At 30.8% G+C, this 57,671-nt stretch carries 59 protein-coding genes (1 of these 59 running past the window's edge); 21 read left to right on the top strand and 38 right to left on the bottom strand.

Annotated elements, in window-relative coordinates:
• The 4 genes from ACHZDT_RS04600 to ACHZDT_RS04585 form a co-directional block, all read left to right on the top strand.
• A protein-coding gene (locus ACHZDT_RS04600; protein ID WP_394773471.1) for a tail fiber protein crosses the window boundary here: on the top strand, window positions 1-704 show its 3' portion. It extends 427 nt beyond the left edge of the window; the window shows 704 of its 1,131 coding nt (coding positions 428-1,131); its start codon lies beyond the left edge, outside the window; its stop codon occupies window positions 702-704.
• A gap of 8 nt (window positions 705-712) precedes the next feature.
• Complete coding sequence (locus ACHZDT_RS04595; RefSeq protein WP_394773470.1) at window positions 713-1,708, top strand: hypothetical protein; 996 nt, start codon at window positions 713-715, stop codon at window positions 1,706-1,708.
• Between the two features lie 166 nt (window positions 1,709-1,874).
• Window positions 1,875-2,636 carry a DUF6597 domain-containing transcriptional factor gene (locus ACHZDT_RS04590; protein WP_394773469.1) on the top strand — a complete coding sequence of 254 codons (762 nt, stop codon included), beginning with the start codon at window positions 1,875-1,877 and terminating at the stop codon, window positions 2,634-2,636.
• Between the two features lie 30 nt (window positions 2,637-2,666).
• A complete protein-coding gene (locus tag ACHZDT_RS04585) occupies window positions 2,667-3,830 on the top strand; it encodes an FAD-dependent oxidoreductase (protein ID WP_394773468.1) in 1,164 nt (387 codons plus the stop codon).
• A 407-nt stretch (window positions 3,831-4,237) separates the two neighbouring features.
• Here the strand turns inward: ACHZDT_RS04585 and ACHZDT_RS04580 are convergent, their stop codons facing one another.
• Together ACHZDT_RS04580 and ACHZDT_RS04575 are read right to left on the bottom strand one after the other, a co-directional pair.
• Window positions 4,238-5,947, bottom strand: a complete 1,710-nt coding sequence (locus ACHZDT_RS04580; protein ID WP_394773467.1) for an ATP-binding protein — start codon at window positions 5,945-5,947, stop codon at window positions 4,238-4,240.
• A gap of 53 nt (window positions 5,948-6,000) precedes the next feature.
• The gene (locus tag ACHZDT_RS04575; protein ID WP_394773466.1) at window positions 6,001-6,186 is read right to left on the bottom strand and encodes a hypothetical protein; all 186 of its coding nucleotides are present in this window, start codon (window positions 6,184-6,186) and stop codon (window positions 6,001-6,003) included.
• A 1,249-nt stretch (window positions 6,187-7,435) separates the two neighbouring features.
• On the opposite strand from ACHZDT_RS04575, the gene ACHZDT_RS04570 reads away from it, so the two are divergent.
• Complete coding sequence (locus tag ACHZDT_RS04570) at window positions 7,436-7,804, top strand: hypothetical protein (RefSeq protein ID WP_394773465.1); 369 nt, start codon at window positions 7,436-7,438, stop codon at window positions 7,802-7,804.
• Window positions 7,805-7,878: 74 nt separating this feature from the next.
• Here the strand turns inward: ACHZDT_RS04570 and ACHZDT_RS04565 are convergent, their stop codons facing one another.
• From ACHZDT_RS04565 to ACHZDT_RS04495, 15 genes are all read right to left on the bottom strand, one after another.
• Entirely contained in the window at window positions 7,879-9,231 is a 1,353-nt protein-coding gene (locus ACHZDT_RS04565) for a GH1 family beta-glucosidase (protein WP_394773464.1), read from the bottom strand.
• Window positions 9,232-9,444: 213 nt separating this feature from the next.
• Complete coding sequence (locus ACHZDT_RS04560; protein WP_394773463.1) at window positions 9,445-9,654, bottom strand: hypothetical protein; 210 nt, start codon at window positions 9,652-9,654, stop codon at window positions 9,445-9,447.
• 7 nt (window positions 9,655-9,661) lie between these two features.
• The gene (locus ACHZDT_RS04555) at window positions 9,662-10,075 is read right to left on the bottom strand and encodes a hypothetical protein (protein WP_394773462.1); all 414 of its coding nucleotides are present in this window, start codon (window positions 10,073-10,075) and stop codon (window positions 9,662-9,664) included.
• Window positions 10,076-10,111: 36 nt separating this feature from the next.
• Window positions 10,112-10,330, bottom strand: coding sequence for a hypothetical protein (locus ACHZDT_RS04550; protein WP_394773461.1), 219 nt, complete (start codon window positions 10,328-10,330; stop codon window positions 10,112-10,114).
• Between the two features lie 74 nt (window positions 10,331-10,404).
• A complete protein-coding gene (gene yidD, locus ACHZDT_RS04545) occupies window positions 10,405-10,689 on the bottom strand; it encodes a membrane protein insertion efficiency factor YidD (protein WP_394773460.1) in 285 nt (94 codons plus the stop codon).
• A 5-nt stretch (window positions 10,690-10,694) separates the two neighbouring features.
• Window positions 10,695-10,919 carry a hypothetical protein gene (locus ACHZDT_RS04540; RefSeq protein WP_394773459.1) on the bottom strand — a complete coding sequence of 75 codons (225 nt, stop codon included), beginning with the start codon at window positions 10,917-10,919 and terminating at the stop codon, window positions 10,695-10,697.
• 172 nt (window positions 10,920-11,091) lie between these two features.
• The gene (locus ACHZDT_RS04535) at window positions 11,092-11,988 is read right to left on the bottom strand and encodes a hypothetical protein (protein WP_394773458.1); all 897 of its coding nucleotides are present in this window, start codon (window positions 11,986-11,988) and stop codon (window positions 11,092-11,094) included.
• A 5-nt stretch (window positions 11,989-11,993) separates the two neighbouring features.
• Window positions 11,994-13,262, bottom strand: a complete 1,269-nt coding sequence (locus tag ACHZDT_RS04530) for an ABC transporter permease (protein ID WP_394773457.1) — start codon at window positions 13,260-13,262, stop codon at window positions 11,994-11,996.
• Window positions 13,263-13,265: 3 nt separating this feature from the next.
• Entirely contained in the window at window positions 13,266-13,661 is a 396-nt protein-coding gene (locus tag ACHZDT_RS04525; protein ID WP_394773456.1) for a hypothetical protein, read from the bottom strand.
• Between the two features lie 14 nt (window positions 13,662-13,675).
• Complete coding sequence (locus ACHZDT_RS04520; RefSeq protein ID WP_394773455.1) at window positions 13,676-14,038, bottom strand: calcium-binding protein; 363 nt, start codon at window positions 14,036-14,038, stop codon at window positions 13,676-13,678.
• A 12-nt stretch (window positions 14,039-14,050) separates the two neighbouring features.
• Window positions 14,051-14,272 carry a DUF4236 domain-containing protein gene (locus ACHZDT_RS04515; protein ID WP_394773454.1) on the bottom strand — a complete coding sequence of 74 codons (222 nt, stop codon included), beginning with the start codon at window positions 14,270-14,272 and terminating at the stop codon, window positions 14,051-14,053.
• 89 nt (window positions 14,273-14,361) lie between these two features.
• Window positions 14,362-14,520, bottom strand: a complete 159-nt coding sequence (locus tag ACHZDT_RS04510) for a hypothetical protein (RefSeq protein ID WP_156062672.1) — start codon at window positions 14,518-14,520, stop codon at window positions 14,362-14,364.
• 151 nt (window positions 14,521-14,671) lie between these two features.
• Complete coding sequence (locus ACHZDT_RS04505) at window positions 14,672-15,340, bottom strand: response regulator (RefSeq protein WP_394773453.1); 669 nt, start codon at window positions 15,338-15,340, stop codon at window positions 14,672-14,674.
• 6 nt (window positions 15,341-15,346) lie between these two features.
• Window positions 15,347-16,810 (bottom strand): ATP-binding protein, encoded by a 1,464-nt coding sequence (locus ACHZDT_RS04500; protein ID WP_394773452.1) that lies wholly within the window; start codon window positions 16,808-16,810, stop codon window positions 15,347-15,349.
• Between the two features lie 306 nt (window positions 16,811-17,116).
• Window positions 17,117-17,311: a hypothetical protein gene (locus ACHZDT_RS04495; RefSeq protein WP_394773451.1), complete on the bottom strand. Its 195-nt coding sequence runs from the start codon at window positions 17,309-17,311 to the stop codon at window positions 17,117-17,119.
• A gap of 355 nt (window positions 17,312-17,666) precedes the next feature.
• On the opposite strand from ACHZDT_RS04495, the gene ACHZDT_RS04490 reads away from it, so the two are divergent.
• Window positions 17,667-18,638: a hypothetical protein gene (locus ACHZDT_RS04490; RefSeq protein WP_394773450.1), complete on the top strand. Its 972-nt coding sequence runs from the start codon at window positions 17,667-17,669 to the stop codon at window positions 18,636-18,638.
• A gap of 89 nt (window positions 18,639-18,727) precedes the next feature.
• Here the strand turns inward: ACHZDT_RS04490 and ACHZDT_RS04485 are convergent, their stop codons facing one another.
• A complete protein-coding gene (locus ACHZDT_RS04485) occupies window positions 18,728-19,144 on the bottom strand; it encodes a helix-turn-helix domain-containing protein (RefSeq protein ID WP_394773449.1) in 417 nt (138 codons plus the stop codon).
• A gap of 367 nt (window positions 19,145-19,511) precedes the next feature.
• On the opposite strand from ACHZDT_RS04485, the gene ACHZDT_RS04480 reads away from it, so the two are divergent.
• Window positions 19,512-19,928 carry a lipocalin family protein gene (locus tag ACHZDT_RS04480; protein ID WP_394773448.1) on the top strand — a complete coding sequence of 139 codons (417 nt, stop codon included), beginning with the start codon at window positions 19,512-19,514 and terminating at the stop codon, window positions 19,926-19,928.
• Between the two features lie 85 nt (window positions 19,929-20,013).
• Here the strand turns inward: ACHZDT_RS04480 and ACHZDT_RS04475 are convergent, their stop codons facing one another.
• The 3 genes from ACHZDT_RS04475 to ACHZDT_RS04465 all read right to left on the bottom strand — a co-directional run bounded on the left by ACHZDT_RS04475 (window position 20,014) and on the right by ACHZDT_RS04465 (window position 27,211).
• Window positions 20,014-24,009 carry a PAS domain-containing protein gene (locus ACHZDT_RS04475; protein WP_394773447.1) on the bottom strand — a complete coding sequence of 1,332 codons (3,996 nt, stop codon included), beginning with the start codon at window positions 24,007-24,009 and terminating at the stop codon, window positions 20,014-20,016.
• Window positions 24,010-24,021: 12 nt separating this feature from the next.
• Complete coding sequence (locus ACHZDT_RS04470; protein WP_394773446.1) at window positions 24,022-24,471, bottom strand: response regulator; 450 nt, start codon at window positions 24,469-24,471, stop codon at window positions 24,022-24,024.
• A 391-nt stretch (window positions 24,472-24,862) separates the two neighbouring features.
• A complete protein-coding gene (locus ACHZDT_RS04465; RefSeq protein ID WP_394773445.1) occupies window positions 24,863-27,211 on the bottom strand; it encodes a mechanosensitive ion channel family protein in 2,349 nt (782 codons plus the stop codon).
• 830 nt (window positions 27,212-28,041) lie between these two features.
• Between ACHZDT_RS04465 and ACHZDT_RS04460 the strand changes: the two genes are divergently transcribed.
• Window positions 28,042-29,643, top strand: coding sequence for a Na+/H+ antiporter (locus tag ACHZDT_RS04460; protein WP_394773444.1), 1,602 nt, complete (start codon window positions 28,042-28,044; stop codon window positions 29,641-29,643).
• A 4-nt stretch (window positions 29,644-29,647) separates the two neighbouring features.
• On the opposite strand, the gene ACHZDT_RS04455 is transcribed toward ACHZDT_RS04460, so the two are convergent.
• The 5 genes from ACHZDT_RS04455 to ACHZDT_RS04435 form a co-directional block, all read right to left on the bottom strand.
• Window positions 29,648-30,496, bottom strand: a complete 849-nt coding sequence (locus ACHZDT_RS04455) for a thiopeptide-type bacteriocin biosynthesis protein (RefSeq protein ID WP_394773443.1) — start codon at window positions 30,494-30,496, stop codon at window positions 29,648-29,650.
• A gap of 5 nt (window positions 30,497-30,501) precedes the next feature.
• Window positions 30,502-32,700 carry a lantibiotic dehydratase family protein gene (locus ACHZDT_RS04450; protein ID WP_394773442.1) on the bottom strand — a complete coding sequence of 733 codons (2,199 nt, stop codon included), beginning with the start codon at window positions 32,698-32,700 and terminating at the stop codon, window positions 30,502-30,504.
• Window positions 32,697-34,394 carry a S8 family serine peptidase gene (locus tag ACHZDT_RS04445; RefSeq protein ID WP_394773441.1) on the bottom strand — a complete coding sequence of 566 codons (1,698 nt, stop codon included), beginning with the start codon at window positions 34,392-34,394 and terminating at the stop codon, window positions 32,697-32,699. Before ACHZDT_RS04445 ends, ACHZDT_RS04450 begins: the two co-directional genes overlap by 4 nt.
• A gap of 125 nt (window positions 34,395-34,519) precedes the next feature.
• Window positions 34,520-34,690 (bottom strand): hypothetical protein, encoded by a 171-nt coding sequence (locus tag ACHZDT_RS04440; protein WP_394773440.1) that lies wholly within the window; start codon window positions 34,688-34,690, stop codon window positions 34,520-34,522.
• Between the two features lie 123 nt (window positions 34,691-34,813).
• Window positions 34,814-36,532, bottom strand: coding sequence for a helix-turn-helix domain-containing protein (locus ACHZDT_RS04435; RefSeq protein ID WP_394773439.1), 1,719 nt, complete (start codon window positions 36,530-36,532; stop codon window positions 34,814-34,816).
• Window positions 36,533-36,890: 358 nt separating this feature from the next.
• Here ACHZDT_RS04435 and ACHZDT_RS04430 point away from each other — a divergent pair, with 358 nt between their 5' ends.
• The 8 genes from ACHZDT_RS04430 to ACHZDT_RS04395 all read left to right on the top strand — a co-directional run bounded on the left by ACHZDT_RS04430 (window position 36,891) and on the right by ACHZDT_RS04395 (window position 42,474).
• Complete coding sequence (locus ACHZDT_RS04430) at window positions 36,891-37,028, top strand: hypothetical protein (RefSeq protein ID WP_394773438.1); 138 nt, start codon at window positions 36,891-36,893, stop codon at window positions 37,026-37,028.
• Between the two features lie 54 nt (window positions 37,029-37,082).
• The gene (locus ACHZDT_RS04425) at window positions 37,083-37,220 is read left to right on the top strand and encodes a hypothetical protein (RefSeq protein ID WP_394773437.1); all 138 of its coding nucleotides are present in this window, start codon (window positions 37,083-37,085) and stop codon (window positions 37,218-37,220) included.
• Between the two features lie 114 nt (window positions 37,221-37,334).
• A complete protein-coding gene (locus ACHZDT_RS04420) occupies window positions 37,335-38,483 on the top strand; it encodes a hypothetical protein (protein WP_394773436.1) in 1,149 nt (382 codons plus the stop codon).
• A 115-nt stretch (window positions 38,484-38,598) separates the two neighbouring features.
• The gene (locus tag ACHZDT_RS04415) at window positions 38,599-40,371 is read left to right on the top strand and encodes a prenyltransferase/squalene oxidase repeat-containing protein (RefSeq protein ID WP_394773435.1); all 1,773 of its coding nucleotides are present in this window, start codon (window positions 38,599-38,601) and stop codon (window positions 40,369-40,371) included.
• Between the two features lie 274 nt (window positions 40,372-40,645).
• A complete protein-coding gene (locus ACHZDT_RS04410) occupies window positions 40,646-41,563 on the top strand; it encodes a peptidase, M50 family protein (RefSeq protein WP_394773434.1) in 918 nt (305 codons plus the stop codon).
• Between the two features lie 194 nt (window positions 41,564-41,757).
• The gene (locus tag ACHZDT_RS04405; RefSeq protein WP_394773433.1) at window positions 41,758-41,931 is read left to right on the top strand and encodes a hypothetical protein; all 174 of its coding nucleotides are present in this window, start codon (window positions 41,758-41,760) and stop codon (window positions 41,929-41,931) included.
• A gap of 139 nt (window positions 41,932-42,070) precedes the next feature.
• Window positions 42,071-42,205: a hypothetical protein gene (locus ACHZDT_RS04400; RefSeq protein ID WP_394773432.1), complete on the top strand. Its 135-nt coding sequence runs from the start codon at window positions 42,071-42,073 to the stop codon at window positions 42,203-42,205.
• Window positions 42,206-42,270: 65 nt separating this feature from the next.
• Window positions 42,271-42,474, top strand: coding sequence for a hypothetical protein (locus ACHZDT_RS04395; RefSeq protein WP_394773431.1), 204 nt, complete (start codon window positions 42,271-42,273; stop codon window positions 42,472-42,474).
• 483 nt (window positions 42,475-42,957) lie between these two features.
• On the opposite strand, the gene ACHZDT_RS04390 is transcribed toward ACHZDT_RS04395, so the two are convergent.
• From ACHZDT_RS04390 to ACHZDT_RS04380, 3 genes are all read right to left on the bottom strand, one after another.
• Window positions 42,958-44,187, bottom strand: a complete 1,230-nt coding sequence (locus ACHZDT_RS04390) for an RsmB/NOP family class I SAM-dependent RNA methyltransferase (RefSeq protein ID WP_394773430.1) — start codon at window positions 44,185-44,187, stop codon at window positions 42,958-42,960.
• Between the two features lie 143 nt (window positions 44,188-44,330).
• Window positions 44,331-46,304, bottom strand: a complete 1,974-nt coding sequence (locus ACHZDT_RS04385) for a KUP/HAK/KT family potassium transporter (RefSeq protein ID WP_394773429.1) — start codon at window positions 46,302-46,304, stop codon at window positions 44,331-44,333.
• Between the two features lie 134 nt (window positions 46,305-46,438).
• Window positions 46,439-47,698 carry a hypothetical protein gene (locus tag ACHZDT_RS04380; protein ID WP_394773428.1) on the bottom strand — a complete coding sequence of 420 codons (1,260 nt, stop codon included), beginning with the start codon at window positions 47,696-47,698 and terminating at the stop codon, window positions 46,439-46,441.
• A gap of 121 nt (window positions 47,699-47,819) precedes the next feature.
• Between ACHZDT_RS04380 and ACHZDT_RS04375 the strand changes: the two genes are divergently transcribed.
• The gene (locus ACHZDT_RS04375; RefSeq protein WP_394773427.1) at window positions 47,820-48,881 is read left to right on the top strand and encodes a WD40/YVTN/BNR-like repeat-containing protein; all 1,062 of its coding nucleotides are present in this window, start codon (window positions 47,820-47,822) and stop codon (window positions 48,879-48,881) included.
• Window positions 48,882-48,959: 78 nt separating this feature from the next.
• On the opposite strand, the gene ACHZDT_RS04370 is transcribed toward ACHZDT_RS04375, so the two are convergent.
• The 5 genes from ACHZDT_RS04370 to ACHZDT_RS04350 all read right to left on the bottom strand — a co-directional run bounded on the left by ACHZDT_RS04370 (window position 48,960) and on the right by ACHZDT_RS04350 (window position 52,011).
• Window positions 48,960-49,418, bottom strand: a complete 459-nt coding sequence (locus ACHZDT_RS04370; RefSeq protein ID WP_394773426.1) for a sensor of ECF-type sigma factor — start codon at window positions 49,416-49,418, stop codon at window positions 48,960-48,962.
• A gap of 12 nt (window positions 49,419-49,430) precedes the next feature.
• Entirely contained in the window at window positions 49,431-49,847 is a 417-nt protein-coding gene (locus tag ACHZDT_RS04365; RefSeq protein ID WP_394773425.1) for a hypothetical protein, read from the bottom strand.
• A gap of 33 nt (window positions 49,848-49,880) precedes the next feature.
• Complete coding sequence (locus ACHZDT_RS04360) at window positions 49,881-50,423, bottom strand: RNA polymerase sigma factor (protein WP_394773424.1); 543 nt, start codon at window positions 50,421-50,423, stop codon at window positions 49,881-49,883.
• 58 nt (window positions 50,424-50,481) lie between these two features.
• A complete protein-coding gene (locus tag ACHZDT_RS04355) occupies window positions 50,482-51,630 on the bottom strand; it encodes a transcriptional regulator (protein ID WP_394773423.1) in 1,149 nt (382 codons plus the stop codon).
• Between the two features lie 192 nt (window positions 51,631-51,822).
• Window positions 51,823-52,011, bottom strand: a complete 189-nt coding sequence (locus tag ACHZDT_RS04350) for a hypothetical protein (RefSeq protein ID WP_394773422.1) — start codon at window positions 52,009-52,011, stop codon at window positions 51,823-51,825.
• Between the two features lie 81 nt (window positions 52,012-52,092).
• Between ACHZDT_RS04350 and ACHZDT_RS04345 the strand changes: the two genes are divergently transcribed.
• The gene (locus tag ACHZDT_RS04345) at window positions 52,093-52,473 is read left to right on the top strand and encodes a nucleoside triphosphate pyrophosphohydrolase family protein (RefSeq protein WP_213307686.1); all 381 of its coding nucleotides are present in this window, start codon (window positions 52,093-52,095) and stop codon (window positions 52,471-52,473) included.
• 51 nt (window positions 52,474-52,524) lie between these two features.
• On the opposite strand, the gene ACHZDT_RS04340 is transcribed toward ACHZDT_RS04345, so the two are convergent.
• The 3 genes from ACHZDT_RS04340 to ACHZDT_RS04330 form a co-directional block, all read right to left on the bottom strand.
• Window positions 52,525-52,881, bottom strand: a complete 357-nt coding sequence (locus ACHZDT_RS04340) for a DUF4406 domain-containing protein (protein ID WP_394773421.1) — start codon at window positions 52,879-52,881, stop codon at window positions 52,525-52,527.
• 158 nt (window positions 52,882-53,039) lie between these two features.
• Window positions 53,040-53,528, bottom strand: a complete 489-nt coding sequence (locus ACHZDT_RS04335; protein ID WP_394773420.1) for a Crp/Fnr family transcriptional regulator — start codon at window positions 53,526-53,528, stop codon at window positions 53,040-53,042.
• A 79-nt stretch (window positions 53,529-53,607) separates the two neighbouring features.
• Window positions 53,608-54,678 (bottom strand): branched-chain amino acid aminotransferase, encoded by a 1,071-nt coding sequence (locus ACHZDT_RS04330; protein WP_394773419.1) that lies wholly within the window; start codon window positions 54,676-54,678, stop codon window positions 53,608-53,610.
• Between the two features lie 307 nt (window positions 54,679-54,985).
• Here ACHZDT_RS04330 and mnmD point away from each other — a divergent pair, with 307 nt between their 5' ends.
• Both mnmD and ACHZDT_RS04320 read left to right on the top strand, forming a co-directional pair.
• A complete protein-coding gene (mnmD, locus tag ACHZDT_RS04325; RefSeq protein WP_394773418.1) occupies window positions 54,986-55,651 on the top strand; it encodes a tRNA (5-methylaminomethyl-2-thiouridine)(34)-methyltransferase MnmD in 666 nt (221 codons plus the stop codon).
• Between the two features lie 164 nt (window positions 55,652-55,815).
• Entirely contained in the window at window positions 55,816-56,013 is a 198-nt protein-coding gene (locus ACHZDT_RS04320) for a hypothetical protein (RefSeq protein ID WP_065450557.1), read from the top strand.
• A 33-nt stretch (window positions 56,014-56,046) separates the two neighbouring features.
• On the opposite strand, the gene ACHZDT_RS04315 is transcribed toward ACHZDT_RS04320, so the two are convergent.
• Complete coding sequence (locus ACHZDT_RS04315; protein WP_394773417.1) at window positions 56,047-56,988, bottom strand: LysR substrate-binding domain-containing protein; 942 nt, start codon at window positions 56,986-56,988, stop codon at window positions 56,047-56,049.
• A 109-nt stretch (window positions 56,989-57,097) separates the two neighbouring features.
• Between ACHZDT_RS04315 and ACHZDT_RS04310 the strand changes: the two genes are divergently transcribed.
• The gene (locus tag ACHZDT_RS04310) at window positions 57,098-57,571 is read left to right on the top strand and encodes a Dps family protein (RefSeq protein WP_394773416.1); all 474 of its coding nucleotides are present in this window, start codon (window positions 57,098-57,100) and stop codon (window positions 57,569-57,571) included.
• The last annotated feature ends 100 nt before the right edge of the window (window positions 57,572-57,671 follow it).

Raw genomic sequence — 57,671 nt, 5'->3', positions numbered from 1 at the left:
CGACTACTCCTTTCAGTAAATTATCTGTAGGAGGTTCCATAACAATAAATAGTGGTTTGAATAATACTTTACAGCGACCTGTTCTTTCAGCGGGAACTTCTGAGTATGGAGAAATTAGATCCTATAGTATGCATGGAAATTTAAAAGATGATGGTTTTTTAAGATTATCTGCCGGAGGGGGAACTACTCCTTGGGCAAAAACTTATATTGATTTATCAGGATATTCAACAGTTCCAGACATGGATCGTAATATTGTTTTTGGAACTTCAAATAATGAACGAATGCGTATTAATCAAGTTGGTAATGTAGGTATTGGCACAACAAATCCAGATTCAAAACTTACAGTTGCAGGAAATATTCATGCTCAGGAAGTAAAAGTTACGGTTAATGCAGGAGAAGTTCCGGATTATGTTTTTGCAAATGATTATAAATTAAAATCATTACAAGAAGTAGAAGATTATATCAAGGAAAATAAACATTTACCTGAAATCCCATCAGCTAAGGAAATTGAAAAAAATGGATTAATGTTGGCTGAAATGAATTTGAACTTGCTTAAGAAAATGGAAGAAATGACACTTTATATGATTGAGCAGGAAAAGAAAAACAATAAGCAATCTTTGCAAATCGAATCATTAGAAAAAGAAAATCAGGTTTTTAAGACCGTTTTCGAAAGATTATCTAAAATTGAAGAAAAATTAAAATAAATATCTGCATGAAAAAATTATTACTCTTTTTAATCGTACTATTTTGTTCAATTTCATATAGCCAGACATTTGATGGTAATTTAGGATCTAAAAGTTTGAATTGGAGTCAGGATCAAAAAGATTTCAACAGTCCTCCAAGGGTTGGTATAAGTCCTATGTCTATAAGGCTTTGGGATAATTATGGTGGCGCAAATGCACCTTCTGAATGGGGTTCTCTATTAGAAATAAATGGAAGAGAATCGCATTTAGATTCTCAAATTTATTTTGATCATACCTGGAACGGTGGAAGAATATTATACAGAAGTGCCTTTTACGCCCAAGATACCTGGGAAAGTTGGCGTTATCTCTTAGATTCTAAAAGCGATGTTGAATCCTCGGGAAATTTAAAAATAGCTGGAAGTAGGACTAGTTATATTTTAGGTAATCTTTGTATTGGAGCACCAAATACTGTTTCGCAAACCAAACTTTATGTTAAAGAAAGTGGAGATTCAAATAATATATGGAGAGGGCGAATTATTGCTTCAGGAGATATTAATTCTGTAGTCATAGGAGAATATAATGGTAAAGCATGGTTAGGAGCACATAATTCTCAATTGAATGCGTGGAGCGATCTTATTATTCAAGCAGAAGGAGGAAACGTAGGTATCGGCACAACGAATCCTGATTCAAAACTTACCATTGCAGGAAATATTCATGCACGTGAAGTAAAAGTTACACTTAATGCTGGAGTAATAGTTCCGGATTATGTTTTTGCAAATGATTATAAATTAAAATCATTACAAGAAGTTGAAGAGTATATTAAGCAAAATAGTCATTTACCTGAAATCCCGTCAGCTAAGGAAATTGAAAAAAATGGATTAATGCTGGCAGAAATGAATTTGAATTTATTAAAAAAGATTGAAGAACTGACATTACACGCAATCGAGCAACAAAAAAATATTACAGAATTGACTGAGATTGTCAAGGAACAAAATAAAAGATTAAATTCCTTAGAGAGTAAATAATCGTATTAATTTATAAATTAAAAAGCCTTTCAAGAGTAAATTTTGAAAGGCTTTTTAATTGATGGGAGAAGTGAGTTTTTTTCCTTGAAATTAATTATACCCAATGATTTTATTAAATTCATTATTTTTATAGAACCAAATTTAGATTTAAAACCAAAAAAGAAATTTGTCAACAACTAACGATATAATACGAAAAGTAATAAAACCTCAACCAGGACTTTCTGATTTTGTAGAAAATTTATGGATGCTTGAAAACACATCAGATTCACCTCATGAAATTGTTGTTTTACCTAATGGAAGGTTTGATATTATGTTTTTCTATTCTCCGGAACAATCCTTTCATATTGTGCGAATGGGTTTGGAAACAGAACCTGCGCAAACTGCGATTCCGCCAAAAGCGTTACTATTTGCTATTAGCTTCAAACTTCTTGCGATTGAATATTTGTTAGATGTAAAAGCGGCTTCAATAATAAATACTTCTGATGGTTTACCAAATGATTTTTGGGGAATTACAAAAAATGACCTAAATGATTTTGACCAATTCTGTGAGAAAGTCTCCGCTAAAATGATTTCTCTTATCAAGAAAGATATCGATCCCAGAAAGCAAAAATTATTTGAATTGATTTATGCTTCAAATGGTGCAATGTCTGTAAAAGAATTATCCGAAAAAGTATTTTGGAACAGTCGGCAGATCAACCGTTATTTTAATGATCATTTCGGAATTTCCTTAAAAACGTATTGTAATATTGTGCGATTCAAGGAATCATTGGAACATATTAAAGAAGGAAGACTTTTTCCTGAACTGAATTACACCGATCAAAATCATTTTATTAAAGAAATCAAAAGACTTTCAGGCGTTGTTCCCAAAGAATTATTCAAAGATAAAAATGACCGATTTCTACTATTCCATACGCTACCAAAGAAATAGTTTTGCAGTAATAAAACTAATTTTAAAAGTATGTTACTACAAAATAAAAAAATAGCAATCGTAGGAGGTGGTCCGGGCGGATTAACTCTTGCACGTCTTTTACAACTTAAAGGTGCTGACGTAAAAGTATATGAAAGAGATGAAAACAGAAATGTCAGATTACAAGGCGCAACGCTTGACCTGCATTATGAATCAGGATTAAAAGCAATTGAAACTGCCGGATTAATGGATGCTTTTAAAGCAAATTACCGACCTGATAATGATAGATATCGTGTTATGGATGAAAACGGAAATGTGTTTCATGATGACCATGCAAAAGAATCGACAGGAGCTTTTGGTGATGAATTCTTCAGACCTGAAATTGACCGCGGACCTTTAAGAGATATCTTATTAGATGCTCTTAAACCTGAAACTATAGTTTGGGACAGTCATATTGTTTCGCTTGAAAACAAGAATGATATTTGGGAAATTACTTTTAAAAATGGCAACGTTGCAATTGCTGATATTGTAATTGGAGCTGATGGTGCCAATTCAAAAATTCGTCCGTTTGTTACGCCAATTAAACCCATTTATTCTGGTGCTACTTATTTAGTCTGCAATATTCCTGATGCTGAAAAAAATGCTCTAAAATTGCATAATTTGACAAAAGGCGGAAAGATAACAGCTATGGCAAATTCTAAAAATTTATTTTTAAGTGCTAAAGGTGATGGAAGTCTGGATTTTTATATTGGCTGGAAAGTTGCTGAAAACTGGGCTATAGGAAGCGGAATTGATTTTAAAGATAACAAACAGGTTTTAGAATGGTTTAAAAAAGAATTCGCAGATTGGAATTCGATGTGGCTTGAATTGTTTGATTATGACCAAACTCATTTTGTTGTAAGACCTTTGTATGGTATGCCATTAGATCAATATTGGGAAACTCAGTCAAATATAACCTTACTTGGTGATGCTGCTCATTTATTGCCACCAAATGGAGAAGGAGTGAACTCGGCAATGCTGGACGCGTTGTTTTTAAATGAAAATTTAACTAACGGAAAGTTCGCTGATATAAAAGAGGCAATAAGTGATTATGAAAAGCAAATGTTCAAAAGATTTACTGTTGAAGGAAAAGAAACGGCTGAAATGATGGATTGGATGTATTCACCAAACGGACTTAAAACAATGGTTGCATTGTTTCACCAAATGCCAGATTAAAAATAATACTGAATAACGAATGCCTTTCTATGATAATTAGAAATGCTTTTTTTATAATATTTCGTTAGCTATTTTTATAAAATTAACTAAGAATAAAATCTATTGCTTAATTTTTTTGCTCGCAGATCTGGCAGATTTAGCAGATTTCCCCCCTTTATGTTAGTTATTTGATTAAGATTAAATTTTAAAATTTTTCTGCCTAAATATGTGAAATCTGCATAAAATTTTATCTAGCAGCTTTGAATCCAGTTTGTCCTCCTGAGCGAAGTCGAAGGACGCGCTAGTAACTCGACAAAGATTGACGATTTTGATTGTAGAGCTGCTTTGTGTCCTTCGACTTCTCTCAGGATGACAAACTTCGAATCTATTTGGCAAGAGTTAAAGCTTTGTAGTTAAAATATTAAACTTTATTTAGGTACAGATATTTTAACTCTAAACCCTTTATCAGGTTCTGTATCAAAATCAATAGTTCCTTTAACGGCCTGAATACGGCTTTCCATGTTTTGGAGACCATTTTTTACAATCTTGGTTTTTTCACTTCCTTTACCATTATCAGTATAGTTTATCAAAATTGATTTTTGATCACTTTCAAATTTTATAACAACCAGATTAGCACCGCTGTGTTTCTTCATATTCACCATTAATTCCTGTAAAACACGGCTGATAGTGATCTTTTTTATATCATCAATAATTTCCCAGTCGATACTTTCTAAATTAGTGGTCATTATATTTCTTTCGCCGGTATTAAAAGCCGAAAGCATTTCTTTTATGCTGTTGGTAAAATCTATACCAGTATCAATTCTGTTGTTTTCTCTTGAAATTCCTCTTACGCGCCCGTAAATATCATCTAGTTTTTGGAGTAGATTTTCTTTGGTACTTTCCATAGATAATTGCTGAGATTCGGCAAAAGCAATTACATGATAGACATCGTTTGCCAATTCATCATGGATTTTTTTAGCAATTCGGGTTTCAGTATTATACGAAGTTCTGAATTCTATAGCTCTGTTTTTATTTCGATAATAACGTATTAAAATGGCAATTAAAATAACCAGAAAGATAAAAGCAATTGCAAATACAATTCGGAGGTATTTGTCTTTTTGAAGAGATAATTGATTTTCTGCTTTTTCTAAACGAAGTTTTACGTTTTCGTCTTTTTCTTTTTTAGAATCGTATTTAATTTTAGCAAACTTATTTTTGAACTTATTTCTAACCTTAATAATGCTGTCATTTAATGTAAAATATTTTTGAACATACTTGTTGTTTTGAGCACTATGATCATTTGAAATTAAAATTTGGAGCGCTTCTAATCTTTCGTCAATACTATTTAGTTTTGTAGATATATTGTAAGCCATAAGAGCATTTTCATTTGACTTTTTAATGTCTTTTTTAGCATAATAGTCGGCAAGGTGTAAATAGCTTTCAATACTTCCATAAGTATCCTTTATTTCATTTCTTATTTTGAGCGCTTGATTCATTAAAGAAAATCCTTTCTTATCCATTCCTTTCTTAAAATAGGCATAACCCAAATTGTCCATAAATCTGGACTTTCTATCTGCCTGATCTCTTTCATTTAATAATTTTTTGCTTAATAGGAATTCTAAAAGAGCGATTGCATTATTATATTTTTTTTGTTGGATATAAACAGCTGCGATATTACTTAAAGAACCTTGTTTTTCAACTGGATCTGTATAATTATTTGTTGCTTCTTTATAATAAAAAATAGCATCATCATAAAGAGAAAGTTCTTTATCAGCAATGCCCAATATCTTATTTATAGAACCTGTATAGGGACTCTTTTTTTTGACATAGTTTAATGCTTCAGTTGCGGTTTCTTTACTACCATAATAATCTCCATTGACTTGCTGAATTGATGCGATTTGAGTAAGTATCCACGCTATGTTGGCACTGTCTTTTAACGTTTCATAAAGTGCTTTTGATTGAGTAAATTCATGAAAAGCAGCATTGAAGTTTTGTTTATTAAAGTATTCAATTCCTTTACCTCGTAAAGCAAGAGCCTCTTTTCGTGTAGGTTCTGTATCAATATTGACAACCTTTTTTTCTTTACATGAAAAAAGAAAAAGAAGAATAATAAAACAAAAAAACGGGGACCGTAACATATAAATTTACTTTCCCCGAAAATAGTAATTAATTAGATACTAAAAATATATATTTAGTGATCAGTTTCAGGTGGCGGTGGATTTTTACCGTCATCACCAGGACCATCAGCGTAAGTCGCTTTTAATGGTTGAACAGTTTTTTGTATATCCTGTTTTGTTTGTGTCTCGTACTCATCAGGAGTACAAGAAAATATAGTAAATAATAGCGCAAAAGCGATAAAAATTATTAGATTTTTCATTTTGATTTAATTTAGAAATTAGACATGAGTATTGCTGTCCGGAGTTATCCAGAGCTTGTTAATGGCAATACCAAATTGTTTTTTGAGAAGTAAAGCTTGTAGAACTGTAAGACCTTATTTTATACTTCTCGAATAAATTCAGTCTTACGATTTTCTACATTGCTATTTGAATTAGTTTCACATTTTTGTTAAATCTGCAGGTATAAACTTGAACTAATTTCTATGGCAAAGGAACGACGCTTTCAAATGTTTGTAGATAAGGGATTCCCACAATTCCCGCGTTTTCCTGAGATTCCCGGAAATTCCTTAAAATAAAATACAATGCATAGTAATTTAGTTTTGTCAGAATGTTTTATTTTAATGTGAAACCAATCGAACCTTTATTTAATAGATACAAAAAGTCCATAAAAGGTTGTCTTGGACTATTAAAAAAAAGCTAAAAAATAGAGTAGTGAAGAAATCAAACATAGAGTTATATTTGGTTTGGTGGAAAATGAAAATGAAGAGTCGAAAGAAGTTCCCGATTAGGAAATCTTTACTTTAATTTTTGATGATATATTTCTAAAAAAATAGTTTAGAAGATATATCCGGAAAAAATAATTTACGGTAGGAATTGGAGCTGTCGCTTTGGTATCATCTGCGCTTTTGTATTTTGTGCAGAAAAAAGATTAGACAGAATAGTTTCAGAATGAAACCGGGAAGCATTTTGAAAAATAAAATGCAGGAAGAAGTAAAAAGAATAATTTTTTGGAAAGGAATTAAGACCTTTAGAAAGTTTGTTTTTTGGCATATATTATCTTTTATTTATATCTTAAAGATAAGAAAAAAAAGCGAACAAACCTAATGAAATCAAGGAATTTAGTCCTTTTTTTGCTTTGAAATTGATGTTTTTTTTTTTGAATTTTCCTCGTGTTAATTCTTAAATTTTAAGGCAATAAAACTTGCTTTTTCCGGATAGCCGGATTTTGGAATAAAATTATTTATATTTATATCCGTTGGGTGTAATTAAAAAAAAACATATATTTCGACGAGGATTTGACGGATTCGTTATCACGAAGACACGGATTTACACGGATCTTTTTTAAATTCAATATAAAAATCTGCGAAAATCCGTTTTTGCAAAGCATATCTGTTTATCCGCGTTCTAATTTTACAGTTTGTATTTTAACTTAATTGCACCCAACGGGTTTATATTTATAAAACATTATAATAAATGTTCATTGTAGAACTATCAGTTAAAAATATCCTTATGAAAAAGTTTCTAATAGTATTAATTGTTTTATCCGTTTTTGGTTGTAAAAAATATGTTGTCTCGTTTGAACAGCCAACGAATATGAAACTTGACAACTTAAAACTGGAAGTACTTCTGGATAAAAAGAAAGTTCAGGAAATTAACTTAAAAGCAACAAATGCAATGCCTGAATATGAAACAGCAAAATTGCCAATATCTGATGATGGAAAACATCTGCTTCAGTTTAAAGTAAGAGATACCACGTTTAGTTATGAGGTAAATTATCCCGAAGAAAGATATATTCTTGTGTCAGCATTTTTAAAAAATAATGGCAAGCTTCATGTTGGAATTTTAAAACAGCAATATAGTTTTAGAGTTCAGCGATAAATGATTTTATTTCAAATGCAAAAAGCCTTTCACATTTAATTGCGAAAGGCTTTTTGTATTTTTAAGCATCAGTTTTAAGATAAAAAATCCTTAAACCACAATCCTGAATGTTTAATAGTTCTTTGTTGTGTGTCAAAATCAACGTGAATTAACCCGAATCTGGCATTATAACCTTCTGCCCATTCAAAGTTATCGGTCAAACTCCAAACGAAATATCCTTCGACATTGAGACCGTCTTTTTTGGCTTTTAGAATTTGTTCTAAATGATCCTGAATATAATGTGTACGTTTGATATCATACACTTTTCCGTTGGTAAGAATATCTGGAAAAGCGGCACCATTTTCGGTAATTATGATTTTTTTTATGCCTTTGTATTCGTTGAATTTTTTAAGGACTTCATAAAGTGCCGGAGGATAAACTTCCCATCCCATATCAGTTGAAATCACGTTTCTTTTTTCGGCGCTGATTAATTCGGCACCAATGTACGGAATCAGTATTGATGATTTTACGACTTCGCGAGTATAACATTGCAGCCCTATAAAGTCAAAATCGAAAGCAAGATTATTGAGATCATCCTCTAAAATATAATTATTGAGTTTTTTTAGCACAGGCAAATCGGCTTGCGGATAACCCAATCCTAAAATAGGCTCAATAAAAGTGCGGTTTAATAAAGTATCAACACGTTTTGCGGCATCAATATCTTTTTGGTTTTGCGTGGCAGGTTCAATATGTGTACAGGAAAAAGTGGTTCCTATATTAGCATCTAAAACTTTTTCATGAAGTATTTTTGCGCCCGCTGTCGTCGATAATGTAACGTGATGCATGGCTTTTAGATAATTTGTAATCCCTTTTTTTCCCGGAGCATGAATGCCCAGAAAATATCCTGCGCCCGTAAAAACAGAAGGTTCATTAATTACCATCCAGTTTTTGACACGATCGCCAAAATGTTGCGCACAAACAGCCACATATTGGGAGAACCATGTAACAGATTCCCGATTGGTCCATCCGCCTTTTGTTTCTAGAGCATGTGGTAAATCCCAATGATAAAGCGTAATCCAGGGTTCTATTCCTGATGCTAATAAAGAATCGATAATCTTGTTGTAATAATCAATTCCGGCTTGATTTACAGGATGAATTCCGGTAGGCATAATTCTGCTCCAGCTGATTGAAAACCTAAAATTCGGAATGTTTAATTCACTTATTAAGTCAATATCGTTTTGGTATGAATTATAGAAATCGCAAGCGGTTAAGGCATGATGTCCGTTTTTTATTTTTCCTTTTTGAGATGTAAAAACATCCCAGATAGACGAACCTTTTCCATCGGCATCATGAGCCCCTTCAATTTGGAAAGCGGCGGTTGAAACACCCCACAAGAAATCATCTCCAAATTGGTTTTTGTTTAAAAATGAGTTCTCAATTTTATTCATTCAAATAAGTTTTCCTTTATTTTAAGTGTAATCTATTAATGAAGGAAAGACGATTGCATAGCTCTTAAAAAAAGCCATTCTTTGAAAGAAACCAGAAAATTTAGGTTGAAAAATTTCATAACGTTTAGTTTTATTCAAATTAATAAAACTAATGTGAATTAAACGTAAAGTGATTATTATCAAATGATTAAATATTGTATTGGAATAAAAAAATCAATCTTCCCAGCCACAAAGTGTAAGTCCTAAACCTTGTGCCTGTTTTAGGGATGTTTTTACCGTTCCATGACTACAAGATGATAAACCGCGGCAAGTTTCGTTAAAGTGATATTTTTTAGCACCGGTTGAACCACAGATATAAACTGAAGTTTCGGGCAAATTAAAAGAAGTAAATACAACAAAGAGTAGGATTAAAATGTATTTCATCAGAGTTTTATTTGACAATTAATTGATATTCATTTCCTTTCAGGTCAGTAGCTTTTAGTTTTCCGTATGAAATCCATTCCGTATTAATTTCGATATCAGCAATAGAATCACAAATTAAAATTCCGGCGCCGTATTTTCCCTGAACATTGATATTCCCGCAAACCGAATCACCTTTTATATTGATTCCTTTTACATCATAATTGTATTCATATTGTCCCGGATTTCCGGTTCTGTATTCGTAATGGTACGTGTTGTTAATGTGATACGTTTTCGCTTCTTCCGGCGTAATTGTTTTTCGGTCATCCGGAGTAATTCTGGCGACCTGTTTATAAAACGAATTAATTTTCAACGAAGGAGCAGAAGCTTTTTTACAGGAAAAAATTACGAGCAATAAAAATAAGGTTAGGTAGTTTTTTGACATAGGCGTTGGATAAAATTTAAATCTTAATTATACAATTTAATCGTTCTTAAATTTGACATAAGTGTTTAGATAGGTATTTAGTTTAGTACCTTTTATAGCTAATCGTTTCATGTTCTCAACATGTTTTTGACCGGCTTTTTTATAGCTGTATTGATATGTTTCTCCAGATGAAAATCGTATTTTTATATAATCTGGTCCAATTTCGTAAGCAGAAATTCCTGAATTACCGCTGCTATTCCTGTATTTTTCCATCATTTTTTATTTCTCTAAATCTAATTAGAATTACAATCAATAAGATACGTATTTATACTTGATTTTAATATCTGTATTCAAAAACCGATCAGTCTTTCAGCGATTTCTTCCCTGTCAATAATTATTTGAGAGGGAAGAATCATTTGTATCTGATTGTTTATTGGATTTTTAAAAAGTTGAAAGTTTCCTCTACAATTTTTATATCGAAATTGAAATGCTTGTAATCCTTTGAAAAATCCCTCTTTTTGAGTTATTTCAAAGACGTGATTAGAGCAGGATTTTTTAAAAATGCATCTTTTTCTATTAGATGGCGGAATAAATTTCCAATACAATTGAATAATAAATAAGATTACATATTTCATTTTTTCTAAAAAACAACCATTTGTCTTGTTGTTGTATAACCAGGCTTGGCAGCGAAACCAAAGCAGCCGTTATCCGGATGAACAAATGTTGATACGCTTTCAAGGCGCACATATTCCCAACCTTGATGATTATGAAATTTGATAAGACTTTCAAGTTGTTCTGCAACATGATCTGAAGTTCCTTTTTTAGGATCGATTGAAGCTACGAATGCTATTACTTTATATTCCATAATTTTTAAGTTTTAATTATTATTTGAGTTTTTAATTATTCAAATGTAAACCCAATTAAAACCAGTATTTTATGGAAATTCGTAAATTAGAAAGAATTTGTAGAAGTTCTCTAAATAGAAAAAAAGAGGACAAATAAATTTCCTCTTTAAATATATTGATGATGTATTTTTATTACTTTTTTAAAATAAAATCTTTAATAATAGTTTCCATATTCGATGGAAGATCAGCATTTTTAATCTCGAAACGACTTATTTTCATTTCTGTAAACCATTTTGTCCAATATGCTTTTATTACTTTTTCTTCATAAGGATTATTATGATTTGGATTAATCCCGATTACTAAAACTTCAAGATTTGATAAATCCTCATTTGCTTTAATAAATCCAAAATCCTGCTCATGCATTTTTTTATCCCAATCCTGAGTGTTTAATTTGTTTTTTCTAATCAGTTCAGGAGTTATATAAGTAGTCCGGTTTTCCTCTTTTATTACCGTTCTTTCATAAAACATATATCCGTCAGTTAATACAACAAGTATATTTCTATAATTGTTTTCAATACATTGATCTTTTATTTTGCTGTCAAAAAAACTCCAAATATCTGAACCAACATATTTATTATCTTTTATTGCCGAATCGTAAATTTTTGATGTTTGTATAGCATAATTTGAGTTTATTGAATTTAGTAAATCCTTTGAAGCATTGTTTTTATCAATAGCAATTCTCAAATTTTTAGCGATTGTATTTATTGCGGGATCAAGCGGTTCCGGATTAAAAAACAATTGCATTTTATCATCAATTTGTCTTATTCTTTTAGATTTTAAATGTTGCGTAAAAGCCTCAGAAATCGATTTTATATATCCCAAATCCCGTTGGTAATATTCCATTGTAGGATTTGAATTTTTTTGAAGGCTAATTCTGTCTGATAAATCAAGTAGAATACTGATATTATAATTTTCTTCGGCAGGACTTTTTACTGCGATTTTTTTTTCTTCTTTTTCAGAATCGTTCTTGCACGAGATCGTTAAAACCAGCAATAAAGACATTACAGTTATTGTCAAAATATTTTTCATAGCTATTAGTTTTTAGAATATACCAGATGTTGAAAATCAGGATCTACTAGGTTTAATTTACTTAAATGCTCTTCTGAAAAAAGATCACAACTTTCTAATAGTGCTGTTTTTTCTGTATATGGCAAAGCTATTTCGGTATTAATTGCCTGAAACCAACCTTCTTTATATTGATGATGATAATGTAGATATTCTTTTACAGGAAATACAAAACCATCGATTTTAGACTGAAGTTCAGAGACTTTTCCGGTTATGGTAACTATTTGCTGTTTAAAGTCATTGACTTTGTTGATATAATCTGTTTTTAGTTTTTCCAGATCAATTAATTTCTCTTTTTTGCCTCTTATAAAAGCTCTGATTTTATCAATGTTTTCAAATTCTTTCATTACAAAATCAAATACAAGTCCCCAAATAATGTAAACGACAAATCCTGCAAATATGATCATCCAAAACTCTGCTTCTCCCAATGCAATATTTAAATTATATGGAGCAGAATCTGTCGTTTTATTAAATTCATAGATCTTTTTTTCAATTTGATAAGCCAATAAAGCATCAAACAAAAATGTTGTGGCAAAAAGCGCAATCATTCTGAAAATATTCTTGATTCCTTTTCCTTTTTGAACCATATGAATTACGTAACCCAAACCCATAAATACAAACGGAATTGTTGTTACTAAAACGCCTTCAAGCCAACTTGCTTTAAAAGAATTTGTTAAAGCATTTGCATCAAAAATGGCAGCTGTTAAACTATCATTTGCAAATTCCTTGAAAAAAGCAGAATATGAAGCCGAAATATAAAATACTAATACATAAAGAGTTATAGGAAGTAATAAAAATAACCCGATATAAAATTGCGCTTTTAATCCCTTACCATCTTCAATGCCATATTTATCAGGATTGCGTTTTACCTCGATAATTTCGTTTTTTATTTGGTCAATAGTAGTATTAACATCCTGTTCTTTTTTTTCGAATATTCCAATTGCTGCTTCAGATTTTTTAAGCTCCGTTCTGTTTTTTTCCTGCTCTTCCTTATAAGGTTGCTTTAATCTGTCTTGTTCTGCTTTTTGCTTTCGGCATTGATCTTCAAAACTCATATATAAATTTTGCAAACACGCTTTTAAAACAATAGGTTTTCCGGTTGCTTTTATTGATGCTGCAAATCCACTTTGATAATAAGTAATTCTAATTTGCTCGCGATCATTTTCATTTTCTTCAAAAGCATTTGCCAGCGCATCTTCTGCTTTTTTTAAACTAAATAATTGTGTAAGTGACTTCATTAGTTATGAATTTAGCTGATTAATAATTTCTTCTTTTCCAATGTTTTTCTGAACGCAATCAATAAGATAACTTGATAAATCGTTAATATTCTCGTCCAGGAAATTAAATTTCCTACAATACTTTTTTAGCATATTTTCTTCGTCATCGGTAATTTTTCCATCAGCCCAAATAATTCTTGTAAAATCGTATAAATATTCAATTTTTGTATTTAAGGTTTCGGGTACAAGTAATTGATTGTTAATTGGATTTAGGAAAAGTTTGTCCAATTCTTCTCTTGAAATTCCTCGTTCATCAGCAAAGTGATATAACATCTGAAGTTCTAAAACATTAAATTGATCATCTGATAATGCCATTTGATATAATCTTAAAAAATGGCTTTGCAATTCTAGTGTTATCATGTTTTTTAAATTTGTTATTTTAAGTTTTCACATACAATTCCGTCTCCATCAGAATCTAAGTTTTTGTAACATTTTTTGTTACTATCAAAAGCTGCTTGCGCTTGAGAACGATTTGCAAAATCGCCACAAGTTTTAGTTGGGCAATTTGAGCTTGAGGAATTGCCTGTTGAACCAGTTGAACCTTGTATATCAGTTGTATCTTCATTTGATGAATCTGATGAATCAGAACATGAAATACCTAATCCCAATGTCATTGCTAACAAAACAATTAACATGCATCCTTTATTTTTGTTTGAATAAGATCTTGATCTCGTGTTGGTAAAATGTCCCTGAACATAAGTTCCGTCTTTTCTATAATATGATTTTCTGTATCCCATTATTGTTTAGTGTTATATGATATAAATTAAAAATGTTACGAGTCCTGTAAATGCAAATAATACCATGCATCCGCTATTTTGATATCGTAGTCCGGAAATACCGGTTTTTGTAGAATATCCGCTTTTGCTGAATGTTCCCATTTTTGTTCTTAAACTTGGAGAAATGCCGGATTTACTTATGTTTAATCCAAATCCTCCTCCAAGTTTTACTCTTTTTTGAAATCGAAAGCCCATGATTTTTAGGTTTAGTTAATTAAAGTTTTTTCTAAATTCAGAAACTTCTTTTGACAACCCCTTTTCATGTCAATCGAAGTCAGAAATTCTTACTTCCTTTTTTTGTAGTGATTATTTGTACTGGAATTTTTATACTTTCCTCCTTTATGAGAACTACCTTTTCCACTTTTGTAATGACCACTTTGGGCTTCAATACTGCCTCCTAAAACAAGGAAGAATAAACTAAATAAAACGACTAATTTTTTCATAATTTTAAATTTAAATGATTTGATAATTCAAACTTAAAGCTATTCTAAACCAGTATTTTACGGAAATCCATAATCGCAAAAACTTTCTATTTTAACATAAAAAAAAGCCCCCGAAGGAGCTTTGAATAGTAATAATCAGGAGAATATAATTTTAAATAATCCCCATATCTTTTGCAATAAAAACTAATTGTATTGTATTATTTGCTTTAAAAAAATCTTTTAATTTCGAAAGTCTTTTTTCCATTGCACTTTTGCTGTTTGGCTTTTTGCCTGAATCCTTAAAAATTTGAATAATATCATCTTGTGAAATTCCCGATGATAAATGTTTCAGGATTTGAATGTCTAAATCATCGATTTCAAAATTATTTTTTTCCTGAAGCGCTGATGCAACTTCATGCGAAATAAATTTTTGATCTGAAGTTGAGGTAAGATGAATTGCTTTTTTGAGATCTTCAATACTATTTCGCCCTTTTAATACAAAGCCATCAATATCAGCATTATCAAAAAGTGATTTAATCCGAAAGCTTTTATCTTCGATAGAATAGGCTATGATTTTAATATTGGGCTGAAGTTCACGAACCTTTTCTACAAGTTCGTCACCGGAAGTAATTTTTACGTCACGATGATCTTTTTTAAACGAAAGATCGCTAATTAATAAATCATACGGATCATTGTCCAGAATCGCTTTTCGGATTTTTAAAAAGGCATCATCACAATATTTTGCGTGTTGAAAATTTACAATATCTAAACTTTTCAAGGTTTGCTCGATTCCTAAATTTATATCTTCGAGATCCTCGGCAATTATTACTTTTTTAAACATATGTCTTTATTTTGGCAGCGTTATTTTTACTTTAAAACCTTTATCAGGTTCAGTGTCAAAAGTAAGAGATCCTTTTATTGCCAGAATACGGTTTTCCATATTTTGTAAACCATTTTTGATAATTTTATCTTTTTCACTGCCTTTTCCGTTATCGGTGTAATCTATAAAAACTATTTTTCCGTTGCTTTCAAACTTTACAACAACTAAAGATGCCTGACTATGTTTTTTCATATTCACCATTAATTCCTGTAAAACCCTATAAATTGCAACTTTTTTTACCTCATCGATTAATTCCCAACTTACTTTTTCGATATTATTAATAATGACGTTTGTGTTGTCACTATTATATGTAGAAAGCATTTCCTTTAAGTTTGCCGAATAATTTTCTTTTGTATCAATATCATTGTTTTCTCTCGAAATTCCGCGAACGCGATTGTATATATGATCCAGTTTTTGAATAAGATTTTCCTTTATACTTTCGTTTGATAATAATTGTGTTTGCGAAAAAATGATCGTGTTAAAAACATCATTCGCTAATTCGTCGTGAATATCCTTTGCAATTCTGGTTTCAGTATCGTAGGCAGTTTTTATTTTTTCAATCCTATTTCGATTTTTATAATATCTAACAAGAAGTATAATTATGATTACCAGAAAAATAAATCCTGCTATAAAAAATATCCTTTGATATTTTGCTTCCTGTAATGCATATAGATTTTCAATTTTCTCTAAACGAAGTTTTTGGTTTTCGTCTTTTTCTTTTTTAGAATCGTATTTAATTTTGGCAAACTTATTTTTAAAGTTATTCCTAATTTTAATAATACTGTCATTCAGGAAAACATATTTTTGCGCATATTCTACATTATGAATGCTGGAAGTATTCGAAATTAAAAATGATAATGATTCTAATCGTTCATCAATACTATGCAATTTTGTAGCAATTTGATAAGATATTTTCGCAAATTGATGTGATTTTTCAGGATTTGTTTTGGAGTAATATTCTGCAAGATGTAAATTGCTTTCAATTTTCCCGTAAGTATCATCGATATTATTTCTTAATTGAAGACCTTCGTTTAATAGCAAAAGTCCTTTTTCATGTAAACCTTTTTTAAAATAAGCAAAGCCTAAATTGTCTATTATTCCTGCTTTTTTCACGAGTTCTTTATCAAGAACTCTTTTATCAATTATTGATTCTAAAATTTTGATCGCTTCAGCATATTTTTTTTGTTGAATATATAGAACCGCAATATTATTTAATGGAGATTGTTTGCATATTTCATCAGTACAATCTTTTAAGGCTTCTTTGTAATAAAAAACAGCGTCATTATATAACGAAAGCTCTTTATCTGCAATTCCGAAGAAATTATTAATTGCAGCACTATAAATATCTTTCTTCTTAATATATGGTAAAGCCTCGGTCAGGGTTTCTTTACTGCCATAATAATCGCCATTTATTTGCTGTATTGTAGCCATTTGAATAAGAGTGTATACAACATTTGCACTATCTTTTTTGATTTCATATACTATTTTTGATTTATTAAAATAGTAAAAAGCGCTATTAAAATTTTTCTTTTGAAAGTTAGATATGCCTTTCTCTCTTAAAGCACTAGCTATTTTAGGAGTTGGCGTAGACGTGATAGATGTCGTCGTTTTTTCTTGGCAGGAAATAACAAGGAAAAATATAATAAAGAAAAAATTCGAGGACCGTAGCATAAAAGATACTTTCCCCGAATTTACAACTTAATTATAAATATTTATTTACAAATAATTATTAAAAATTTAATCTTTTGTTGGAGGTGGCGGAACCGTTATTGGTAAATCACCAGGACCATCAGCATAAGATGGTTTTGCGGGACTAACTTCCTTTTTTACCTCATTTTTAGTATTGTTATCTGATGAATCTTCGTCGGCAGTGCAAGAAAATAATGTAGCGTTCAATAGCGCAAATGCACCCAAAATAAATAATTTTTTCATGTTTTTAGATTTAAAAATTGGACATGGGTATTGCTGTCCGGATCTTTTCCGGATGTTTGGTTAATGCAATACCAAAATTGTTTTTGGGAAGTGGAGTGCGTAGAACAGTAAGATTTATTTATACTTCCCAGATAAATTTCGTCTTACGGTTTTCCGTACTTTTAATTGAACTAGTTTTGTATTTTTGTTTTAATACGATATCGAACAAGAACTAATTTCTGAGGCAAAGGAACGACGCTTATGAACCAGTGTTTATAGGTAATTCCGGGAATTCCGATGTATTTTTTGAAGTCCTGACAATTCCGTAAAATTCCTTAAAAATCCAAGTGAGAAATCCTTAAAATTCCGAAAGCTTATGCCAAACAATACTTTTGAAGATTATAAATTAGCTGTTAAAACGAAGTATGAGATAGAAAGAAGCGGCTCACATTTTGTTTATTTGAATACTCCTACGAGAGCGAGACTTCGTAATTTGTGTTGGGAATTATTTCAGCAACAAAACAGAAATCAAGATGATTTAAATGTTTTTAGTTCTTTATTAGGATTAGCTTTTGATGTAAATAAGAAGAATAAGTTTGATGAACAAATTGATAAGTTCAGACCAATTGATTCTTTTTTTAAAGGAGAAACAGATCCATCAAATGTTGACGCAGTAAATATGGCTGCAATTTTGGTTGATTTTCCATTAAGACCTTTTAATAGATTCAGAATTCAAAGTTTATACGAAAATGAAATTCTGACTGATAATGATTCAGAATTATCAAATCAAAAAAAGAAACAAATTGAAAGTTCTGGAGATCTGGATAAATTTATTGAGGAAAAAGAAAGAGAAAAAGGAAAGGAAAAAGGTGTTGTTGAAGTAATGCATTCAACACCAAATGCAATAAGTTCATTTGCAGATGTAGAGAAGAAATCAGAGAAACCAAAGGAACCTTGGAAAATACCACCAATAAATTGGAAATACGCTGTTATGGTAGCTTCAATATTTTTATTTGTTGGATTTGTAGTTGTCTTTTTTGCTTTTCCAAATAAAGATTGCATGCAATGGTCTGGTGATCATTATGATATTGTAGATTGTGAATTGAAAATACAAGGTTTAGGTAAATCGGCTAATATTGAAATTTTAGATCCAACTTTAATAAATCTAAAAAAGATTAAGGTTTGCGATACCACAACTTATTTTGATAAAAACGGAGTTGCAATTATATGGTATGCAAAAACAGGAAATCGAGTAGATTTTTTTAATGTTCACGGTCGTCATCCTGAAAATAATCATCCGTTGAGGCCGGTAACGCATTATATTATAGATAAATATGTTCGAAAATAAACCATGTAAGTAATTTATATTTTCAGAAATAAAAAAAGGGAAGAATCTTCATTACGAAGTTTCTTCCCTTTTTTATATGTTATAACGGATTATTTAGCGTTTAATAATTTTTCTAAATATTCTATTTTATCTTTTTCAGTTTGCAATAAACGTTCGTAAAGTTTTTTATTTTCGTCAATTGATTCCATTAGTTTATCCAAGGAATTGAAGGTACAATTATTTGCAAATGAACCTTGGCTATTACTATTACTATTATCATAGAAATTATTAAAATAATTAATTGCAGCTTCGTCCGAAAAGTTTTTAATTGCTTCAACACTTACGCCAAGCGCTTTTGCGACTTCGGCAAGTTTTTCATCATCGAGAGTTTCACTATTTTCTATTGCAGATATTGCTTGTTGGTTTGTTCCCATTGCTTGCGCCAAAGCTTCCTGCTTCATATCCCGAAGTTCACGAATACGGCTGATTTTTCGCCCTATATGATTTTGTTTTGTAATTGTGCTCATAATTCAAAGATAATAATTAAGTGTAATCAGGCAATATGTAAAAAACATTTTAGGCGCAGTATGATACGGTTAAAATAATTCGGTTTAATAAAACGATTATTTGTTTGCCTTTATAAAGTAAAAATACAATTTTTCGAAGACCTAATGATATATTAAGTCATTATGTGAGAAAAATTAACCGAATGCCTATTTGGTATAAAACACTAGTATTTAGAGGTTAATATTACTTTATTGTTAGTATTACAGGGGTTTCGTAAGTAATTATTTAGAATTTATAAGAAATTATGTAAATCTTTCCGAAAATTATAGAACATTTCTCGCAGACTTTAAAAGTAATTTAGCATAAATAATTTTAAAGAAATCAAACATGAAAACTAAAAGAATATTATTCGCAGTATTATTGAGCATCGGTTTATTTGCAACATCTTGTAGTAACGATGATAACGACGGGGAAACAATTGTACCAATTCAAGGTAAATACAACCTAAGCCAAACCGGTTCAATTATTAACGGACAAGAAGTGTTAATCGACGCTCCACAAAACGCATCTGGATGTAATAAAGATTATTTAGATCTTAGATTAAGTAATGCAGCAGTTATGGGTGATTATAATGGTAGCAATTGTGCATTAACCGAAACTACAGGAACTTATGTAAGATCTCACAATGATTTAACGCTTACTGTTGGTAACACAAGTACAACCAGCGACATTATGAACCTTACTAATAAGGAGCTGAAAATTAAGGATAAAACTACTGGAATTATCACTGTTTATACAAGATAATTTATCGAGAAGTAAATCTTAATTCACTAGAAGAATTAAAAACAAAAACGGAAATGACTTTTTAAAGTTATTTCCGTTTTTTTATTTAGTTTGCATTTTGAATCACCGGGATATAAATTTCAAAAGTCGCGCCTTTGTTTAGTTCGCCTTTTGCGGTGATGAATCCGTTATGGTTTTCAACAATTTTTTTCACAATCGCAAGTCCAATTCCTGTTCCTGAATATTCCATTTTTCCGTGTAAACGCTGAAAAACTTCGAATATTTTTTTACTGTATTGAGATTCAAAACCTATTCCGTTGTCTGATATACTAATATGACAATATTCAGTGTCTTTCGCCAAAGCTTCATTGTCTAAATCTGATCCTTTACCAAATTCACTTGTAATTTTTATTACAGGTTTAATATTCGGTTTCGAAAATTTTAATGAATTACTGGTCAAATTGTATAATAATTGCCTGAATTGAAACGGAATAATACTAACATCACCAGTTTTATTAGTTTCTATTATAGCTTCTTTTTGTTCCAGTTCTTCTTTTAAATCCTCTTTTACTTCATCAATAATTTGAGAAAGATTGACTTTTTCAAATTTCCTTTCCTGAATATTTGTTCTCGAATATGAGAGTAAATCGTTGATAAGCGTTTGCATTCTTTGCGCCGCATTTTGCATGCGTTTGAACTTATCTTTTCCGGCGTCAGATAAATTTTGATATTCCTTGTCGATAATTTGTGTTGCAAACGTTTGTATTTTTCGCAACGGTTCCTGCAAATCGTGACTTGAAATATAGGCAAATGACTGAAGTTCCTTATTCATTTGCTCCAGTTCTACATTTTTTTGTTCGAGTTCTTTTGTGCGTTCCGTTACTTGTTTTTCTAATTCCTGCGTAAATGCTTTTTCAGTTTGGATATCTGTAAATGCGCCAACCCATTTTATGATTTTATTTTCTTTATTCAAAACAGGTTCACCAATTACAGAGTGCCATCTGTAATTTCCATCTTTTCTTAAAACCCTTACATCAGTTTTATAAGGTTCGCCGGTGGTTAAACTATGAGTCCAGACTCTGACATTTTCATCAAAATCATCAGGATGAATCATCTCTTTCCATTCGGCTTGACCAGAAGGTTGAATTCCGGTATATTCTAACCATTTACCAGATGCAAATAATGCATTTCCGTTTTCATCGGTTTCCCAGATAAGCTGCGGAATACTTTCAGTCAATGATCTGAATCGTTTTTCACTTTCCTGTATTTTTTTTCTGGCTTCTACTTTTTCGGTAACATCAATTATGGTGATTTTTATGCCAGAAATTGCGTTATCGGCTTCACGCATTGGCGCGTATTCAAAATCGATATAAAATTTTTGTTCACCATCAGTTCCATTAATTAATAATAAGGATTCAGATTCTGAATGTATTTCTCCGGTGGTATAAACTTCATGTAAAAGTTTGCCATATTTTTGAGTTCTGAGTTCCGGAAATATGTCGAATATTTTTTTTCCTTCAACATCACTTGCTTTTTTTCTCCAGATGCTTTTTAAAAGTGCTTCATTGGCAATTTCAACGACCATATCTTTTCCTTTCAAAATTGCTTTTGGAACAGGAGATTCCATGACCAGTTTTCTAAATCTTTTTTCACTGATTTCAAGCTCATGCTGATGATTTTTTTCATCGGTAATATCCCTTATTGTTCCCAGCAATTTTTCAGGATTATTTTGTTCATCATAAAAAAGTTTTCCTTTGGCTTCGATCCAATGAATAGTTTGATCGTCCCAGATTACTCGTGCTTCATAATGGATATATCCTGATGTAATGGCTTGTTTAAAAGCACGTTCCCGAATGCGCATATCGTCCGGATGAACATGATTCAATAATTCGCGATGACTTAGGTTTTCGTTGTTTTTATATCCTGTAACTATTTCAAGATATCTTTGAGAATATTGAAGGTCTTTTGTTTTTACATGGAGTTCCCAGGTTCCTAATTCGCTGGCTTCAACAATAATATTAAGTCTTTCTTCGTTGATTTCAATTTTCTTGCGGGCTTCTACTTTTTCACTTACGTCTGTTACGGTTACTATTATGCCCGAAATTTTTCCATCTTCCTCTTTTAAAGGATGATAAAGAAAATCAAAATAGAAAACTTCCTGTTTTCCATAACGGTTTACAGGTATAGGCAATTCACTGCCGTGAAAAGGAATTCCGGTATTTAAAACACCGTCTAAAAGTGTACTTACGGTTTCTTTTACTTCGGGTAAAGAGTCAAACAAAGGTCTGTCTATAAAGGTACTTTCTTCTCTGCCCACTAATTTTAAGTAAGCCTCATTTGCCATTTCGACAATATGGTTAGGACCACGTAAAATTGTAATCCCAACGGGAGCTTGTTTTACGGTGTTTCTAAAACGTTTATCAGCTTCTTCAATTTTTTGTCGGGCAATAACCTGCGGTGTATTATCAAGAACCCAAATGGCGATTTTTGTTACTTTTCCTTCGATATTCTTTAGCGGAGCATAAACAAAAGTTACATATATTTTCTCTTCTTTTCCATGTCTGATAAGAATCATTTCTACTTCATTAGCATAAAAAGGAAGTCCATCATCGATTACTTTTTGTAGCGCATCTTCATAATAAGGTTTTACCTCAGCAAATGTTTCCCAATAATGTTTGCCTGCAATTTGGTCGTATGTTTTTCCGGCAACCTCAACAAAACTGTCATTTACGATTTCGCTAATCAGGGTTTCTGCATCAAGTACACAAATACCAATTGGCGATTGTGCGACCATACTGCGTAAATTCTGCTCGCTTTCTTCAATTTTTTTCTTGGCTATATTCAGGTCAGTTAAGTCAACACCCGTATTCATAACGCCATATATATTACCGTTTACATCATATATTGGTGTTAAACTATAATTGAAATAATAGGTTCCCAAACTTCCGTCAACGGTTAAATCAAGCGGAGTGTTTTTTGTGTGAAAGGATTTTCCGGTGGTTAAAACTTCATTAATTTGTTCAAATACCAACTGATTATCAAGTTCCGGAACAACATCCTTAAAGGACTTCCCGATAACATCATTGCCTTTTCCCCATACTTTGATAATAGAGTCATTGGCTAATTCAACCGTCATTTCTTTGCCCACATATAAAGCAATCGGGAAAGGCGCATTCTCTACCAATTCCCTGACTTTTTGTTCACTTTCTTCAACTTTTGCGCGCGACATTACTTGAGATGTGACTTCAAGCGCAATTCCCATAACTCCGGAAATTGTTCCATCAGGTTCTGTAAGGGCTTCGTAAACAAAATTGATATAAGTGTCTTCGATTACACCATTTCTCAAAAATTTAACGGGCTGTTCATTGGCGACAAATTTTTTGCCGGTTTTATAAACATTATCTAAAACATCTTCCAGATATTGGCTTTTTGTATCTGGTAATACTTCAAAAATGGGTTTATTAATGACATTTTTGGCTTCTGTTCTCCATAATAAAATCATCTGCTCATTAGCAATTTCCACCAGATGTTTTTCACCTCTAAAAACGCACATCGCGACAGGAGCCTGCATGATGTTATTTTTAAATTGGTTATTACTGATTTTAAGTGCTTCGGTGGCTCTTACTTTTTCGGTAGTTTCGACAACGTTAACTAAAACGCCGCCTACTTTGCCATTTTCTGTTTTAATAGGAGTATATGAAAAATTAAAGTAGCAATCTTCATCAAAACCATTTCTGTTCAGAACTAATTTTAAATCAGAAAAACTAACGGCATTTCCTTTCATTACATCATGAAACATAGGACCAATAGTGTCCCAGATTTCGGCAAATGTAATTTCAGAACTAATTCCTAAAGCTTCAGGATGTTTAGTTTCTCCCAGAATATTGCGGTACGTATCGTTGTATAATTGTGTAAAATTTTCACCCCACGCAATGTACATTCCCAGCGGATTGTTGAGCATTACAGATGTCATGGTGCGAAGACTTTGGGGCCAGTTTTCAGGATCGCCCAGCGGGGTTTTACTCCAGTCTTTCGAGCGAATCAGATCACCCATTTCTCCACCATCGGCAAGAAAATAATGTTCTTTATTTATAAAGCTCATTCAAAAAAACAATTAGGGTTGAAGAATAAAATCTGCTCTAACGGGTTGCTTAAAATTATTTTGAGATGCCGTAATAAGAGCGTTTTCGATTACTTTTTTTAATTTCGAAAAATCTCCGGGTTTACGAATGTAATATGTAGCTCCTTTTTCATACATCAAATCGACAATTTCATTGTCCAGAGAAGTAGAGAAAATAATTACGGGCAAATCTTTAAGTTCCTTTTTTTCTTTTATTTCAGTCAGACATTCATGACCATTTTTGCGGGGCATATTAAGATCAAGAAAAAGAATATCAGGCAAATTATTTTCAGCATTTTCAGCTAAAAAGTTCATTAACTCCACACCATCATTAACAGTTACAAGATCTGTAGGCAATACTAATTCATCAAGTGCTTCCTTAAAAAAAGCGCAATCGTCTTCGTCATCATCAGCTAGTAAAAGATTGTAATTCTGTTTGTTCATTTTTGGGTAAAATAAAAATTGAGTGAGTTTTTGTTCAAAATAGTTTCTTTTCTATTCAAAAAAAGAGAATTCACCCCTTAATTTAAAATTGAACGGAATATATTTCTGCTAAGATAAGATTTATTCTATTACAATTAATCAACTATAATTCAATAAGTTTAACGTTTTGAGGTCTAAATTCGTAATTTTTTTATTTTCTAATAAGGATTGAATTTTTTTGTTGAGGTTTGGTAATCTATAAGTTAAACAAGATTTAAGACAAAACCGAATTTAGATTATCCAATCAGGAAAATGTGATTTATTAGAAAGTTTTATTTCAGAAATTAAATTATAAAAAAAATCCGTCAAATATTTAGTCTGACGGATTTTTAGGATATAATCTAAGTTTATTTTATGTCGCTAATGTTAAACCTTTTGCTTTAAAATTGATAAACAATACCTGGCGAGCGCTGCTTATTGTTTCTTCGGTTCTATAAATGCTGCACCAGAATTTTATTTGCAATTTGAATTTTCCGTCAGCAATAGCAGTGTAATAAATTTGTGGTGGTTTATTATTATTTACCAAAACCATGCTTTCAAGAGATTCTAATATTAAAGCATTAATTTCTTCGGGCATAATATCGCCGCTAACTTCGGCAGCAATTTCTACCAGTTTAAAATTGTCAGTATACGTCCAGTTTGTAATGTTTTGAGATAATAAATTACCATTCGGGATAATGATTTCGGCGCCATTTGCCGAGTTGATTTTGGTGGTTCGCAATCCCATTGATTTTACGCGACCGGATTCTGAACTAATATTGATTACGTCTCCAATTTGTATTGGTTTATCAAAAATTAAAATAATACCCGAAACGAAATTATTAACGACGCTTTGAAGTCCAAGTCCAACACCAACACCCAAAGCTCCCAACAAAATACTTAGTTTGTCTAATGGCATTCCGGATGCGGCAACGGCCAAAAGATATCCCACAATTAATACAACAAGTCTTGTAATCAATAATTTAGAATGTTGCCTTTTATTGATATTCTCTTCGTTTTCATCATCAACTTCTCCAAAAAAGTAAGCTACATAATTTTGTAATAAATGCGCAAGCCAGATAATAATAAAAAACAAAACGATGTTTTCTAGAGTAAAAGTGATGCTTCCTATCGTATTTGGATGCGTTAATAACGAATTTAAGCCGGTACGCAATGATTCCCAAATATTCAAATTAGAAGCAATGACAACAAGCCACATATAACTAATTATGATGATAAAAGGTTTTTTTAGCGTATTTGATAAAGTCTCAAAATCAAAAATCTTTTCGATATCACGTTTGATTCTCGTCGTATAAATTTGTAAAAGAATAATCTCTAAAACTAATTTTAAAAGTACGCTTAAGGCAACAATCTGCGTAAGCGAAATAAAAGCGGTAATACTTAACATGTTTGCCAAAGAAACACGTCCGAAAAGATTATTAAGTAACGCCAGAACATTTAAGCCGATAAAAATTATAGTCGCCCATTTAAAAAATCCTTTGATATAAAGCTGATCTTTTAGCGTTTTTATCTGAACAAATCCATAACGGATTCCTAAAATATTGATGGCAATAAAGGCACAACGCTGAATAAATCCTACTGCAATAAACAAGTCAAGGAAGCAAAGCACAAAAAATAATGCTAACAGAAATAACCAATTTCGCATCGAAGTTTTTTTCCAGTTGTTTTTAAACAGTACAGTAATAAGTCCTAAAAGTACCATCTGAATCAGCTCAATAAACATTGCCGGTGCATATATATTACTCACAACCGCGATATTTAAACCAACAACCGCAACCGGAATTATAATGCCCCGATTTAAATATTTAAAGTTAAACTGAGACAGATTATCGGCATGTCCGTTATTTTTCAAGTATTTTAAATTACGTGAAATATACCAGCCTAATAAACCCATTAACAGCACCAGAAAAATTAATCCGCCTATTCTATAACTTAAATAATAAGCCGCGACATTTTCCTCGATGATGATTTTATCCTTAATATTTTGTCCTACGATTTTTTTAGATGTCGAATCGCTCGTACTCCATAATACGGGATATTCTTTTTTCATCAGACTAATTCCGGATTGTTCAAGTTTGCCTTCAACAGTAATTAAAGCATTTGAAACGGCGATTTTTCGTTGAACTGTGATTCTTTTATTATCGTTTAAAATATTCTGATTTTTAGTCATCAGACTGTCCGTGCTCAGGTATCTTTTTTTAAGATTGGCTAATTCCCTGCCAAATTGCTTGCGGCGAATCGTATCTTTTACCAATCCCATCAGGACATTGTCCTTGCGCAAATCCATTACACGTTTTTTGATTTTTTCAAGTGTTTGATTGCGTAAATTGATCGCAGTATTTTGCTCGTTAAGTTCCTGTTCGATTTCTTTCAGGACAATTCGATACATTTGCTGGTTACGCACATTAGGATTCGCGCCTTTTAAACTCACTAAAATAAGATCAAGTTTGCTTTGCGTTCTTTTAATTTCTCCAAACAAGTGATGACTGTTTCCGTCAAACTCCGTGTCATTATGAGCAGATTCTAAAACCTCTCCGGCTTTTTCTATAGCAATCAAATAATCACTGTCAGTTGTAGTTTCCTCAAATAGTTTCGAACGGGTTTCTGTTTTTGGAGGCGCAGTTTGAGAATAGGTAAGTGTTGCATAAAAAAAGACTGCAAATAAGGCTAGTAAACCAATAAAATTTCTTTTCTGAATCATAATTTAGGGCAATAAATTTAAGTTTCACATGTAATTTTTTTTGAGATATTTATAACGGAAAGTATGGTAAAATTTGGTTAAATGAGATTTGTTGATTTTAGATTTTATCTTAAACAATATTATTGTTTTTGACACTTCCGATAGCCATCGGGATAAAATGATTATGATAATTTTTTAATTTTTGAAAAAAATGTTTAAAAACAAAAGATTAGTTCAACGACTTTGCACAAAGTGGATCTGCAATTTCTATGATAAAACCACATCTTTTTTTCACGAGCCAATCCCGCTCCCGAAGCCTCGGGACCGCCACAAAAGGATTTCCACTTCTATCGGGGGCTAGGCCAATCATTTTCATAACAATATTTTCGTATAGTTTTTCATCCTGAGGAACGAAGCATCTCCGTAATAAACTCCGTGCCAATTGGCAGGTATAATCTTTGTCGAGCTACTTAGGGAGATCTCTCGTTTCCTTAGGATGACTAGATTTGGTTCTGATTGCGAATGAATGGATTAAAATCCACCACTACAATATATTTTGCTTCTATGGAACTTCTTAAAAAAAAATCCAGAAGAATGATTTTATCATAGAAATCAGGATGACAGTCTTTGTCAAAATAAAAATCTGCTCAATCTGCAAAATCTGCGAGAATAAAAACCGAATTCTAAAAACACCTTCACATTGCAAACATAAAAACTATGTATTAAAAATTATACACAAAAAAATAAATCCTGATAACGGAGTAGGAAAAAGAACCCATAGAATCATATTGTGAACAAAGTTTTAAAAATATTATATTCGTACTCTCACCAGAAATACCAAAACAACAAAAATGGAAAATATTACAGTAATTATAATGTTACTATTTGGAGTCGCTTTTTTGAGCCTAATCAGTAAAAAATACAATTTTCCTATTCCTATTGTGTTGGTACTTTGCGGAGTTGTGATTAGTATTATTCCCGGACTTCCTGTAATTGCGCTAAGTCCCGAAATTGTATTTATCGTATTCTTACCTCCACTTTTATACCATGCGACTTGGTACACCAGTTGGTCAGATTTTAAACAAACCATTCGTCCCATTACACTTGCCGCTGTCGGTTTAGTACTTTTTACAACCGTTGCCGTAGCTTTTGTGGCACATATGCTGATAGATGATATCTCCTGGGCGTTAGCTTTTTTATTAGGTGCGATAGTTTCACCTCCGGATGCGGTTTCGGCAACTTCAATTACAAAAGGTTTGGGTTTACACCCGAGGTTAATTGCGATTCTTGAAGGCGAAAGTCTGGTGAATGATGCCAGTGGTTTAGTTGCTTACAAATATGCTTTGACAGCAATTATGGCGGGGAATTTTGTGCTTTGGCAAGCCGGATTGAATTTTGTTGTTATGTCGGTTTTAGGAATTGCGATAGGTTTAGGCGTGGGATATATTATGAGTTTTATTCATAAAAAGTTTGTTTGCGATGATGTAATCGAAGCGACTTTAACTTTATTAACTCCTTTTGCTTCGTATTTAATTGCAGAACATTTTGAAGCTTCAGGTGTTCTTGCCGTTGTTGCGACGGGACTTTTCCTTTCAGCAAGATCCGGAACAATTTTTACCCACGAAAGCCGAATCATGACAGGAACAATCTGGAGTGTTTTAACGAATATTTTAAACGGACTAATTTTTATTTTAATCGGATTGCAGTTGCGCCAAATCATATTAGGAATTGAACATTATTCCGGTTGGTCGCTATTTGTTTGGGGTGCATCTGTAAGTGTGGTCGTGATTGTGGTGCGTTTTTTATGGGTGATTCCGGCGACTTTGCTTCCCAGATTTATCAGTAAAAAAATCCGACTACAGGAAGAATTCGATTTCCGGAATATGATTGTTTTCGGCTGGTCCGGAATGCGTGGCGTCGTTTCGATGGCGGCAGCATTAGCGTTACCATTAATGATGAATAAGACAGAAGAATTCCCACTCCGAAACCTCATCATTTATTTGGTGTTTTGCGTGATTCTTTCGACTTTGGTTATTCAGGGATTGACTTTGCCGTGGCTGATTAAAAAACTAAAAATTGAAAAATATTCTATCCTCGCCGAAGAGTACGAAATCAGAAACATCATCGTTTCGCAAACCATTACCCATATCGAAGATAATTTCTCGTTACTCAACGACGATTTACTCCATAACATAAAAAGCAAATACGAAGTAAAATTCAACCGTCTCCAAAAAACCGAACTCCCTGCCAACTTCTTCGGAAAAGGAAATTTAGTAGGCGGGGAGATCTTTAATGATTTTACCAAAATTCAAATTGATTTACTGAACGTTGAGCGCAATAAACTGGAATCAATGCATAAATCCGGTTCTGTCAATGAGGAAATTTTCAGAAAGATTGAGAAGGAACTGGATTTGGAAGAGACGAGGTTATGGATGGAGATGTATGAGGAGTAGGGGATTAATTTTTATAATTTAAAGTTTTATAATATCTATATAAGTGATCATAAATAATAAGTTCATACATTCTTTGTTTTGATGTATATTGTCTATTAATCATCATATGGATATGACTTGACAAAAAATCATTTAGCGGAATTTCAATTTTATCTATTATTTTTAAGGCAGTTTCTTTTATTTTATTTGACTTTTCATTGACAATATGAAAAATTTCCGAAAAATCATTTTGATTAGAAATTTGTAAAAAATCTTCTAATTGTGGATTTAATGATCGGTATTTTATATCCATTTTCTTTTTTTGAATTTTATCTGTTTCAAACTCTTTTTTAAAAGCAAGTTGAAGTCCATCCATTAAAGTTAACTTTTCTGAATTTGACAATTTAAATGAATTCAAAAAAGAATCAATCATTAAAAAGCTAAAAAAAAGCGCTACTTCTTTTTCCAAAAATGAAGTTTTAAGATTCAAATATTTTAAAATCATTTTGCTGTTTTTCCAGAAAATAAATTCAGAATAATACATAGTTGCTTTACCATATCTTTCAATTTCTCTTTGATAAGTATCTGTCTGTATTTTCCAAATCACATTTTCATCAATAAGTTCTTTAAAAACAGGATGAAATGCATTGATAATTGCAGTTAAATTATCAATATCATCTACTAAAAAACGAAGCCTGATGTGTTCCTCAGGATCTCTATATCGGATAAAAAACCATTTTTGTATCTTTTTCTTTTCTTCTAAGTAAGTGATAACAGGGTTTAGTTTTTCTGCTAGAATATGATCTGCTGTTTTAACACCAGTATAAATTTTATAGTATAACCATTGGCTGCCCAAACAAAAATCTCTTTGCATTATAATTATTCTTTGTAAAATGATAGTATGAACTGATTACAAAAAGCATATGTATTTTGATTCTGTACAACTGATTCTTTTGTAAATAGAAATTCTTCTAAAGTAATTTTTTCCCGATTTTTAATTGATTTTAAAAATAGCTTCATTCCAATTTGAGTTTCAAAATCAAATAATAAGGTATTGTCACCATTTGTCCAGTTTATATATTGAGGAATATTTCGGTAGGATTTCCATATTAAAAATGCTTGATAACATTGTTCATCATTCATTTTGTAAAAACTTAATATTTCTTCTTTTTTTATGATCCATTTCGCTTTCGACAAAATAATATCATGATACATTACTCTTGGAAAAAAATCATAATGCTTTTTTAAAATTCCCCAGCTAAAAGAATAGATAGGTTTTAATTGCTGCGATTGTAAATCACATAAAAAATCATATATGGGCAAAGAATTTGTGGAATAATTATGGGCATTTGATAAACAGGGAATAACTTCCTTATTGAGCTTTTTTGAGTGTAATTTTATGGTGTCATTTTGAATAGAAATAAATAAATCATTTAAATCAATATTATTATTTGCAGATACACCAGACTTTGCTAAATAGCTTATTTCATGATTTCGTAAAACAGGCCGGCGTAATATATTTCCTGTTCTTGATTCTGGAATATGAACCACTTCTGCCATTATTTTGTCGGAATAATAATCTTCTTCTTTTTGGATTATCTCTTTAGTTAATTTATGAATACCTGAATTTCCATGACAAAATCGCCCTAATAGTTTTGCTGCACTACTATTTCCAGAAGATTCTATTACAATATTTTCTTGGTCAAAAACTTCAATCATTACAGAAAATGTCGCTGGGGCATCATTAAAATCAGCATTGAAATCGATAAAATCATTTTCACTTAATGTTATTGTTTTTTTACTTTGCAGAATGCATTCCTGCATTTTTTTTTGCAAAACAAAATCATAAGAGGTCCAAAGCTGATTTTCATCTTTTGTTTCTTTACTTTTAAATTCAAGAAATTCTAAAATCTCATGAGTGTCATTCATATCTTGATTTTGTAAATAACCAATTCCGATTTCTGTATCTAAAACTGTAGTCAGCGGCATTATTCTGGACTCATATCTGTGAATAAACGCTTTCTTGAAATTTTCCTGATCTTGATTTTTCTTTTTGGTTTGAATGCCATTTAAAAAATGAAGAGCCTGTAGTACTTTTTTTGAAATACTAGCATTTAAAGTACTTACAATTGTACTTGAATTTAAATCAGTTTGAAAAAGATACTTTTCATCAAAGCCAATTTCTAATTGCTTAATATTCTCTTTAATTTCCTGATATTTTTTTTCAGAAGGAACGAGCATTTCATCTAAACTGGAAAGTTGCTTTTGAATTTTTTCTAAAATTTTAAATTCGTTATTTAAAGCTGGGATTTTCTTTAAAATGAAAAAAATTCTCTCCCATTCATTATTTCCCGTCACAACAGCGTCTAATTCACTAACCAAAAATTGAAAACCGATAAGTTTTAAAATAAATTCTCTGGCTTCTTGTTTTTCACTTTCATCATCAGCCAAAAGTGCGATCATTTCTTCGATAGTCAATCCTGATTTTGCATTATGAAGTAATTCAGTTAATACAGCAGATTTTCTTAAAGCACTTATACTATGTTCTCTTTTTGTTTCTACATATTTATATTCAATATATCTGTAAAATTCTCCAATTTGATAAATACTGCCATTTGGATAATATCTTAAATGTGGGATGACCTCTTTTTTTACAGCAATTTCTTGTAATAGCGCTATCCAAAATTGCATGTCAAATTGAGTAAAACGTTTAAATTTGTCAGAATCCTCCAGAATAATTTTAGTTTCATCAGCTATTCTCGCCATTGAACAACTTGCAAATAAACCAAAAGGTGTGCATCTAGAGGACATTCTGGCAACATATTTTAAAAATGTAATCTCTAGCTTTTTTGTAATTTCATTAGATATATTAGTATCTTCTTTTACCCATTTGTCTAATTCTTTTATTAATTCTGGAGATGCCAAACTAATAGCTTCTCGAATTAAAGGATTGTGATAAAGCTGTTTTGCCTTTTCTGTCGAATAGTTTTCAATTGTATTGAGATAAAATGACAATGGCATTAATGGAGTTCTTAATACATAATCTGCAAAAGGTTTAATCTTGAAAGGTGATATCATTTTTTCCTTTTGTTCATTTCTTTAGCTAATTCCATTGCATTGTACACATTTAAAACCTTGCCTGATTTAGATAATTCTGAAAATGGTACTTTTTTATCTTTTGTTCCCGGCACAAGTACTTGTAAGTTGTAAGCCGTTCCGGAATCTAAAATAATTTGTTTTACTTGTTTAGCTGTAAAATCCGGATAGTACGACCATATTAATGCCGCTGTTGCTGAAACCATGGGTGTAGACATAGAAGTTCCAGAATCAGATTTATAACTATTTCCTGAAGCTGTTGTATAAATTTCTTCGCCCGGAGCAAATAAATCAACATTTTCCTTCCCATAATTTGAAAAATCTGAAACAAAATATTCGTTTAATTTATAGGTTGTAGAACCTACATTAATAAAGTTAGTACAAATTTCAGGTGTACCATCAAATGCAACATCGCTTGGGTATTCCGGATTTTTATCAACATCAAAAGCAAAATTTCCAGCGCTATGAACTATTAAAACATTGTGGGCTTCTGCATATTTTAAGGCATCAAACATCCAGTCTTTATGCAGAGAAAATTCTTTGCCTAATGACATGTTAATTACTTTAGCACCATTATCTACTGCATAATATATCGCCATTACAATATCTTTATCAAGTTCATCTCCTGAGGGGGAAACATTCAATGGCATAATTTTTACATTTTGTAAAATACCTTTTACACCAATATTATTTAATCGATTTGCACCTATTATTCCAGCCATTTTAGTACAATGATCCTGTATCGGTCTATGTCCGGCTTTATTATTGCTGATGTTATTATTACCATAACCTTTTTCAAGGATAGTTGGATTATCACCAATTAATAGACGTTCATTATAGTCAACATTCAAATTTTTTAATAGTACAGAATCCAGTTGTGTTTTTTTATCAACGATATCTTCAAATGTTTTCTCATCAACTTCTAAATTGACCATCATATAATCAATTAGAGCTCCTAAATCTTTATCTTTATCGTCACGTCTTTGTTTATAAGTCTTGTCATTTATTTTATATTTTTTATAAATACTGTCCAATTGCTTATAGGTATAATCTTCTTTAGGAAAAAAATGTTTTAAAGTATCTTTTACCAGAGGATATACTTCAATATTATATACTAAGGATTTATGCCAATTTTTATAATATTTTTGTTTAAAATCAAAAATTTTTGAGGCTCGCTGATATTCCTTGTAGTCAGGCAAGTCTTTGTTTGCAATTTCACTTTCCGCCTTGCCTTTGAACAGAGGTTCCCATTCTCTTATTATCCTGACATATTCATAGTTATTCCATACAACATAACCTCCATTTTTGGTTCCGGTAAAGCTCCAGCCGTTTACATCATCTATGTAGCCATTATGATCATCATCAATATTATTGTTTGGTGTTTCCTTACCGTTTGTCCAAAACTGTCCTTGTAAATCTTCATGATTAATATCAATTTGCGTGTCAATTACAGCAACGATAATAGTCTGTTTTTGCTTTTTTTTGTTTTGATTATACCATTTGTCTAATGATATTCCAGGAATTCCATCTAAAGTATAATCTTTTTGATACCAGGTTTTAAGTTCTAAAGTTGATAATTTTGTTTGAGAATATACTTGTTTAGAAATATTTACATTTTTTGCACTATTACAGCCGACAAGAAGTATAAATAATAATATACTGTAGAATGATTTCATTTTTTTTAGAAACTTTTAAGCCTTTTAAGGTTAAATATTCTTTTTTTATATTGAATAAATTAACTTTAAAAGACTATTATTAATTATTAAGCTTTGGCTTTAAAAGAGCATGATTCAATTTTTCCTTAGTTACTCTGAGCACAATCTCTTGATGAACCTATTTTTTTATCATTAGTATCGATAGGATCATCTCCTCCTCCTCCTCCAATAATCAAATGCATATTTTTTAGTTTGGCAACTTCCATTTTGTCAAGATCAAATTTTTTAATTTCTTTTTTTCCTTTTCTAGTTTTCATGATTTTATATTTAAGGTTAAGCACAAATATAAAATGTTGAATCAATAAATAGTTTAAGATTATTTTTTCATTTATCGAAATTCACGAATTTCGATAAATGAAAAAATAATAAGCGGTTGGTAATTAGTTAAATGAGTTATTAATTTGCTTGATGAAATAGGTTGGTTTTATTCCCGATTTTTTAAAAAAAGCTGCTGAAAAAGACTCAGCACTATTAAAACCAAATTCTAAAGCAAGTGCTTGAATGGTGTATTTTCTTAATTTTGAATCATTTTTTAAATTTTCAATAGCATATTCTATTCGTAAATCATTAATGTATTGAATGAATGTTTTGCTTCTGTAATTGTTTACTATTTTAGATAAATATTTACTATTAGTTTGAAAAAGAGAGGATAAAGATTGTATCGTAATGTCAGATTTTAGATATTTTTTTTGTTTTTCAAATTCCTCCAATTTTTCTAGTATCTCTTTAATTAACTCGTCTGAAATACCAATGTCATCATTTTTTAAAATAATATTTTTAGAATCATTAGTTATGTTAGGTATATTCTCTTCGCTTTTTTTAGTCATAGATTCATCCATTATCTGTTCGAATCTAGAACGGTATATTTTTTTAAGTTGAAATTGATAAAATCCAAATGTTGAAACACTTAATATGATTAATATTAGGACCCCAATTCCCCAGAAGGATCTTAAGTTATTCTTTTTTAAAGATTCAATAAGGCTTTCTTTTTCAGACATTAAACGAGGAACATCGTATTCACTTTTTATCAACTTATTTAGATTTCTATAATTTTTCTGTAAAACACTATCTATAAACATATATTTTGAAATATACTTGAGTTGATTTTCCTTATCTCCAATATTTTTATAGTAAGTAATTAAATATGGATAACCCTCTATAAATTCTGAAGTTATTTCTTTTGTGTTTGAATAAATAGAATCTACTTTTCGATAATTTTTAACTGCTAATTCTTTTCTACCAATACCATCATAGGCTTTTCCTAAGTAAAAGTAGGCTGCTAAAGTATTTCCAATATCATTATATTTTATCATTTGTGGCAGTGCTTTATTAATACTATCTAATGCAGTATGATAGTTTTTCTTTAATACCTGATTTGCGCCTTCATTTAATATGAAAATATACTTTAGCGATATGTTATTTGTAATTGTTGATTCTTTAAATCCTAGTGTATTGTAATATGTGGTCGAATCGGTATTTTGCAATGATTTGTAACAATCTGCAATTCCGAAAATTATCTCCTGAAAGTCATTAGCATATTTGTCTGTTCTGTAATCTTTTGTCTTATAGTAATTATAGCATTCCTTATATATTTCTAATGCTTCATCATATTCACCCAAATCCTCAGATTTGGTAATACCTATATAATCTCTTACTACATAGTAATAATCGATATTAGTCTGAAGCGCTATTTTTTCGGCTAATTTATAATTATCCATAGCTTCCTTAAATTTAAACTGCTTTTTAAGAAAATCTGCTTTTTCACAATATGCTGCAGCAGGAAAAAATTTATCTTTTGAATCCTTTGAATATTTTATAACACTATCTAGATAACTGATTGCTTTGTTTTTATCGGACTTATAATACAATAAAGCCATTTGATAATTAGCGCGGGCTTTTTGAATATTGTTATTTTCTTTAATGGCCCTGGCCATATAAGCATTAGTATATATAATTTGTTTTTTAGGATTATTCTCATTATCAAAATAAAGGTTGCTTAATTTTTTATAGGACAATTCAGTATGGTCCCTTTCTGGAGTTTGAGCACAAACAAAAAGTGGGAGTAGCGATAAAAACAAAATTTTAAATAATTTAAACAAAATCGTTAGTGTTGGTTCTTACAAAAATAGGTTATATATCTAGAATTGGAGTTGTGAAACTAGTGTTTTTGGGTGTTCTTTTCAGTGTTGATTATCAGTGTTTTAGTGTTTTTTTTCTTGTAATTCAGGAATTGCGTATCGAGATTCGGGAATTTCGATATGAAACATTTGCGAGCAATACAAGCTTAGTTTAGTTTTGGCATAAGAAACTGAGACATTTTTTACAGTTTGACGTCGCTGCAAGAATGAGATTGTTTTCTTAAATGTAATAGGCCAATTACAATGGGATTGATAAGCTGTAGTAACCCATACAAAAAAACTAAGCCACTAAAAATATTTAACCGAAAAAATTAAAATCATGAACTTAGAAAATCAATTATTAGAAAATTTTCAGGTAGAAGAACTTGAAAAAAGGTATGAATTTGCTTGGGTTGAAAGTGTTGGAGGATCTATTGATACAGGCTCTGGAACTATTAAAATTGAAGTTCCTTTATAAAAATTAATATCGGATAATCTTACACTATTATTAACATAAATAAAATTATTAAAAATGAATACAGAAAATCAATTATTAGAAAAATTTCAGGTAGAAGAATTAGAAAAAAGATATGAGTTTCAATGGGTCGACAGTGCAAAAATTGGAGGTAGCTATGGGGGTGTTGAAGTTAATGTAGTTGTAGATTTGTAGTAATTAGAATGCCTAATCTAAAGGGGAATAATTATTTTTATTCCCTTTTTTCCTTAATTATAATATTTTATGAAATTTTTAAAATCGAAAAAAAAAACGTTTATACTTCTATTTTTGCTAGTATTTCAAATTGGGCTTTCTCAAGATAAAGTTCTTTTTGTTTTTGATCAAACAACAAATTTGCCTATTGAAAATGCAAACATTTTTTATCCTGATTTAAATGATGGAACATTTACAAATTCAGAAGGGAAAGCCTCAATTTATATCAAAAATTCGGATTTAAAAATTACAAGTCTAGGTTATGCAGATGTTGTATTGGAAATGAAAAAGAACAAAATTTCGGATACAATATTTATGATACCTATAATAGTTCAATTAGACGAAATTGTTATCAAATCATTTAATTTAAATAAAGCTTTACGATATGTATTAGATAAATATGAAGATTTATATGTTAGTATTCCGTTTGAGAAAGAATGCAATTTTAAAGAAACTGTGATTATTGATAATCAGTTAAAAAGATTGATTCTTGCAAAAGTTAATTGGTGGGATAAAACATATCAGCTTCAAAAAAAAAGCGATATAAAACTAAGATTAGGAGCAATAGATTATAATAAAAATGTTTCTCTTAATATTTATGTTGATGTTCCAAGGATTAATGAAAATAACAGTGGATATGTTGTTCCTAATTCATTGGTTAGTACTATTTATTTGAATTCACTTCTTTCAAATTTTATAAATTTCACTAAAAATATAACAAGCAAAATCGAAGAATCTCCTTCTAATCAGATTATTGCATCATTTGAGACCGATTGGTCAACTGCCAATAATGTTTCAAGTCGCTCAATAGGCAAGATTACTTTTGATAAACAATCAAGTGCAATTGTAGATTTTATCAATTCAGTAGAGTATAAAAATAATTTAGTAAAAGGAATCGTTAAAGAAAATAAAAAAGAGTCTGTTATTGAAACAAAAAAATCATATACAAGATTAACATTTTACAAAACGTTTAATGAGAAGTGGACATTGAAATCCTTTGAATCAAATATAGAAGGATCAATTTCTTACGATAACAAAATTCATCCATCCGTTTTCGGAAATTCTATCTACGTTTTAAAAGAAACTGCCGTAAGCAAGGTAAATAATGATGGATTAATTGATTTATCAAAACCTATTTATCAAAGTTTACCCGGCACAACAATTACGGGCACAAACTCAATTCTTTTAAATAAAGATGAAAGTGATTTCATAGAAAGCAAATAAAATGAAGTTTCAAAATTATATTCAGCAATTGAGTATTTCTCAGGATTTTAAAAATCTGATTTTAGATACAGATTTTAAAAATCGAAATCCTGCTTATTATCAAAATTACCCTTCTTTGTTTGCAAATGCATTTTGTATTTCAAAAAAGGAATTGGATTTGCTTGATATTGCTGGCTACTTATATTATCAGGCAACAATATTTACAGACAGTCTTATAGATGAAAAAGAATTATCTAAATTTCCTTTAATTACAATTTGCCAGGAAGAAAGCATTAAAATTCTAACTTCTGTTTATGGAATAGAAAATGATTTTTGGAAACTTTGGAATGAGCGAAAAAATGAATATTTAAAAGCTATTCATTTAGAAAAAAGCTTATCGAAGAAATCACTGGTATCAATTGTGGAGTATGAAATTCTGGCAGATAATAAAGCTGCTTTTGGCAAAGTTGCTATAGATTGTTTATTCAGTATCGACAATATAGATGAGAGTTTATACAAGCAATTATTGCTTTCACACAAATATTTCTCTGTTGCTTTTCAGCTAAATGATGATATCCAGGATTTTAAAGAAGATTTGGAGAAAGGGCAATTTAATTGGGCACTATATCTTTTGCAACAATATAGTATACCAAATCAAGATGCTAAAACTTTAGAGAAATACCTTTATGTAAAAGGTATTTCAAAAAAAATATATCAATTAGGAATTGAGTATTGTGATAAATCATTGAAAATTGTTCAGGATATAAATATTCCAAATTGGAAACAAATAATTATTGATACAAAAAAAAGCTTTTCAACAGCGATTATTGAAATAGATACTTATTTGGAAATTTTAACCTCTGGAATCAATTTATCAAATAAAATAATACCCGCGAATGATATAGAAAATAGTATTCAAACAGCTATTAACTTTTTAAAATCAAAACAAGAGGAAAATGGTTCTTGGCGTGAATATGTAAATCAGGGAGGAATTAGCAATACATGGTCTACAGCTTTTATTTTATCTAAAATATCTGAAAATTCACAATTGAAGATCATTTTTAAAAATGAAATAGAAAAAGCACTGCTTTTTTTAGATAGCCAATCTCTAATGACACTCTGGAGCTACAATACAACTTGGATCGAAGATGCAGATTCTACCAATTTTGTTTTTTTATCTTATGTTTTTAATAATAAAATTATTGAAAGTAATCTTTTAGAAAAATGGAAATCATTTCAAAAAACCGATGGAGGATTCTCAACTTATACCCAAAAAAGTAATTTGATAACGAAACTGGATGATAAACATATTACGGACGTAACAGGTTGGTTATCTAATCATAATTGTGTGACTGCGGTAAGCTTTTATTTTTTAGCAAATCGAAATTTAGAAAGTGAATCGTATACTAAAATTAAAAAGTATTTTGATGACAACCTTAAAAGTAAATTAAATTCATATTGGTGGACTGATCATATTTATACCTATTACTATCTGGCAAAGACGTATCACTTAATAAACGATTATCGAAAGTTAGACTTTATTATAAAGGAGTTAAAAACGAAACAAAATAGTAATGGAAGTTTTTCTGATAGATATGGCGAAAACTTTTTTTATACGGGGTTAGTTTTAGAAATTTTATTACTTGATAATAGCAATAAGTTAGACTCGCAGATAAAAAAAACAATTTCTTTCTTACTACAAAATCAATTTAGTGACGGATCTTGGAATAATTCCAATGCACTACAGATTCCTTTAGCAAATGATATTAAGCCTGCAGATTGCCATTTTCCTGTTGCAAACTATGGAATGAATGTCCGAGCTAAGGAATTCAACAGGCTATTTACAACTTCATCAATCCTAAAATCTATATCAATATATGCAACTAAATATAATTCCGTTAATTTCTGATGATATCACGTTTAATCCAATAAACAAAAGTGATTACTTTATTCATCAGACAATATATGATCATAGGGTAAAAATCTCTGTGGATCTATACAATTTTTTGCAGTTAATCGACAATCAAAAAGAATTAGATCTTATTATTTTAGAATACAATAAGATTTACAATTCTATAATTACTTATGAATTTGCTTATGATTTTTTATATAATAAATTGGCAAAGTTTGGAATTATTACAAGTCACAATATTGAAATAAAACCAAATGTTAAGCCCAGTTATTTGAAATTAAGTTTTATTGTAATTAATGAAAAAGTAGTTTCTAAATTGACTCAGTATTTAAAATTTTTATTTTTACCAAAAGTTTTAAAAAGTATTTTTGTTTTATCTATTTTATCATTAGTAATTAGTTTTTATCTCTTTAGTGATCAAATTTTTCATGCAAGTATGGCAAAATCTGAATGGTTGTTTTTTTTTATATTAAGTTTTGTAGGTGTTACTTTTCACGAATTTGGTCACGCTTCAGCGGCACACTATTATGGTGCTAAACATGGAGGTATTGGTGGAGGATTTTATTTATTCATGCCTGTATATTTTGCTGACGTAACAGATATTTGGAAATTACCAAAAGGACAGCGAATTGTTGTTAATATGGCAGGAATGTATTTTGAGGTAGTTTATGTCGTTTGTTTAATAGCTGTCGGATTATTTTTTAATTATCAGAACTTAATTATTCTCGCGTGCATATTTTCGATTTCAATATTACATAGCTTAAATCCATTTGTCAGAAGCGATGGATATTGGATTCTATCTGATGCTTTAGAAAAACCTAATTTAATGGCTCATGGTTTTTTTAAAATAAAACAAATTTTTAAGCCCAAAAAAGATTGGGTAAAAATTGACTATTTTATATTACTTTATGGTTTAGTAAGTTACAGTTTCATTGTTTTCTTTATTTATTTTGTAGTTATAAAAAATCCAAATTCAATTTTATATTTTCCTCAAAACAGTAAGAAATTCATTCTAGACTTATTTTCTAAAAACTCACATTTTTCACTAGCTGAATTAGGTAAACTATTTATTCCCATTTTATTCTTTTACTTATTGTTTGGACTATTGAAGAAATTCATTCCAATATTAATATTAAAAACAAAAACTATTATTAAAAATTATAAAGATAGAATTAGTGTGATTAATTAAAATGAAACGATCTCAATACAAGAAAGATCATATTTAAAAATTTCGTAGAGATTATGTGCGCTTCGCAGTCACAGATTTATTATTTTAGTAATTACCTTTATGATATTAAAACAAAACAGTTCATATTTAAGAAACAGTTTCCTAATATTTAATCATTCGTTAGAATATATGTTAATAAAATCAAATTTCAGGTTATGAAAAAAATTACCATCATTTTTGCAAGTATATTGTACTTTGCCATTATCATTTTATTGAGAAAATATTCAGGAAATCATATTATTTCCTTTCTTTTGGGTATTTCTAATGCCCTGGGTGTGACCTTTCTTATTTATTTGATTACTAATAAGACTTATTTAAAAAGAGAATAATATGAAATTTTTTAAGAGTAATTCATTTTATATTTTATTCGGAATCTTTGCCATAATGTTACTATTAGCTTATATATTTAATAAGGGAGAGGTTTTTGGGAGAGTATTATCAAAATAACAATTAAAAACTTTAAGAAGCATGAATAATTTTAATACAAAAGAAATGAAAGATGCCAAATTTTTAGAAATTGTTTTAACAGCAATTTTTCTATTATTCTTTCTATACTTTAGCGGTTATGAAATTGGCAAGGCATACTATTATTTCAATCATTAATTCAAATGAATCTTAACTTTCTTTAGATTAATATTTTTGTTTAATCATTAGACACAAATTCTGAAATGATAGTCAAACAAACCATAGATAATTTCAAAAAAGAAGGTAAAACAATTATAATTATAGCCCATAGAGTAAGTACAATTGCGAGTGCAGAAACAATTATGGTAATGCACAATGGCAAAATTATAGAATCTGGAAACCATCACGGTTTATTAGAGAAAAAAGAAAAATATTTTGATCTCTGGAAAAAACAAAGTTTGGTTTAAATATCGTGTGTTCTAATAAGTTAATCTTTTGGTTATTCTTATCTCAGGAATGCGTTGCTGTAAATCGTTAAAGAATTCATAGAATTACCTGATTTAAAACGCTACTAATTTAACGCCAAATCATTTACAATGTATTCTTTCAATCGCTGGGTTGTTGCCCAAATAAGGATATTGACTTCCTTGAAGTGATTTTACTCTAATTACGACATCAAGATGTATTTTTTTTCTTGTGTTTTTTACTCAATAGCAACATATAAAGTGGTTAGTCTGAAATCCCGACATACCACTTTTTCGTCTAGTTCGCCTTCTTTAAACATTGCATCATAAATTTACTCCGTTAGGAGTTTAATGTTGGTAGAAAATATTGATAGATAAAAAAATATAACAACCACAAAAATGTTAGATTTGAGCTACATTTTGTAAACGATAAAAAAGCCTTTAGAAAATTTTCTAAAGGCTTTTTTATAAATATTGGATTTATTTTTATTCAGCAATCACAGCATTTTTACGCTCTAATAACGCCATATAAAAACCGTCAAAACCTGATTCAGAAGCTAATATTTTACGATCTTTAATGAAAGTAAATTGCTTCCCGATTTCAGTTTTCAAGAATTTTTCTACTTGTTCCTGATTTTCTGATGGTAATATTGAACATGTTGCGTAAACTAATTTTCCGCCCGGTTTTACAATTTTAGAATAGCTTTCTAGGACTTCAGCCTGAACTTTACGAATGTTATCAATAAACTCAGGTTTTAATTTCCATTTGGCATCAGGATTTCTTTTTAAAACTCCTAAACCGCTACAAGGTGCGTCAATTAAAACACGATCAGCTTTTTCGTGTAATTTTTTGATCACTTTTGTTGTGTCAATGATTCTGTATTCAATATTAAAAGCGCCATTTCTTTTCGCTCTTAATTTTAATTGTTTTAGTTTGCTTTCATACAAATCCATTGCAATCAATTGTCCTTTATTTTCCATTAAGGAAGCAATATGCAATGTTTTTCCTCCGGCTCCGGCGCAAGTATCAACAATACGCATTCCTGGTTTTACATCCAGAAAACCGGCAACTAATTGTGAGTTAGCATCCTGAACCTCAAAAAGTCCTTGTTTAAAAGCATCTGTCAAAAAAACATTTGCTCTTTCTTTTAAAACTAAAGCTTCAGGCTGATCTTTTAAATATTCAGTTTCAATATTTAAATCCATCAAGGTGTTTCTCAGGCTTTCTTTAGTTCCTTTAAGCGTATTAGTTCTTAAAATAACTTTAGCAGGTTGGTTTTGAGCCGCAATTTCTGTAGCCCAGACTTTTTCGCCTAATTCTTTCACACCTAATTCGTCCATCCAGTCCGGAATAGATTCTTTTAATGCTCTGACTTTAGAAAGTTCATCAAAACGTCCTTTTATTTTTCTTTCAGGAGTTCCTTCTAATTGTTTCCAATCCGGAATTGGATATCCTCTTAAAACTGCCCAAACAGCGAACATTCTCCATAAATTCTCTCTGTCGAAAGGTTCTTTTACTTCGGCAATTTCTGCGTATAATCGTTTCCAACGAACAATTTCGTATATCGTTTCAGCAACAAACTTCCTGTCAGAACTTCCCCAACGTTTGTCTTTTTTTAATGCTCTTGCTACCACTTTGTCTGCATATTCTCCTTCATTGAAAATTGCATTTAAAGAATCGATGGTAGTATAAACTAAATTTCTGTGTAATCTCATTTTAAATATTTGAGTTGCAAAGGTACTATTAATTGATTGAAAGTTAAATTTTTAATTCTGATTGTTATTTTAACTTCCTTTAAAAAGAAAAAAACACTCTGATAAAGTTTAAAAGAGTGTTTTTGAATTTTTTTTGAAATGATTTACTTTATAATTCTGGTCAAGCCGATGTTTTCCGGAGCGTGAAGCACCATTGGGAATTTCTCTATTTTAACTGAGCTACTGTCTAAACCAAAAGCTCTTTCTTCAGATAAACTCAGTTTCTTGATAAAGAAATAAGAGTTCATGATAATGTTTTCGTGCCATCTTAAGTCGTTATCATTTGATAAAAATTTCTCAGATAATACAAATTTAAAATCACCAATAATATTGTTTTTGTTCAATGATTCGTAACGGCTGGTAATATCTACTTCGCCACGTTTCACCATATCGCGAATTACTTCTCTGAACATTAAATTGATTTTTGTAGGTTCTCTGAATCCTAAATTAAAATCGATTCTATAAATGTCGTCTTTAGCAATCTCGGTAACTGTGTATTGTGTTTTATAAGGTTCAGTAAGAATGTTTACGTGAACGAACCAATAAATATCAGCTCTTTTTGGACGTTTTTGTAATATGGAATAAATTACTTTTTCCTCTAATTCATCTACACGATTGGCATTTGTCATATAAACTAAATGCGTTGCATATTTCGGGATTGATAAGTCTTCGCTTAACTCCATTAATACTTTTTTATAATCGTCGATTTTGATGATTTTAGTGTAGCTTTTATTAATTTTCTTAGCCAGATACCAGATCGTCATAATAGAAATCAAAAGCATTGCAATAATTAACGTTACATATCCACCTTCGGCAAATTTTGTAATGTTAGCAATTAGGAAACTAAATTCTATCAGAAGATAAATAGTAATAAGCGGTACCATTAAATACAATTTTACTCTTTTCATTATTAAATAATAATTAAGTAAAATAGTAGTCATAATCATACATAAAATGATAGCAAGACCGTAGGCATGTTCCATATTTCCTGATTTCTGGAAGTGCAAAACGATTCCCACACAACCAAAAAACAATAACCAGTTAATTGACGGAATGTATAGTTGGCCTTTAACTTCAGTAGGATATTTAATTTTTACTTTTGGCCAGAAATTCAATCTCATTGCTTCGTTTATCAATGTAAACGAACCACTTATAAGTGCCTGAGAAGCGATTACGGCTGCTAAAGTTGCAACGACAATTCCGAATGGTAAAAACCAATGTGGCATGATGAGGTAAAAAGGATTTCCATTTTCTCCGCCTAATTGCTGTAATGTACTTCCTTCATGGTGAATTAAATATGCTGCCTGACCAAAGTAATTTAACACTAATGTAGTTTTTACAAAGATCCAGCTTATTCTGATGTTTTTTCTTCCACAGTGTCCCATGTCTGAGTACAATGCTTCTGCACCGGTTGTACATAAAAATACAAATCCTAGTACAAAAAAACCATCAGGATGAATAGACAATAAATGATAAGCGTAATATGGGTTTACTGCTTTTATTACTTCCGGATGACTTAAAATTTGTATTGTTCCCAAAGTTCCTAACATGGCAAACCAAATTAACATCATTGGAGCAAAGAATTTTCCAACGAGCTTGGTTCCAAATTGTTGTATGGTAAATAAGACAAATAAAATCCCGATAACAATATATACAATTGTCTGGGTTTCCATTGTAGGATAAAACGCTCTAATTCCTTCTACGGCAGATGATATTGAGATGGGCGGAGTAATAATTCCATCGGCAAGCAAGGCACTACCACCAATTATGGCGGGTACAATGAGCCATTGAATTTTAGTCTTTTTGACTAGTGCATAAAGTGCAAAAATACCACCTTCACCGTGATTATCAGCGCTTAAGGTAATAAGGACATACTTTATGGTAGTTTGAAGTGTTAATGTCCAGAAGACACATGAAATTCCACCTAAAACAATATCAGAATTAATGGCGTAATCGCCCAGTATGGCTTTCATTACATACAATGGAGAAGTACCAATATCTCCATAAATAATTCCTAATGTGATCAATAAACCCCCTATAGACAACTTACTGTGTAAGTTTTTATGCGATGCGCTCATGTATGTTTTTATAAAAGACGGTTGCAAATTTACTGTTTTAAAACAAATTAGAATCAATTATAAGAAAAAAGATAAAAAAAAGCACAATCGTCAAATTGTGCTTTAGTTTTTTATTTAGAAATGCGAATTTAATATTAACCTCTTCTTCCGCCGCCGCTTCTTGAACCAGAACTGCTTTCTCTTTGTGGCTGGCCGCTTCTTGACTCCTGACTTACTCTTGGAGCTTCAGAACGTTGCGTGTTTTGAGTGCTTTGTTGTCTTGCAGAGTTTCCTCTGCTTTCTGAACTTCCTCTGTTTTCTGAATAATTTCTGGGTGCTTCTGTTCTTTGAGTTGGAGCAGTATTATTATTCATACTGTTTTGAGAATTTGCTCTTTGAGAATTTGTGTTGTTTTGGCTATAATCTCTTCTGTTTTCTGTTCTCGGAGTATTTTCAACTCTTACAGAATTATTGTTACTGTTATTATTTACAGTTGCTGAATTTGATCTGTCTGTAGAAACACGATTTGTATTGTAATTTCTGTCTGTACCAGGAGTTCTGTTTTCAGTATAATTTCTATTTGGAGTTCTGTTATCTGTAGAAACTCTTGAAGAATTATTTCTGTTAGTATTATAAGAAGTATTTTGGTTTCTTCCTGATGATTCTCTGCTTGCAACACGTCTTTGATCTAAATCATATCTGTTAGTTACATTAGAATGTCTTTGAGCAAAACTGTAGTCAGGACGTCTTGTTTCATAACCATACGTACGTCTTGATGCATATAAAGCCGGAGCTCTGTAACTTCTTCTTGTATTTACATAATTATAATGATTGTTTACGTTGATACAAACATTTATGTTGCTTCTATATCTGTAAATGGGGTAAGGTCTCCAGGCAGCATAATAAGTTGGATACACATTCCAGGTCCAGCTAGAATAGTATGGTCTGTAATTTGTAACCCAAAATGAAGTATAAATTACCGGAGCTACGCTATAAACCGGCTCATAGATATAGTTGTCTCCGTATAAATAAGTGTTACCTACAACCTGAACACTAACTTTATTGTAATTATCTCTTTCTACATCAATTGTTGCAATATCCTGATAAACATCACGATCTAAAACAGACTGAATAATTACAACGTGAGTTCTGTCTTCTACAGATTCAATTACACGTAAATAATCAACCTGATCATCTCCATTTAAATCAAGATTGGATATTTGATATTTTGGATCATTCAAACGTCTTTCAAAATCCTGAAGATTCGCTGATTCACCAAACATAGAAGCTACTGCTCTTAAATCTAAGTTATCGCTTATATCTGAATTTTTTGCATAAACAGTAGTCTGGCTTTGTACTGCACAAGAACCTAAACCTATTGCTAACATGGCTATTAAAAGTATTTTCGTTTTCATTTTTAAATCATATTAAGATTAATATTCTGGGATATCCAATTACTGTGCCAGAAAAAAACACCTAACCTATTTCATATTTTGTAAATATTTGTATTTTAGCACCCATTAAACAATTATTTATATGAAAAAAGTACTTTTATTTTGTTGCGCATTTGTTTTATTTATGTCTTTCAAGACGTTGCATTACAATGATAAAGTAGCGTTAAATGGTTACTTTTCCAGTATTCAGGTTGACACTTTATTTAAGGATAAAATTAGTATTCGTGCGATATCAATAGACAAAAATAAAATTTGGTACGGTGGCGATAATTCTCGTTTTGGTTACTATGATTTAGATAAAAATGAGAAGTATGAAGAGCATATTTATCGTGATACTTTAAAGTTAGAATTTAGAAGCATTGCCCAGACTCCAAATGATGTATTTTTACTAAGTGTAGGAAATCCTGCGTTACTTTATCAGGTTTCTAAAAAAACAAAAAAAATAAAATTAGTTTATAAAGAAGTTAATGATAAAGTGTTTTACGACAGTATGCAATTCTGGAATGAAAAAGAGGGAATTGCTGTTGGTGATCCTACAGAAGATACTTTTTCTGTAATCATTACTCGTGATGGAGGAGAAACATGGACAAAACTATTATCTGATAAATTGCCTACAAATGCTGCTGGTGAAGCTGCTTTTTCTGCAAGTAATACAAATATCGTAATAAAAGGAAATGATACTTGGCTTGTTTCGGGCGGAAAAAAAGCAAGAACTTTTTATTCACCGGACAAAGGAAAAACATGGAAAGTTGTTGATACTCCTATAACTCAGGGGAAAGAAATGGCAGGAATTTTTACTGCTGATTTTTATGATTCAAAAATAGGCTTTATTGCAGGTGGTGATTATGATTTTCCTGAGAAGAATAAAGATAACAAGGCTTTTACTAAAGACGGAGGAAAAACATGGCAATTGATTGGTCAAAATGAAGGCTTTGGATATGCTTCATGTGTGCAATATGTTCCCGGAAGTAACGGAATGCAATTGGTTTGTGTTGGATCGGGAGGATTGCAATATTCTACTGATAATGGAGCTTCATGGGTTCAGTTATCGAATGATACAAAGCTTTTTACAATTCGATTTTTAAATAAAAATACTGCAATTGCAGCGGGTTATAATAAACTGGTTAGAATCAATTTTAAATAAAATAACAAGAACCCTAAATAATAAAGTAAGTATTATTATATAGGGTTCCTGTCGCTGTTGTTACGGTAAAAATAAACCTTAATCTTTTGCAGCTTTATCCCGGTATTGCTGCAAGAGTTTTCGATTAAAATCGTCTTCTGATTTTTTAAGTTTCAATATTTTTTTTGCTGATAAAACTTTCTTTAAACTAGTATTGTATTTATCACGCAAAAGATATAATTCCTTATCTGTACTTTCCATCTGAGATAAAAGTGTTACAGCGTCTTTTTCAGACATTGAATTGATGTTGTCATCATCTAATTTACGCATATACGTTTTCATTTTTTGATGTCTTAATTCAAATTGTTTATCGTCGTACGCATTATAAATGGGCCAGAACTTTTCAGCTTCTGTAGAAGTCAGCTCTAGTTCTGTTGTTAAAAAAGAAACTTTGTAAGCTTTGATTTTTTCACGTTTCTCATCTGTTTTTCCGCTTTGAGCGTAAAATGAAAAACTTATCAGAAATAGCATTATTGGAAATATATTTTTGATTTTCATCTTTAAGTTGTTTTATTCGGAAATTAAATGCTCAATATTAGGGTTTGTTGCCAGAATATCCTCCAGGGTTTCATCTTCAATTGCAACATTTTTACTTAGTTTTTTAATGTCTTTTGTATCTAGATTTTGAATCAGATCGTATTGGTTTAAATTAGACTGATAAGCTAAATAAGTTTCTAAAGTATCTTCGTCAAGTTCTTTAGAGGTATTATTGTAATTGTTTACTATAGGAATCATCATTGCAATTACAACTACTGCTGCAGCAAGTAATGAAAGTACCTTTTTACGTTTGTAAATCGGAATTACTTTTACTTCTTTTTCTTCGCTTATCTGTTGTAAAACCTTTGCCGAAAAATCATCAAAATAATTTTCCGGAGTTTTAAATCCAGTGGCTATTTTCGGTTCGTTTTCTAATTTAAATGCTTTCATAATGTCTATAAGATATGTTTTATAACAAAAGGTTTAATTTGATGTAACATATAATTCAATTTTTTTTACTGCATGATGATAAGATGCCTTCAAAGCACCAACTGAAGTTCCAAGAATTTCAGCAATTTCTTCGTATTTTAATTCCTGAAAATATTTCATTTTAAAAACCAATTGTTGCTTTTCTGGCAAGGTTACAATCGCTTTTTGAAGTTTTATCTGAATTTCGTCACCGTCAAAATAAACATCAGCCTTTAAATTGTCGATGGTTTTATTTTGCAATGCTTCAGATGATAAGCCGCTTAGTTTTGCTTTTTGATTTAAAAAAGTCAATGCTTCGTTAGTTGCAATTCGATACATCCAGGAAAAAAGCTTACTTTCTCCCTTGAAATTTTTTAGATATTGAAAAACTTTTACGAAAGTATTCTGCAAAACATCATTAGTATCATCGTGATTCAAAACGATGTTCCGAATATGAGAATATAATGGTTTTTGATAATCAGATACGAGTTTTTGAAACGCTGTATTTTGCGTTTGAGGATTTAATAATTGAGCTATAAATTCCTTCTCGTCTGTCAAATTTTTCGATTTACTTTATTAGAATGAATTTTAAACAAAAGGTTTAATGCCAATTATTTTAGAATTCTGATTGTTCCTCTTCAGTAGTTGGTTTTGGTGTCGTTTTTGGCGTTTCTGCTGCTGGTTTTGGAGTAGTTGATGCTGCTGCAGGATTGTATGCAGGAACTTCTTTAACCACCGGAACCACTTTTGGTTTTATCGGATAATAAATCTCCGTTACCAACTTAGACGGGCTTTTTACATCTAATTTGCTAACAGCTAAAATTTCAAGATGAGACCAGCTCAATTCAGGAATGATTTTTTCATTATTGATAAAAGCAGTGGTTTTTGCCATTGCTTCATTAAGATGTGTGTAATCACCTGTTAAAGTTGTTTTTACAGCTTCAAATCCGTTTAGTGTTCCGCCTAAAATATCACTTCCGGATGTGGTCATGATTTCCTTATTTGTAGGTAAACAAATAGAAATTTTTGCTAATCCGGTTGCGGTGTTGTAAGTATGATAAATAATAAAAGGTTTTCCGTTTGTTGATAAACCATTGTTTTGGCTAAATTCGATAAGTTTAGGAATTACAATTCTGGCGTTTTTATTAATTTTTGCAATTTCACTCGTAAAAGTTTGTTTTATATAAGCAGTTTCTGTTTTCTTCACTATTCCGTTTACTTTTATGGTAAAAGTTTTAGTTTCAAAATCTAAGTTTTTATCAATATTCGCAAGGCTTTTTTCATAAATAGTTCCAATAACTTTGTCAGAACCTCCGTTTAGAGCCGCATATACCTTGAATAAAAAACTCATCGTTCCGCTTGATTTCCAGGTAACTTTTGTTTTTCCTGCCAGCGTATCTTTAAGCGTCCAGTTTACATCAGCTTCTGAACCGTCATATTTCATTTTTTGCTGAATACTTTCTCCTTCTATAGCTTTTAATGTAATTGCATTTCCTTTTCCTTCGGTTCCGTCCCAATAAAATGAAGCGCCGTTTCCGGTAGTTTTATTTGGGAAAGTCATTTTTATCGTAGAATCTTCAATAGCCCACGATTCAAAATCCTCATAATTTCTAAAATCATTTATATAATTATAAACGGTTGCTCTTGGTGAATTGATGACTTTGCTTCTTTCAACAGAAAAATTCCCTTTTTGGGTAGCGACAAAAACAGTCAGGGCAACTAAGCTTAATAATAGTAATAGAAACAAATATTTTAGAATCTTCATTGGAGTCGGTTATTTTGTGTCGTAAAGTTATAAATTTTATTACTAGTCACGTTAATTGTGCCGCAATAAAAGTAAACTTTATGAAATTTATATTCATCAAAAAAAGCTTTAAAACAAAACGGTTCTGAAGAAGTTTAATTGTAAATTTTTCAGAAATTATTTCATTCTAAATATAGTAATAAATTCTTGAAGTTATCTTTTAAAGAAAAATTTGATCACAAACAAAAGGGCAATAAAAATCAAAAATGCTATAAGTACTTTGTAGTTTCCTTTGTAGAAGATTTTGTGTAATGCAAGATCTTTTCGATAAGCAAATATCATTACGATTACAAATGCAATAAAAAAACAGAGCGCGAATATTAATTGTCCTTGACTAAACATAGTAAAAATTATTTTTGACAAATTTAGAGAATTGTATATGAATAGTTGCTAATTTGGCATTTCATTTAAGCAAATAAAATCATGAGGAAACAACTTGATGCAGTAACTGAATTTCATACTGCTTTTAAAATAGGTCACAGTCAAACGCCAATTGCAGATTTGGGTGAAATTAAAAAAACACTTCGTTATAATTTAATGAAAGAGGAGAACGAGGAGTATCTTGAAGCAGTTCAAAACAATGATTTAGTTGAAATTGCTGATGCTCTTGGAGATATGATGTATATTTTGTGCGGAACAATTATCGAACACGGTTTGCAGGATAAAATCGAAGCTGTTTTTGATGAAATTCAGCGTAGTAATATGAGTAAATTAGGCGAAGACGGTCAGCCAATTTATAGAGAAGACGGTAAAGTATTAAAAGGTCCGAATTATTTTAAACCTGATTTTTCCAAATTACTTTAAAAATATAAATCCCTAATAAGTTAAAACTATTAGGGATTTTTTAATTTCTGGTTATTCAGCGTTTGGAATATCTTCTAAACGATAATAAATTTTCAAACCTTTTTCTTGTGCAATTCTAACATCATTATCAGCTCCTTTTGATGCGCCTTCAAGACGAAGAACTGCATCACATTTTTCCAGAAGTCTGTGCGCGACAGGATATTGTATTTCGTCCCAAACGCTGTCGCCAATATTTTTGGATCCGGCTAAATGCATTAATGGTAAAGCCAGCCATTCGCCAATTACAGGCAAATGTCCCTTTCTAAATAAAGGAAGTGCTACGGCTTCTAGTTTTTCTAAATTTTCTTGAATTAATTTAGGATCATCATTTGTCCCGCCACGATAAGGACCTGCAATAAGTATCATCATAATGTTTTATTTTTTACAAATCACGTGAAGATATGAAACTAAAAAAATAATGTAGTTTAAGAAAAAGATCTATTTGTTTTTATTTGCCCGAATCATGCTTAAAAACTCCGGAGTAATTCCTAAATACGATGCAATTTGTTTTTGTGTAACTTGTTGTGCTACTTTAGGATATTTGTCCAGAAAAGATAATACCGCTGTTCTGCCGAAAGTGAAAGGTTTTGGATCACTCTTAATTGTTCCCTTATATAAGCGTTTTGCATTATGATTCTAAAAAACCGTTCAAATTTTGGAATTTTAAGATATAATTCATCTAAATCTTCTTTTTGTAAATAGAAAATAATGCTGTCTTCTATTGTTTCAATATTCAGCATTGCAGGTTGTTGGTTTATAAAACAGGACATATCTGTAATCCACCAGTCGGCAATTGCAAACATGATTGTCGATTCTTTTCCTTCGGGACTTCTGTAAAAAGCTCTTAAAGTTCCGGATTGGACAAAATTTATTGTTCGGCAAATTTCTCCTTCTTTTAAAATAATACTTTTTTTAGGATATTTCTTTTCCTTCAAAATAGAAAGAAAGTATGAAATTTCATTTTCGTCAAGCGAAATATGTTTGGCAATATTATTTAAAACAAGATTTTCGTTCATTTTTTATGGCTTCTATAAAATAAGAAACCCGACAGATTTTAAAAAACTGTCGGGTTTGTGAATCAATACTAAATACGATTTATTGCACTTTTACAGTCCAGCCAAATGTATCTTCAGTTAATTTATTTTGAAGGCTTGTTAGTTTTTCTTTTAAAAGAGAAGCATATGAATTTTCCACCGGAGTCATTTCATAATAAACATCCTGATAAGAGAAACCTTTGATAACGCTTACTACCGCAGCAGTTCCGGCTCCGAAGATTTCTTTCAGCGATCCGTTTTTAGCCGCTTCAACTAATTCTGAAACAATAACAGGACGAACATCAACTTTAAGACCTTCTTTTTCTGCCATGGCAATCAAACTTTTTCTGGTAACACCATCTAAGATTCTTTCGCTTGTTGGAGCAGTTAATAAAGTATCATTAATTCTAAAGAAAACGTTCATTGTTCCCGCTTCTTCTAATTTAGTATGCGTTGCATCATCTGTCCAGATCACTTGTTGAAAGCCATCTTTATTTGCTAAATTAGTTGGGTAAAATTGTGCACCATAGTTTCCGGCAGCTTTTGCAGCACCAATTCCACCATTTGCAGCCCTACTATAATGTTCCGCAATAATTACTTTTACTTCGCCGGCATAATACGATTGTGCAGGAGAAAGTAAAATCATAAATTTATATTCGTCAGAAGGATTAGCAACAACACCAGCGCCGGTTGCAATCATAAAAGGACGAATGTACATGCTGCTTCCGTTTCCTTTTTGAACCCATTCCTGATCAATTTTCAAAAGTTCATTCAAACCATCCATAAAAATAGATTCCGGAACTTCAGGCATTGCCATACGAATTGCAGAATTATTAAAACGTTTGAAGTTTTCATCAGGACGAAACAACCAAACATCGTTATTGTCATCCTTATAAGCTTTCATTCCCTCAAAAATAGCTTGTCCGTAATGGAAGACTTTTGAAGAAGGGTCCATTAAAATTGGAGCATAAGGCTTAATGACAGGATTTTGCCACTCTCCGTTTTTAAAATCACATTCGAATAAATGGTCTGTAAAAACAGCACCAAAGCTTAAGTTTTGAAAGTCTACTCCGCTTATTTTTGACGAAGTGGCTTTTCTGATTTCAATTTTGCTTGTTTGAGTTGTACTCATAATTATATAAAGGTTTTTATGTAATTACATTACAATAGAAGATTCTAAAGTAATGATTTGGTGTAAATAGAATTTATTAAATGCAAAATTAAGTAAAAATATATAATTTACTTAGTAAAACTGCATTATTTATGCCCTTTAACTGAGATTTATTTATCTTATAATAAAGTCAAAAAATTAGGACATTTTTATAAAGAATTTATGAAAAAACAGCCGTTTTTTAAGGCTTTACGCATTTGTTTTGATTAAATTTGACTCGTAAAAAACGCTGAATACCAATAATATCAGATTATAAAATCCGAAAATAGTGAAAAGAGAAATAATTAAAACGTTAGATGGTTCAACAACAATTCATTTAGAAGAGTGGGATGAATGCTATCATTCAAAAAATGGTGCCATTCAGGAAGCGAAACATGTATTTATAAAAAACGGACTTTCATTATTCGGTAATAATCCTGTAAGTATTCTTGAAATTGGTTTTGGGACAGGTTTAAATGCTTTTGTTACTTTTTTAGAAGGTAATCAAAAAAATCAGAAGATTGATTATGTTGGAGTAGAAGCGTATCCGGTTGATGCGGTAGAAGTTTTGGCAATGAATTATGTTACGGAACTTGATGCATTGGAATTTGAGAACATTTTTCAAAAAATGCATAAATGTGAATGGAATGAAAAAGTTGAAATTTGCAATGCTTTTTCGTTAACCAAAAGGAAACAATTTTTTCATGAAATCAACGATTTTGAAACTTTTGATTTGATTTACTTTGATGCCTTCGGATATAGAGTGCAGCCGGAGCTTTGGAGTACTGAAATTTTTCAAAAAATGTACAATAGTTTAAAGCCAAATGGTGTCTTAGTAACATACGCCGCTCGCGGAGTTGTTAAAAGAAGCATGATTGAAGTTGGTTTTATAGTTAAAAAATTACCGGGACCTCCTGGAAAACGAGAAATGTTTAGAGCCTTTAAAAAGGTTTAAATGAGTTGTTTAGAATCGTTCTATATTGATTTATATTTATTAAGAAAACGTATTCGTAATTATAGTTTTTAAAAAAATAAGTTAAAATGAGTGCTTATGAATCATATTTGATTAAATTTGTGCGAGTTTAGAAATATAGATAACCCCCAAAATCTTATTTTATTATGTCAAAAATGATGTTTGATTACACGAAATCGATACTTGAGAGAGTAAGTTTCGACCCGATACTTTTCTGTAAAGAATTAGAGAAAGCTATCAAAACCCTGTTACCATACGAAATGGAACAATTACAAGAATGGTTAATGAATTTTATTATTGAAAAACCAGAACTAAAACAAAGTTTACTACTAATCAAAGTATAAAAAAAGGAGCCAATTTGGCTCCTTTTTTATTGTCTATTTCTTTGGTAACGGACTTATGATTTGAACATTTTGAAAAACAATTGCTCCTTTAACAACTCCGGCAATTGTAGATCTGAGCGCGTCAATGATATGCATTTTCAATTCGCTTTTTGGGTAAATCAAACTTACTTCACGAGCAGGTTTTGGTTCCTTAAAGTTTCGTAGTTTCAGTTTATCGGACTCTTTTAAATCTAAAGTGTGCAAGTACGGAAGTAATGTTGTACCCAAACCTTCATCGGCTAATTTGATCAGAGTTTCAAAACTTCCGCTTTGAATCTGAAAATTATTCTGGTCAATATCAGAACCGTTTTTGCATAAATTCAAAATTCCGTCTCTAAAACAATGACCATCCTGCAAAAGTAAAATTTCATTTAAATTTAAATCAGAAACTTCAATTTCTTCTTTTTGAAAACTCGAATGGCTTTCTGGTATGTAAGCGACAAAAGGCTCAAAATATAAAACAATCTCTTTTATTTTTTCATCTTCAAGCGGAGTTGCAGCAATTGCAGCGTCAAGATGACCGTTTTTTAATTTCAGAATAATTTCATCTGTATTTAATTCTTCTATTAAAAGTTTCACTTTAGGATATTTCTTAATGAAGTTATTTAAAAACATGGGTAAAAGTGTTGGCATAATGGTAGGGATGATTCCTAAACGAAATTCTCCTCCAATAAAACCTTTTTGCTGTTCTACAATATCTTTAATTCTATCGGCTTCATTTACAATATTCTTTGCCTGATTGACAATTTTTTGACCAATATCAGTAAGTTGGATAGGTTTTTTGCTTCTGTCGAAAATCAGAATATTAAGTTCGTCTTCAATTTTTTGGATTTGCATACTTAAAGTAGGCTGGGTAACAAAACATTTTTCGGCAGCAAGAGTAAAATTTTTATGTTCTGCAACTGCTAACACATATTGTAATTGAGTAATCGTCATTTTGATAGTATTTTGTGATGCAAAAATAAGAAAATATAATTTTTTTTTATAACATTTTTAAAGAAGTTATTTTAAATTTGTAGTAAACATATTATAAAAGAAAAAAAAGATGAAAACAAATATTTTAGGATTGCCTGTAAAAGAATCAGAATTGTTAGTAAAAGAATTAAATATTCTGTTATCAAATTTTCAGGTTTATTATCAAAATTTAAGAGGAATTCACTGGAATATCCGTGGTAAGCGTTTCTTTGACTTGCATATAAAATTTGAAGAATTATATAATGATTTACTTTTAAAAGTAGATGAAGTTGCGGAACGTATTTTAACACTTGGCCATACGCCAAATCATAAATATTCTGATTACAAAAAAACCTCTGAAATTGCAGAAAGCAGCCAGGTTTCAAATGGCATTAAAGCGGTAGAAGATATTTTACATTCGTTTAAAGTAACTATTTCTATTCAGCGCCAATTACTTGATTTATCTGCCGAAGCCGGCGATGAAGGCACAAACGCATTGATGAGTGATTACATACGCGCACAAGAAAAATTAGTTTGGATGTATTCTGCTTTTTTAAATAAGTAGATTCTTATTTCGAAGAAGATTGTTTTTCCACGGAACAAACACAACTTTTATGCTGTTTTTGTAAAAAGGATACTCAGCAATGGTTATATTTACAAAAAAA

Source organism: Flavobacterium sp. (assembly GCF_043722275.1).
Taxonomy (GTDB): domain Bacteria; phylum Bacteroidota; class Bacteroidia; order Flavobacteriales; family Flavobacteriaceae; genus Flavobacterium.
The sequence above is the reverse complement of the archived record's forward strand: the minus strand, read 5'-3'. Positions and strand labels throughout refer to the sequence as shown.

What these genes read in the sequence shown, in the direction of transcription:
- ACHZDT_RS04405 (WP_394773433.1), top strand. Translation starts at nt 41,758, where the DNA reads ATGAAAAAAATTACCATCATTTTTGCAAGTATATTGTACTTTGCCATT.
- ACHZDT_RS04330 (WP_394773419.1), bottom strand. Translation starts at nt 54,678, where the DNA reads ATGAGTACAACTCAAACAAGCAAAATTGAAATCAGAAAAGCCACTTCG.
- ACHZDT_RS04490 (WP_394773450.1), top strand. Translation starts at nt 17,667, where the DNA reads ATGCCAAACAATACTTTTGAAGATTATAAATTAGCTGTTAAAACGAAG.
- ACHZDT_RS04385 (WP_394773429.1), bottom strand. Translation starts at nt 46,304, where the DNA reads ATGAGCGCATCGCATAAAAACTTACACAGTAAGTTGTCTATAGGGGGT.
- ACHZDT_RS04345 (WP_213307686.1), top strand. Translation starts at nt 52,093, where the DNA reads ATGAGGAAACAACTTGATGCAGTAACTGAATTTCATACTGCTTTTAAA.
- ACHZDT_RS04445 (WP_394773441.1), bottom strand. Translation starts at nt 34,394, where the DNA reads ATGAAATCATTCTACAGTATATTATTATTTATACTTCTTGTCGGCTGT.
- ACHZDT_RS04440 (WP_394773440.1), bottom strand. Translation starts at nt 34,690, where the DNA reads ATGAAAACTAGAAAAGGAAAAAAAGAAATTAAAAAATTTGATCTTGAC.
- ACHZDT_RS04485 (WP_394773449.1), bottom strand. Translation starts at nt 19,144, where the DNA reads ATGAGCACAATTACAAAACAAAATCATATAGGGCGAAAAATCAGCCGT.
- ACHZDT_RS04520 (WP_394773455.1), bottom strand. Translation starts at nt 14,038, where the DNA reads ATGGGATACAGAAAATCATATTATAGAAAAGACGGAACTTATGTTCAG.
- ACHZDT_RS04455 (WP_394773443.1), bottom strand. Translation starts at nt 30,496, where the DNA reads ATGCAAAGAGATTTTTGTTTGGGCAGCCAATGGTTATACTATAAAATT.
- ACHZDT_RS04515 (WP_394773454.1), bottom strand. Translation starts at nt 14,272, where the DNA reads ATGGGCTTTCGATTTCAAAAAAGAGTAAAACTTGGAGGAGGATTTGGA.
- ACHZDT_RS04375 (WP_394773427.1), top strand. Translation starts at nt 47,820, where the DNA reads ATGAAAAAAGTACTTTTATTTTGTTGCGCATTTGTTTTATTTATGTCT.
- ACHZDT_RS04480 (WP_394773448.1), top strand. Translation starts at nt 19,512, where the DNA reads ATGAAAACTAAAAGAATATTATTCGCAGTATTATTGAGCATCGGTTTA.
- ACHZDT_RS04470 (WP_394773446.1), bottom strand. Translation starts at nt 24,471, where the DNA reads ATGAACAAACAGAATTACAATCTTTTACTAGCTGATGATGACGAAGAC.
- yidD (WP_394773460.1), bottom strand. Translation starts at nt 10,689, where the DNA reads ATGAAATATGTAATCTTATTTATTATTCAATTGTATTGGAAATTTATT.
- ACHZDT_RS04380 (WP_394773428.1), bottom strand. Translation starts at nt 47,698, where the DNA reads ATGAAAACGAAAATACTTTTAATAGCCATGTTAGCAATAGGTTTAGGT.
- ACHZDT_RS04450 (WP_394773442.1), bottom strand. Translation starts at nt 32,700, where the DNA reads ATGATATCACCTTTCAAGATTAAACCTTTTGCAGATTATGTATTAAGA.
- ACHZDT_RS04355 (WP_394773423.1), bottom strand. Translation starts at nt 51,630, where the DNA reads ATGAAGATTCTAAAATATTTGTTTCTATTACTATTATTAAGCTTAGTT.
- ACHZDT_RS04310 (WP_394773416.1), top strand. Translation starts at nt 57,098, where the DNA reads ATGAAAACAAATATTTTAGGATTGCCTGTAAAAGAATCAGAATTGTTA.
- ACHZDT_RS04560 (WP_394773463.1), bottom strand. Translation starts at nt 9,654, where the DNA reads ATGAAATACATTTTAATCCTACTCTTTGTTGTATTTACTTCTTTTAAT.
- ACHZDT_RS04505 (WP_394773453.1), bottom strand. Translation starts at nt 15,340, where the DNA reads ATGTTTAAAAAAGTAATAATTGCCGAGGATCTCGAAGATATAAATTTA.
- ACHZDT_RS04335 (WP_394773420.1), bottom strand. Translation starts at nt 53,528, where the DNA reads ATGAACGAAAATCTTGTTTTAAATAATATTGCCAAACATATTTCGCTT.
- ACHZDT_RS04475 (WP_394773447.1), bottom strand. Translation starts at nt 24,009, where the DNA reads ATGAGCTTTATAAATAAAGAACATTATTTTCTTGCCGATGGTGGAGAA.
- ACHZDT_RS04340 (WP_394773421.1), bottom strand. Translation starts at nt 52,881, where the DNA reads ATGATGATACTTATTGCAGGTCCTTATCGTGGCGGGACAAATGATGAT.
- ACHZDT_RS04370 (WP_394773426.1), bottom strand. Translation starts at nt 49,418, where the DNA reads ATGAAAATCAAAAATATATTTCCAATAATGCTATTTCTGATAAGTTTT.
- ACHZDT_RS04580 (WP_394773467.1), bottom strand. Translation starts at nt 5,947, where the DNA reads ATGTTACGGTCCCCGTTTTTTTGTTTTATTATTCTTCTTTTTCTTTTT.
- ACHZDT_RS04350 (WP_394773422.1), bottom strand. Translation starts at nt 52,011, where the DNA reads ATGTTTAGTCAAGGACAATTAATATTCGCGCTCTGTTTTTTTATTGCA.
- ACHZDT_RS04530 (WP_394773457.1), bottom strand. Translation starts at nt 13,262, where the DNA reads ATGAAGTCACTTACACAATTATTTAGTTTAAAAAAAGCAGAAGATGCG.
- ACHZDT_RS04400 (WP_394773432.1), top strand. Translation starts at nt 42,071, where the DNA reads ATGAATAATTTTAATACAAAAGAAATGAAAGATGCCAAATTTTTAGAA.
- ACHZDT_RS04570 (WP_394773465.1), top strand. Translation starts at nt 7,436, where the DNA reads ATGAAAAAGTTTCTAATAGTATTAATTGTTTTATCCGTTTTTGGTTGT.
- ACHZDT_RS04510 (WP_156062672.1), bottom strand. Translation starts at nt 14,520, where the DNA reads ATGAAAAAATTAGTCGTTTTATTTAGTTTATTCTTCCTTGTTTTAGGA.
- ACHZDT_RS04460 (WP_394773444.1), top strand. Translation starts at nt 28,042, where the DNA reads ATGGAAAATATTACAGTAATTATAATGTTACTATTTGGAGTCGCTTTT.
- ACHZDT_RS04390 (WP_394773430.1), bottom strand. Translation starts at nt 44,187, where the DNA reads ATGAGATTACACAGAAATTTAGTTTATACTACCATCGATTCTTTAAAT.
- ACHZDT_RS04465 (WP_394773445.1), bottom strand. Translation starts at nt 27,211, where the DNA reads ATGATTCAGAAAAGAAATTTTATTGGTTTACTAGCCTTATTTGCAGTC.
- ACHZDT_RS04565 (WP_394773464.1), bottom strand. Translation starts at nt 9,231, where the DNA reads ATGAATAAAATTGAGAACTCATTTTTAAACAAAAACCAATTTGGAGAT.
- ACHZDT_RS04395 (WP_394773431.1), top strand. Translation starts at nt 42,271, where the DNA reads ATGATAGTCAAACAAACCATAGATAATTTCAAAAAAGAAGGTAAAACA.
- ACHZDT_RS04425 (WP_394773437.1), top strand. Translation starts at nt 37,083, where the DNA reads ATGAATACAGAAAATCAATTATTAGAAAAATTTCAGGTAGAAGAATTA.
- ACHZDT_RS04500 (WP_394773452.1), bottom strand. Translation starts at nt 16,810, where the DNA reads ATGGCTACAATACAGCAAATAAATGGCGATTATTATGGCAGTAAAGAA.
- ACHZDT_RS04585 (WP_394773468.1), top strand. Translation starts at nt 2,667, where the DNA reads ATGTTACTACAAAATAAAAAAATAGCAATCGTAGGAGGTGGTCCGGGC.
- ACHZDT_RS04525 (WP_394773456.1), bottom strand. Translation starts at nt 13,661, where the DNA reads ATGATAACACTAGAATTGCAAAGCCATTTTTTAAGATTATATCAAATG.
- ACHZDT_RS04595 (WP_394773470.1), top strand. Translation starts at nt 713, where the DNA reads ATGAAAAAATTATTACTCTTTTTAATCGTACTATTTTGTTCAATTTCA.
- ACHZDT_RS04430 (WP_394773438.1), top strand. Translation starts at nt 36,891, where the DNA reads ATGAACTTAGAAAATCAATTATTAGAAAATTTTCAGGTAGAAGAACTT.
- ACHZDT_RS04555 (WP_394773462.1), bottom strand. Translation starts at nt 10,075, where the DNA reads ATGTCAAAAAACTACCTAACCTTATTTTTATTGCTCGTAATTTTTTCC.
- ACHZDT_RS04550 (WP_394773461.1), bottom strand. Translation starts at nt 10,330, where the DNA reads ATGATGGAAAAATACAGGAATAGCAGCGGTAATTCAGGAATTTCTGCT.
- ACHZDT_RS04535 (WP_394773458.1), bottom strand. Translation starts at nt 11,988, where the DNA reads ATGAAAAATATTTTGACAATAACTGTAATGTCTTTATTGCTGGTTTTA.
- ACHZDT_RS04495 (WP_394773451.1), bottom strand. Translation starts at nt 17,311, where the DNA reads ATGAAAAAATTATTTATTTTGGGTGCATTTGCGCTATTGAACGCTACA.
- ACHZDT_RS04320 (WP_065450557.1), top strand. Translation starts at nt 55,816, where the DNA reads ATGTCAAAAATGATGTTTGATTACACGAAATCGATACTTGAGAGAGTA.
- ACHZDT_RS04575 (WP_394773466.1), bottom strand. Translation starts at nt 6,186, where the DNA reads ATGAAAAATCTAATAATTTTTATCGCTTTTGCGCTATTATTTACTATA.
- ACHZDT_RS04365 (WP_394773425.1), bottom strand. Translation starts at nt 49,847, where the DNA reads ATGAAAGCATTTAAATTAGAAAACGAACCGAAAATAGCCACTGGATTT.
- ACHZDT_RS04540 (WP_394773459.1), bottom strand. Translation starts at nt 10,919, where the DNA reads ATGGAATATAAAGTAATAGCATTCGTAGCTTCAATCGATCCTAAAAAA.
- ACHZDT_RS04315 (WP_394773417.1), bottom strand. Translation starts at nt 56,988, where the DNA reads ATGACGATTACTCAATTACAATATGTGTTAGCAGTTGCAGAACATAAA.